Origin of the sequence: Anaerosalibacter bizertensis (genome assembly GCF_009696605.1) — a bacterium.
Taxonomy (GTDB): Bacteria; Bacillota; Clostridia; order Tissierellales; family Sporanaerobacteraceae; genus Anaerosalibacter; species Anaerosalibacter bizertensis.
This window is the reverse complement of sequence record NZ_VULR01000009.1, coordinates 1-57,671: the sequence shown is the minus strand read 5'-3', so window position 1 is coordinate 57,671 and position 57,671 is coordinate 1. Positions and strand designations below refer to the sequence as shown.

At 29.3% G+C, this 57,671-nt stretch carries 63 protein-coding genes and 3 tRNA genes (1 of these 66 running past the window's edge); 3 read left to right on the top strand and 63 right to left on the bottom strand.

Going from position 1 to position 57,671, the window contains the following annotated elements; all coding sequences use genetic code 11:
• Positions 1-62: the 5' end (the start) of a universal stress protein gene (locus FYJ27_RS07815; RefSeq protein WP_154484290.1), read on the bottom strand. Its footprint begins 328 nt before the window's first position; only the first 62 of its 390 coding nucleotides appear in the window; its start codon is at positions 60-62; its stop codon lies beyond the left edge, outside the window.
• A gap of 665 nt (positions 63-727) precedes the next feature.
• Here FYJ27_RS07815 and FYJ27_RS12915 point away from each other — a divergent pair.
• Entirely contained in the window at positions 728-859 is a 132-nt protein-coding gene (locus FYJ27_RS12915; RefSeq protein ID WP_264291979.1) for a hypothetical protein, read from the top strand.
• Between the two features lie 107 nt (positions 860-966).
• Here FYJ27_RS12915 and FYJ27_RS07810 read toward each other — a convergent pair.
• The 8 genes from FYJ27_RS07810 to FYJ27_RS07775 form a co-directional block, all read right to left on the bottom strand.
• Positions 967-1,063, bottom strand: a tRNA-Sec gene (locus tag FYJ27_RS07810).
• A gap of 58 nt (positions 1,064-1,121) precedes the next feature.
• Positions 1,122-1,982, bottom strand: coding sequence for a GerMN domain-containing protein (locus FYJ27_RS07805; protein WP_154484289.1), 861 nt, complete (start codon positions 1,980-1,982; stop codon positions 1,122-1,124).
• 17 nt (positions 1,983-1,999) lie between these two features.
• Complete coding sequence (locus tag FYJ27_RS07800; RefSeq protein ID WP_226808538.1) at positions 2,000-3,439, bottom strand: sensor histidine kinase; 1,440 nt, start codon at positions 3,437-3,439, stop codon at positions 2,000-2,002.
• Positions 3,408-4,103, bottom strand: coding sequence for a response regulator transcription factor (locus FYJ27_RS07795; RefSeq protein ID WP_320055311.1), 696 nt, complete (start codon positions 4,101-4,103; stop codon positions 3,408-3,410). Before FYJ27_RS07795 ends, FYJ27_RS07800 begins: the two co-directional genes overlap by 32 nt.
• A 55-nt stretch (positions 4,104-4,158) precedes the next feature.
• Complete coding sequence (gene selB, locus FYJ27_RS07790; protein ID WP_154484288.1) at positions 4,159-6,087, bottom strand: selenocysteine-specific translation elongation factor; 1,929 nt, start codon at positions 6,085-6,087, stop codon at positions 4,159-4,161.
• Position 6,088: 1 nt separating this feature from the next.
• Positions 6,089-7,519, bottom strand: a complete 1,431-nt coding sequence (gene selA, locus FYJ27_RS07785) for an L-seryl-tRNA(Sec) selenium transferase (RefSeq protein ID WP_154484287.1) — start codon at positions 7,517-7,519, stop codon at positions 6,089-6,091.
• A gap of 19 nt (positions 7,520-7,538) precedes the next feature.
• On the bottom strand, positions 7,539-8,573 hold the full coding sequence (gene selD, locus FYJ27_RS07780; protein WP_154484286.1) for a selenide, water dikinase SelD: 1,035 nt from the start codon (positions 8,571-8,573) through the stop codon (positions 7,539-7,541).
• 16 nt (positions 8,574-8,589) lie between these two features.
• On the bottom strand, positions 8,590-9,228 hold the full coding sequence (locus tag FYJ27_RS07775) for a helix-hairpin-helix domain-containing protein (RefSeq protein WP_154484285.1): 639 nt from the start codon (positions 9,226-9,228) through the stop codon (positions 8,590-8,592).
• 138 nt (positions 9,229-9,366) lie between these two features.
• Between FYJ27_RS07775 and FYJ27_RS07770 the strand changes: the two genes are divergently transcribed.
• On the top strand, positions 9,367-10,638 hold the full coding sequence (locus FYJ27_RS07770) for a D-alanyl-D-alanine carboxypeptidase family protein (RefSeq protein ID WP_154484284.1): 1,272 nt from the start codon (positions 9,367-9,369) through the stop codon (positions 10,636-10,638).
• Between the two features lie 42 nt (positions 10,639-10,680).
• Here FYJ27_RS07770 and FYJ27_RS07765 read toward each other — a convergent pair whose 3' ends face one another.
• From FYJ27_RS07765 to polA, 40 genes are all read right to left on the bottom strand, one after another.
• Positions 10,681-11,061, bottom strand: a complete 381-nt coding sequence (locus tag FYJ27_RS07765; RefSeq protein WP_154484283.1) for a RidA family protein — start codon at positions 11,059-11,061, stop codon at positions 10,681-10,683.
• 76 nt (positions 11,062-11,137) lie between these two features.
• Complete coding sequence (rsfS, locus tag FYJ27_RS07760) at positions 11,138-11,479, bottom strand: ribosome silencing factor (protein WP_216384844.1); 342 nt, start codon at positions 11,477-11,479, stop codon at positions 11,138-11,140.
• 21 nt (positions 11,480-11,500) lie between these two features.
• Positions 11,501-12,463, bottom strand: a complete 963-nt coding sequence (locus FYJ27_RS07755) for an LCP family protein (protein WP_216384846.1) — start codon at positions 12,461-12,463, stop codon at positions 11,501-11,503.
• Between the two features lie 6 nt (positions 12,464-12,469).
• Entirely contained in the window at positions 12,470-13,042 is a 573-nt protein-coding gene (yqeK, locus tag FYJ27_RS07750) for a bis(5'-nucleosyl)-tetraphosphatase (symmetrical) YqeK (RefSeq protein ID WP_154484282.1), read from the bottom strand.
• 17 nt (positions 13,043-13,059) lie between these two features.
• Entirely contained in the window at positions 13,060-13,671 is a 612-nt protein-coding gene (gene nadD / locus FYJ27_RS07745) for a nicotinate-nucleotide adenylyltransferase (protein WP_216384850.1), read from the bottom strand.
• Positions 13,672-13,748: 77 nt separating this feature from the next.
• On the bottom strand, positions 13,749-14,039 hold the full coding sequence (yhbY, locus tag FYJ27_RS07740; protein ID WP_154484281.1) for a ribosome assembly RNA-binding protein YhbY: 291 nt from the start codon (positions 14,037-14,039) through the stop codon (positions 13,749-13,751).
• A 25-nt stretch (positions 14,040-14,064) separates the two neighbouring features.
• Positions 14,065-14,247, bottom strand: coding sequence for a hypothetical protein (locus tag FYJ27_RS07735; RefSeq protein WP_154484280.1), 183 nt, complete (start codon positions 14,245-14,247; stop codon positions 14,065-14,067).
• A gap of 27 nt (positions 14,248-14,274) precedes the next feature.
• Complete coding sequence (obgE, locus tag FYJ27_RS07730) at positions 14,275-15,546, bottom strand: GTPase ObgE (RefSeq protein ID WP_154484279.1); 1,272 nt, start codon at positions 15,544-15,546, stop codon at positions 14,275-14,277.
• A gap of 77 nt (positions 15,547-15,623) precedes the next feature.
• Entirely contained in the window at positions 15,624-16,205 is a 582-nt protein-coding gene (locus tag FYJ27_RS07725; RefSeq protein WP_154484278.1) for a Spo0B domain-containing protein, read from the bottom strand.
• Between the two features lie 84 nt (positions 16,206-16,289).
• The gene (gene rpmA, locus FYJ27_RS07720) at positions 16,290-16,580 is read right to left on the bottom strand and encodes a 50S ribosomal protein L27 (RefSeq protein WP_154484277.1); all 291 of its coding nucleotides are present in this window, start codon (positions 16,578-16,580) and stop codon (positions 16,290-16,292) included.
• A 1-nt stretch (position 16,581) separates the two neighbouring features.
• Entirely contained in the window at positions 16,582-16,932 is a 351-nt protein-coding gene (locus FYJ27_RS07715) for a ribosomal-processing cysteine protease Prp (protein WP_154484276.1), read from the bottom strand.
• Between the two features lie 5 nt (positions 16,933-16,937).
• The gene (gene rplU, locus FYJ27_RS07710; protein ID WP_154484275.1) at positions 16,938-17,249 is read right to left on the bottom strand and encodes a 50S ribosomal protein L21; all 312 of its coding nucleotides are present in this window, start codon (positions 17,247-17,249) and stop codon (positions 16,938-16,940) included.
• 117 nt (positions 17,250-17,366) lie between these two features.
• Positions 17,367-18,590, bottom strand: a complete 1,224-nt coding sequence (locus FYJ27_RS07705; protein WP_154484274.1) for an Rne/Rng family ribonuclease — start codon at positions 18,588-18,590, stop codon at positions 17,367-17,369.
• A gap of 15 nt (positions 18,591-18,605) precedes the next feature.
• Complete coding sequence (locus FYJ27_RS07700) at positions 18,606-19,304, bottom strand: TIGR03936 family radical SAM-associated protein (protein ID WP_154484273.1); 699 nt, start codon at positions 19,302-19,304, stop codon at positions 18,606-18,608.
• Positions 19,301-21,145 carry a TIGR03960 family B12-binding radical SAM protein gene (locus FYJ27_RS07695; RefSeq protein ID WP_154484272.1) on the bottom strand — a complete coding sequence of 615 codons (1,845 nt, stop codon included), beginning with the start codon at positions 21,143-21,145 and terminating at the stop codon, positions 19,301-19,303. Before FYJ27_RS07695 ends, FYJ27_RS07700 begins: the two co-directional genes overlap by 4 nt.
• A gap of 68 nt (positions 21,146-21,213) precedes the next feature.
• Positions 21,214-21,861 carry a M23 family metallopeptidase gene (locus FYJ27_RS07690; RefSeq protein ID WP_154484271.1) on the bottom strand — a complete coding sequence of 216 codons (648 nt, stop codon included), beginning with the start codon at positions 21,859-21,861 and terminating at the stop codon, positions 21,214-21,216.
• Between the two features lie 68 nt (positions 21,862-21,929).
• A complete protein-coding gene (locus FYJ27_RS07685) occupies positions 21,930-22,988 on the bottom strand; it encodes an FAD:protein FMN transferase (RefSeq protein ID WP_154484270.1) in 1,059 nt (352 codons plus the stop codon).
• Positions 22,989-23,062: 74 nt separating this feature from the next.
• Positions 23,063-23,947 carry a hypothetical protein gene (locus tag FYJ27_RS07680; protein ID WP_154484269.1) on the bottom strand — a complete coding sequence of 295 codons (885 nt, stop codon included), beginning with the start codon at positions 23,945-23,947 and terminating at the stop codon, positions 23,063-23,065.
• 130 nt (positions 23,948-24,077) lie between these two features.
• Positions 24,078-24,353, bottom strand: a complete 276-nt coding sequence (minE, locus tag FYJ27_RS07675) for a cell division topological specificity factor MinE (RefSeq protein ID WP_154484268.1) — start codon at positions 24,351-24,353, stop codon at positions 24,078-24,080.
• A 13-nt stretch (positions 24,354-24,366) separates the two neighbouring features.
• On the bottom strand, positions 24,367-25,161 hold the full coding sequence (gene minD, locus FYJ27_RS07670; RefSeq protein WP_154484267.1) for a septum site-determining protein MinD: 795 nt from the start codon (positions 25,159-25,161) through the stop codon (positions 24,367-24,369).
• A 21-nt stretch (positions 25,162-25,182) separates the two neighbouring features.
• Complete coding sequence (gene minC, locus FYJ27_RS07665; protein ID WP_154484266.1) at positions 25,183-25,794, bottom strand: septum site-determining protein MinC; 612 nt, start codon at positions 25,792-25,794, stop codon at positions 25,183-25,185.
• Between the two features lie 92 nt (positions 25,795-25,886).
• Entirely contained in the window at positions 25,887-29,222 is a 3,336-nt protein-coding gene (locus tag FYJ27_RS07660; RefSeq protein ID WP_154484265.1) for a penicillin-binding transpeptidase domain-containing protein, read from the bottom strand.
• Positions 29,223-29,233: 11 nt separating this feature from the next.
• Positions 29,234-29,734, bottom strand: a complete 501-nt coding sequence (gene mreD, locus FYJ27_RS07655; protein WP_154484264.1) for a rod shape-determining protein MreD — start codon at positions 29,732-29,734, stop codon at positions 29,234-29,236.
• A gap of 20 nt (positions 29,735-29,754) precedes the next feature.
• The gene (gene mreC, locus FYJ27_RS07650) at positions 29,755-30,591 is read right to left on the bottom strand and encodes a rod shape-determining protein MreC (RefSeq protein ID WP_154484263.1); all 837 of its coding nucleotides are present in this window, start codon (positions 30,589-30,591) and stop codon (positions 29,755-29,757) included.
• An 11-nt stretch (positions 30,592-30,602) separates the two neighbouring features.
• Complete coding sequence (locus FYJ27_RS07645) at positions 30,603-31,634, bottom strand: rod shape-determining protein (protein ID WP_154484262.1); 1,032 nt, start codon at positions 31,632-31,634, stop codon at positions 30,603-30,605.
• Positions 31,635-31,662: 28 nt separating this feature from the next.
• A complete protein-coding gene (gene radC, locus FYJ27_RS07640; RefSeq protein ID WP_154484261.1) occupies positions 31,663-32,370 on the bottom strand; it encodes a RadC family protein in 708 nt (235 codons plus the stop codon).
• Between the two features lie 30 nt (positions 32,371-32,400).
• On the bottom strand, positions 32,401-32,982 hold the full coding sequence (locus tag FYJ27_RS07635) for a nucleoside triphosphate pyrophosphatase (RefSeq protein WP_154484260.1): 582 nt from the start codon (positions 32,980-32,982) through the stop codon (positions 32,401-32,403).
• Positions 32,983-32,990: 8 nt separating this feature from the next.
• On the bottom strand, positions 32,991-33,518 hold the full coding sequence (locus FYJ27_RS07630; RefSeq protein WP_154484259.1) for a Gx transporter family protein: 528 nt from the start codon (positions 33,516-33,518) through the stop codon (positions 32,991-32,993).
• A gap of 15 nt (positions 33,519-33,533) precedes the next feature.
• Positions 33,534-33,923 carry a NusG domain II-containing protein gene (locus FYJ27_RS07625; RefSeq protein ID WP_237915378.1) on the bottom strand — a complete coding sequence of 130 codons (390 nt, stop codon included), beginning with the start codon at positions 33,921-33,923 and terminating at the stop codon, positions 33,534-33,536.
• A gap of 110 nt (positions 33,924-34,033) precedes the next feature.
• Positions 34,034-34,873 carry an RnfABCDGE type electron transport complex subunit B gene (gene rnfB / locus FYJ27_RS07620; RefSeq protein WP_154484257.1) on the bottom strand — a complete coding sequence of 280 codons (840 nt, stop codon included), beginning with the start codon at positions 34,871-34,873 and terminating at the stop codon, positions 34,034-34,036.
• An 11-nt stretch (positions 34,874-34,884) separates the two neighbouring features.
• Complete coding sequence (rsxA, locus tag FYJ27_RS07615) at positions 34,885-35,457, bottom strand: electron transport complex subunit RsxA (protein WP_154484256.1); 573 nt, start codon at positions 35,455-35,457, stop codon at positions 34,885-34,887.
• A gap of 20 nt (positions 35,458-35,477) precedes the next feature.
• Entirely contained in the window at positions 35,478-36,113 is a 636-nt protein-coding gene (rsxE, locus tag FYJ27_RS07610; RefSeq protein WP_154484255.1) for an electron transport complex subunit RsxE, read from the bottom strand.
• A gap of 27 nt (positions 36,114-36,140) precedes the next feature.
• On the bottom strand, positions 36,141-36,722 hold the full coding sequence (locus tag FYJ27_RS07605; RefSeq protein ID WP_154484254.1) for an RnfABCDGE type electron transport complex subunit G: 582 nt from the start codon (positions 36,720-36,722) through the stop codon (positions 36,141-36,143).
• Positions 36,723-37,694: an RnfABCDGE type electron transport complex subunit D gene (locus FYJ27_RS07600; RefSeq protein ID WP_154484253.1), complete on the bottom strand. Its 972-nt coding sequence runs from the start codon at positions 37,692-37,694 to the stop codon at positions 36,723-36,725.
• A gap of 19 nt (positions 37,695-37,713) precedes the next feature.
• Complete coding sequence (rsxC, locus tag FYJ27_RS07595; RefSeq protein ID WP_154484252.1) at positions 37,714-39,045, bottom strand: electron transport complex subunit RsxC; 1,332 nt, start codon at positions 39,043-39,045, stop codon at positions 37,714-37,716.
• Positions 39,046-39,389: 344 nt separating this feature from the next.
• The gene (gene dinB / locus FYJ27_RS07590; protein ID WP_154484251.1) at positions 39,390-40,445 is read right to left on the bottom strand and encodes a DNA polymerase IV; all 1,056 of its coding nucleotides are present in this window, start codon (positions 40,443-40,445) and stop codon (positions 39,390-39,392) included.
• 67 nt (positions 40,446-40,512) lie between these two features.
• A tRNA-Leu gene (locus FYJ27_RS07585) sits at positions 40,513-40,598 on the bottom strand.
• A 138-nt stretch (positions 40,599-40,736) separates the two neighbouring features.
• Positions 40,737-41,390, bottom strand: a complete 654-nt coding sequence (locus FYJ27_RS07580) for a lytic transglycosylase domain-containing protein (protein WP_229775504.1) — start codon at positions 41,388-41,390, stop codon at positions 40,737-40,739.
• Positions 41,391-41,406: 16 nt separating this feature from the next.
• Positions 41,407-42,024 (bottom strand): dephospho-CoA kinase, encoded by a 618-nt coding sequence (gene coaE, locus FYJ27_RS07575; protein ID WP_154484250.1) that lies wholly within the window; start codon positions 42,022-42,024, stop codon positions 41,407-41,409.
• Positions 42,011-44,689 carry a DNA polymerase I gene (gene polA, locus FYJ27_RS07570; protein WP_154484249.1) on the bottom strand — a complete coding sequence of 893 codons (2,679 nt, stop codon included), beginning with the start codon at positions 44,687-44,689 and terminating at the stop codon, positions 42,011-42,013. Before polA ends, coaE begins: the two co-directional genes overlap by 14 nt.
• Positions 44,690-44,830: 141 nt before the next feature.
• On the opposite strand from polA, the gene FYJ27_RS07565 reads away from it, so the two are divergent.
• Positions 44,831-44,917 (top strand) — tRNA-Leu (locus tag FYJ27_RS07565).
• Between the two features lie 146 nt (positions 44,918-45,063).
• Here FYJ27_RS07565 and FYJ27_RS07560 read toward each other — a convergent pair.
• The 14 genes from FYJ27_RS07560 to FYJ27_RS07495 all read right to left on the bottom strand — a co-directional run bounded on the left by FYJ27_RS07560 (position 45,064) and on the right by FYJ27_RS07495 (position 57,444).
• Complete coding sequence (locus tag FYJ27_RS07560; protein WP_154484248.1) at positions 45,064-45,354, bottom strand: hypothetical protein; 291 nt, start codon at positions 45,352-45,354, stop codon at positions 45,064-45,066.
• A gap of 120 nt (positions 45,355-45,474) precedes the next feature.
• A complete protein-coding gene (locus tag FYJ27_RS07555; protein ID WP_154484247.1) occupies positions 45,475-45,891 on the bottom strand; it encodes a hypothetical protein in 417 nt (138 codons plus the stop codon).
• 15 nt (positions 45,892-45,906) lie between these two features.
• Entirely contained in the window at positions 45,907-47,538 is a 1,632-nt protein-coding gene (locus FYJ27_RS07550) for an MBL fold metallo-hydrolase RNA specificity domain-containing protein (protein WP_154484246.1), read from the bottom strand.
• Positions 47,539-47,659: 121 nt separating this feature from the next.
• Positions 47,660-48,847, bottom strand: coding sequence for an NAD(P)/FAD-dependent oxidoreductase (locus tag FYJ27_RS07545; protein ID WP_154484245.1), 1,188 nt, complete (start codon positions 48,845-48,847; stop codon positions 47,660-47,662).
• A 101-nt stretch (positions 48,848-48,948) separates the two neighbouring features.
• Positions 48,949-49,995 carry an ABC transporter substrate-binding protein gene (locus FYJ27_RS07540; RefSeq protein WP_154484244.1) on the bottom strand — a complete coding sequence of 349 codons (1,047 nt, stop codon included), beginning with the start codon at positions 49,993-49,995 and terminating at the stop codon, positions 48,949-48,951.
• Positions 49,992-50,783, bottom strand: coding sequence for an ABC transporter permease (locus FYJ27_RS07535; protein WP_154484243.1), 792 nt, complete (start codon positions 50,781-50,783; stop codon positions 49,992-49,994). The genes FYJ27_RS07540 and FYJ27_RS07535 overlap by 4 nt, the downstream gene beginning before the upstream one ends.
• The gene (locus FYJ27_RS07530) at positions 50,777-51,610 is read right to left on the bottom strand and encodes an ABC transporter permease (protein WP_154484242.1); all 834 of its coding nucleotides are present in this window, start codon (positions 51,608-51,610) and stop codon (positions 50,777-50,779) included. Before FYJ27_RS07530 ends, FYJ27_RS07535 begins: the two co-directional genes overlap by 7 nt.
• Complete coding sequence (potA, locus tag FYJ27_RS07525) at positions 51,611-52,654, bottom strand: spermidine/putrescine ABC transporter ATP-binding protein (protein ID WP_154484241.1); 1,044 nt, start codon at positions 52,652-52,654, stop codon at positions 51,611-51,613.
• Positions 52,655-52,675: 21 nt separating this feature from the next.
• Positions 52,676-53,215 (bottom strand): helix-turn-helix domain-containing protein, encoded by a 540-nt coding sequence (locus tag FYJ27_RS07520; RefSeq protein WP_216385820.1) that lies wholly within the window; start codon positions 53,213-53,215, stop codon positions 52,676-52,678.
• Positions 53,216-53,626: 411 nt separating this feature from the next.
• Positions 53,627-54,424, bottom strand: a complete 798-nt coding sequence (locus FYJ27_RS07515) for a metal ABC transporter permease (RefSeq protein WP_154484240.1) — start codon at positions 54,422-54,424, stop codon at positions 53,627-53,629.
• Positions 54,425-54,447: 23 nt separating this feature from the next.
• Entirely contained in the window at positions 54,448-55,182 is a 735-nt protein-coding gene (locus FYJ27_RS07510; RefSeq protein WP_154484239.1) for a metal ABC transporter ATP-binding protein, read from the bottom strand.
• Position 55,183: 1 nt separating this feature from the next.
• Positions 55,184-56,080 carry a metal ABC transporter substrate-binding protein gene (locus tag FYJ27_RS07505; protein ID WP_154484238.1) on the bottom strand — a complete coding sequence of 299 codons (897 nt, stop codon included), beginning with the start codon at positions 56,078-56,080 and terminating at the stop codon, positions 55,184-55,186.
• Positions 56,081-56,094: 14 nt separating this feature from the next.
• Positions 56,095-56,874, bottom strand: a complete 780-nt coding sequence (locus FYJ27_RS07500; protein WP_154484237.1) for a TPM domain-containing protein — start codon at positions 56,872-56,874, stop codon at positions 56,095-56,097.
• A 15-nt stretch (positions 56,875-56,889) separates the two neighbouring features.
• Positions 56,890-57,444: a LemA family protein gene (locus FYJ27_RS07495; RefSeq protein WP_154484236.1), complete on the bottom strand. Its 555-nt coding sequence runs from the start codon at positions 57,442-57,444 to the stop codon at positions 56,890-56,892.
• Between the last annotated feature and the right edge of the window lie 227 nt (positions 57,445-57,671).

The window sequence follows — 57,671 nt, the reverse complement described above, 5'->3', positions numbered from 1 at the left end:
CTTTCACAAGTTTTTTGCTGAGTTACGCATACCATAATATTTTTAGTTTCTTTATTTTTCATAAAAAATCCCCCTTTTAAAAGAGTACAGCCTATATTATTATATCATGTTATTTTATTTTTAAAGCTTTTTTTATATTTCTATTAAACGAATACTTATTAATATTATTTTTATTAGCTACTATTAACAATTTTTATCATACTAGCATATTCTATATTAGGGTTTTAGCCTAACCTTAATTTTAGTTTAACATTTCATCTTTGCTATTGAAATCCCTTGATTATGTTAGGAGGTGCTATAAATGGTTGACAATTTAGGACGCAGAGGTTGTGGAGGTTTTGATGATTCTCTACTTTTCTTCTTTCTATTACTTGTAGTTTTATTCTGTAACTGTGGTTATAGATATTAATAAGCTAAAAAATAAGTCGGGGAACTTTCCCCGACTTAATTTTCAATAGCCACTAATTTTGTCATATTTTATTACATATATTAAAACTTCTATTAAATCTCCATAATAATTTTATTTCACACTTTAAGAGATTCTAGCATAATTTATATAGAAACTTAAATCGCTAATAGGAGGTGTTTATATGTTTGGTAGAAGAGGCAATGTTGATGATTCCCTACTTTTCTTCTTTCTATTGCTCGTAATAATATTCTGTAACTGTGATTTTGGTCGTAATTGTTAAAAGCCCAGACTTTTCTTAATAAAAGAGGAGGTGTGTTTATGGCTGAATTGAATTCTGAACTTGGAAGAGATAGAAGACCTGATAGGGATGACTTTGATAATTCACTACTTTTTTTCTTCCTATTACTTGTAATAATATTCTGTAACTGTGATAGTGGAAGAAGATATTAAATCAATATATTAAATCGAGGAGTATATCAAACTCCTCGATTTTTTAGTAAAATTAAATATTCATGTTTGCAAAAAATAAAAAAACCACCTAAGTGGCTTGTATTCAATGGCGGGAGTATGTGAGAATCGAACTCACCCAAGACGCTCCTAACGCCTCGCGCTGGTTTTGAAGACCAGAGGGCCCACCAGGACCCATCTACCCCCAAGAAAATATAACAAATACTATTATAAGACATAAATGTATTTTTTTCAAGCTTTATGATCAATATAATAATCCTTTAATTTTAAACTTATCTTTATCATATACTAATTCTATTTTTTTATAAGAAGATTTTTTATTGTTTTTTTCATAAGTAAATACTAATTCCACGTCCATATTTAATTTATCTCCATATTCATAAATTATATAATCTGTAATATCAAATTGCTCTACTTCCTTAAATTCATTTTCTAGATATATTCTCAAAGTATTTAATTTCACCTTTTCTATCTCGCTTAAATATAGCATATCCATACTTTTATCATATTCTCCATCAAGTAGATTATCATAATATTCATTTAATATAGATACTGGATTTATATAATCCCTACTAACTATAAGACTGCTAAAAGCTAAAGGTTCTCTAACACTATAATATTTAAACAATGTATTTATAGCTTTCCCATTTATAAATATTTGAACCCTATTTATATCAGGTATGCTGGTTAAAGTATTCACTATAGAATATATAATAAAAGCTTCCTCCTTTTCTCCATAGCTTTTATTATATAATTCATCTGAAAAACTTACATAAGCTATATCATCTACTATATCTAATGAAAGCATTTCTACATTTTCTGGAATTATATTTTTTAATCCCTTTCTCTTTGTACCTTTTAATAGTTCGCTAACAACCATTTCCTCAATTTTTTCATTGGAACGGGATACGACTCTAATCTCTGGAACTAAATGTTCCATTTCACTATTTGGATAATAAAGAATAACCTCTATCTTATCTTTTGAAATAGGGTTAATTGGAGGAAAGTTATTGCTATCTTCTGATAAAACATCATATGGCTGGCAAGAACTTGTGAGCATGGATAAAATAAGTATTAAAATAATCAAAGTACACTTTTTCCTCATAAAAACCCTCCTATTTCCTATTTTTCAAGAGGCAATTTTATATAAAATATACTTCCTACACCTACCTGACTATCTACATCAATAGTACCACCATGGCTGGTTATTATTTCCCATGCTATAGATAATCCTAGACCTGTTCCACCAGTATTTCTAGATCTAGCCTTATCTACTCTATAGAATCTTTCAAATATATAAGGTAACTTATCCTCAGGTATACCTACTCCATTATCTAATATTTTTATTATTGCATGTTTTTCCTTTTTATATAATTCTACTTCTATAATACCTTCTGGCTGGGTATACTTGATAGCATTATCAATTATATTAATTATAGCTTGTTGCATCCTGCCTTCATCTATTTTTATTTGAATCTTTTCATTTAAAATTAGTTTTAATTCTATATTTTTTTGTTTTGCAATAGGCTCCATTCTAGAAACTATTTTTTCTAATAAATAATTTATATAAGTTACTTTATTATCTAGAATTAATTTTTCCTTGTCTAAATTTACTAATGTAAGTAAATCTGTAATAATATTGTTTAATCTATCTACTTCTGAATCAATATCTATTAAAAATTCTTTATAAATATCTTTATCAAAAGTATCTTGATTAATAAGGGATTCAGAGAGGATTTTTATAGATGTAAGAGGTGTTCTAAGTTCATGAGATACATTTGCCACAAAATCTTTCCTTTGATTATCTACTTCTTCTAATTTAGTAATCATCATGTTAAAAGCTTCTGCAACTTCTTTAAATTCGTCATTACTTTTTATATTTACCTTTTCTTCTAAATGGCCCTGAGTTACCTTGTTTATAGTATTCTTTAAGTCATTTAGAGGCTTTAAAATAACCCCAGCAAATAAAAAAACTATTACGGCAATAACAATCATACTTATACCTGAAATCAGCTCTAATTTCCTCCAAATATGCTTTACTTCATCATGTATATGCTCAATAGATGTTGATAAAAGAACTGCCCCTACTATTTTATTGTTGACTATTACTGGAACAGATATATACATTACTCTTCCTGACTGTTTAAAATTATAAATCCCACTACTATTTTCACCTTTCAAAGCTTCTACTATTTCATCATGATAAAATTTATCTCCTACAAATGAATTATGAGAATCTAGTTGAACTTTATTGTCCTTATCTACAACTATAATCCTTGAATTTATTTCTTTACTATAATCTCTTACAGAAGTCTGAATCCATTCTTCACTCATTCTATCTGATGCTAATTGAAATCTAACCCTATTAGATACTATATTAGCCTTAGTGAAGCTACTATTTTTTTCTTGATCTATGTATATATTAAAAATAGTCTTGCATATTATCAAATTTATTATAATTAATGTAATAAATATTAATAATAAATAGGTGGAAACTAGTTTCCACCTAACACTTACAAATTTTTTTTTATTATTGTGGTTTACTTCTAAAATAGTAACCAACTCCCCACTTTGTAAGTATATACTCTGGTTGGCCTGAATCCTCTTCAATCTTTTCTCTAAGTCTTCTGATATGAACATCTACGGTTCTAAGATCTCCAAAATATTCATATCCCCATATAGTCTCCAATAACTCTTCCCTTGTAAATACTTTTCCTGGGTTGGATGCCAATAAAAGTAATAAATCAAATTCTTTAGCCGTTAAATTTACTTCATTACCATGTATAGTCAATTTCCTACCTAATGTATTTATTTTAAAATCATCTATTTGAATTACTTGATCTGTAATATTTGTACTTTTCATATTTACTCTTCTAAGTATAGCCTTTATTCTTGCTTTTAATTCTAGAATATTGAAAGGTTTAGTTAAATAGTCATCAGCACCATATTCTAATCCTAATATTTTATTTATGTCTTCTCCTCTAGCAGTAAGCATTATAATAGGCACTTGAGAATCTTGTCTAATCTTTTGACAAACTTCTAATCCATCAATTCCCGGTAACATTAAATCTAAAATTATTAAATCGTATCTCTTTTTTTTTACTTTTTCAATAGCTTCCTTTCCATCAAATGCTGTTTCTATAATATAATCATCTTGTTCAAGACTATACTTGAGACCTTTGACAAACAACTTTTCATCATCAACAATTAATATTTTGGTGTCCACTATTATCACCTCATATATATTACAATAAATTTACATATAATATAATTCTATATTTCTATCTGTTTTCCTCTATTTTTCCTGTAAAAATTCTTTTATCTCCAACTCTTTTAGTTATTTTAATCTCATCAAAATACTCTAATAGTGCAATAGAAGACTTCCTATTAGTATTTAATAAATCCCTATATTGAGAAACTGTTATAGACCCATTTTTATCTAAGTATTCATTTAAAATAGCTATTGCTCTTTCATATATATCTTTTAGTATATATATATCCTCTTTTAATTTTAAAACTTCTCCACTGTCTAATAAGGATTCAAATACTTGTCTAATTTCATCGTCGTCAAATTTTATTTCTTTAACAATATCTTCATATTTAGGCAATAAAAATTCTTCCCTAATAAATATTTTCTTAATCTCTTCTTTAATTTTATTTTGCTCTTCATTATATTTGATTTCAAATCCTTCGAGAAAAATATATTCATTCTTTTGTTTTACAATTCCTTTTTTAATAAGTAAATTTATAAATTCATCTGCTACTCTAGGTTTTATATCCTTAAAGTATTTACTCCTAATTTCTTCTTTACCTATTCCCTGTTTCAGTGGTCTATCTATATGATATTTTTTTAATTCTTCTTCAATTTTTCCTTGTAAATAATTAAAATATTCTATATGAATTACATGTATATCTTTTAAAAGAGAAAATGTAATTACTTTATTTTTAAATTTTAAATTTTCTATTTCTCTGCTTACATCTTCTTCAGACATAGCGGTATATATAGAGATATCTTTAACTGTAGGAAATTCCTTGCTTCTATCTTTTATGACTTTTCCTATAACATCCTCTGTTTCACCTTTATCTTTTATCTCCAACTCTTCTATTGCTTGTTTGTCAAATCTTTTCTTCTTTTCTGGGTTGGCTTCTAATACTTCCCCACCACCTATAGTAAACATAGGCGAATAAAATCTTAGTATAAACTTATCCCCTCTCTTAGCTACAGTAGACTCTTCTAGTCTTAACTGAGCATAAGCACTTTCTCCAGGAGATAATTCTTCTTTATCTAATAACACAATTCTACATAGGATTTCCTGGGTTCCTATATATAGTCTAACTCTTGATCTATTTTCTATAATCTTAGGAATATCTTCTAAAAGTTTAACTTTAACATCTAACATCATAGTATCTTTCATCGAGTCTATTGGAGCAACTACATTGCCTCTATCTATACTTGATTTTTTTAGTCCAGCTATGTTCATGGCTACCCTTTGCCCTGCTTCCACTATATCCGCAGCTTCATCATGTACTTGTAAAGACCTAATCCTTCCTCTTTTATTTCCTGGGAAAATTTCTACTTCATCCCCTACTTTAAAAGTACCTGAGATTAAAGTCCCTGTCACTATAGTTCCAAAACCAGATATAGTAAATACCCTATCTATTGGTAATCTAGGCATATCTTTTACATTTCTTTCTTCTATTTCTTCGGTCAAATTATCTATATTATCTCTCACTTCATCTAAACCTATATTTTTAATTGATGAAACAGGTATTATAGGAGTGTTTTCTAAGAAGGTGTTTTTTACATGCTCCTTTATATCCTCCATTACCAACTCCATCCATTCTTCATCTACTAAATCAATTTTAGTCAATACTATAAATCCCTTCTTAATTCCTAATAGCTGTAGTATATCTAAATGTTCTTTTGTTTGAGGCATTACTCCTTCATCTGCAGCTACTACCAATATAACTATATCTATACCTATAACTCCTGCCAACATATTTTTGACAAACTTTTCATGTCCAGGTACATCTATAATTCCAGCCCTCTTACCACTTGGTAAATCAAAATAAGTAAATCCTAATTCAATAGATATTCCTCTCTTCTGTTCTTCCTTTAATCTATCTGTTTCTCTCCCTGTTAACGCTTTTATCAAAGTAGTTTTTCCATGATCAATATGTCCTGCAGTTCCAACTATAAAATGCTTCATTTTAAAGCACCCCTTTAACTTCATTTAAAGTCTCTAATACTCCTTCAACTATAGTATCAAAGTCAGATTCTTTTATAGTTCTCATATCAATATAGATTTTATCTTTATATACTCTAGTAATAATAGGTGTTTTAAAGTTTCTTAAAGATTTTTCAAATTTAGATACGCTCAAATCTTTAAGGGAAATACATATACATTTTGTAGGCAATTTCTCTAAAGGTAAGGAGCCGCCTCCCACTTCTGAATAATCATCTACTATTTCTATATCAATATTTTTATCATTTATATTTATATTGCATTTTAACTTTTCTTTCAAAATATTAGCTTTATTTTCTAATTCTTCTTGAGATAATGTTAGCATATTGATTGTTGGAACTTTTTTCTTCATTCCCTCTTCATCTAGATATAATTTTAAAGTAGCCTCTAGGGCAGATATTGTAAACTTATCTACTCTAATGGCCCTAGTTAGAGGATTTTTTTTCATTTCATCAATATATTCCCTTTTCCCAACAATAATCCCAGCCTGAGGTCCTCCTAATAGCTTATCTCCACTAAATGTAACTATATCTACACCTTTTTTAATAGAATCTTGGACTGTAGGCTCGTATTCTAAGCCATATTTAGATAAATCTATTAAAACACCACTGCCTAAGTCCTCTACTAAGGGAATATTGTATTTATTCTTTAATTCGTATAATTCTTCTATTGAAACTGAAGATGTAAATCCTAAAATCCTATAGTTACTTGTATGAACTTTTAGAAAAACTCCAGTCTCTTCATTGATAGCCTTTTCATAATCCCATATATGAGTCTTATTAGTAGTTCCTACATCTACTAAGATTGCACCACTTTGCTCCATGACTTCAGGTACTCTAAAAGAGCCTCCTATCTCTATTAACTCTCCTCTAGAGACTATAACTTCCTTTTCTTTAGCTAATGTGCTTAAAACCAACATTACTGCTGCAGCATTATTATTAACTACCATAGCTGCTTCTGCACCAGTTATATCTGATAGTATTTTTTCTAAATGACTATATCTTGAACCTCTTTTTCCACTTTCTAAATCAAATTCAAGGTTTGAATAATTAGAAGAAATCTCAAAAACATTTTTCATTATTTCTTCATCAATTGGAGATCTACCTAAATTAGTATGGATAACCACCCCTGTTCCATTTATAACCTTTCTGAGCTTAAATCTATTTTTTTTATTGGCTCTTTTTTCTATTAAGCTAGGTAGTTTCTCAATTCTTTTATCAATATTTTTCTCTGTTATAAAATCATTTTTAATATCTTCCCTCAATAATTGGATCTCTTCTCTTATAGAATCTACTACTATAACTCTTGGCAATTTATCTAATAATCTTGTCATTAATGGTTCTTTTAAAATTTCATCAACTTTTGGTATTAAACTAAATAAGTTTCTCTTTTCCATCTTCACCCTTCCTTCTCTTTTATTCTATTATTAAATATTTATCTTCCTTATCTAGTACTTTGCCAATAACTCCAAAAGAAGTAGGTGTATTTTTTAATTCTTCTAACAATTTATCTACTTTATCTTCTGGCACAGACATAAGAAGTCCTCCAGAAGTTTGTGGATCATATAATACATCTACTATCTCCCTTGGTATGTCTGAACTAATTTTAACTTTATCCCCTATATAGACTTCATTTGAATAAGCTCCTGCTGGCACTAACCCCATCTGAGCATACTCTAATGCTCCTTCAATTAAAGGTATATCTTTATGGTTGATTTTTAAAGTTACAGAACTTGCTTCTGCTAATTCTAATCCATGCCCTAATAATCCAAAACCTGTTATGTCTGTACAGCCATTTATGCCTACTTTATTACCTGCTTCTATTGCAAATTTATTTAATGTAGTCATTACTTTAACAGCTTCATCATAGTGGTTTTGAGCTGCTAATCCACCTTTTATTGCAGTATTTATAATACCTGTTCCTATAGGTTTTGTAAGTACTAATAAATCATTAGGTTTAGCATCTCCATTGGTAAGAACTTTATTAGGGTGAACAAAACCGGTAACAGAAAGACCATATTTAGGTTCATCATCTTCAACAGTATGACCACCAACTAATACGGCACCAGACTCTTTTACTTTATCATGTCCACCTTTTAAAATTTCAGTTAAAACATCTGGGGATAGACAGTTTGGAAAGCAAACTATATTCATAGCTAATTTTGGTTCACCACCCATAGCATAAACATCGCTTAAAGAATTGGCAGCAGCTATTTGTCCAAAAGTATAAGGATCATCAACTACGGGAGTGAAAAAGTCTAACGTTTGGATAATAGCTAAATCATCATTAATTTTATAAACTGCTGCATCATCAGAAGTATCAAGACCTACAATTAAATTCTCATCATAAGTTTTTGGTAATTGACACAAAACTTGTGCCAAGGTATCTGGACCTAATTTTGCAGCTCATCCAGAGCTTTTAGTTAATTGAGTAAGCCTTTTCTCATCCATTTATATATCATTCCTTTCAATTTACAATAATCATATCTTCTATACTTTCGAATTTTTTATCCCCTATTCCTGATACATTTTTAATATCTTCTATAGATTTAAAACTATTTGACTCTCTATACTCTATGATCCTTTCAGCAAGTACTTCTCCTATACCAGGTAAACTCATCAATTCTTCTTTAGTTCCTGTATTTATATTTATTTTATTACTACTATCTCCAGAATTTTCTTGAGTGCTTTCACTAGATCCATCTTCCTCTTCTACTATATCTATTTCTTCCCCTATTTTGGGAATATATATCTTTTGCTCATCTACTAATTTCTTTGCTAAATTTATCCTATCCAAGTCCGCCTCTTCCTTGAGACCACCAGCACTATTTACTGCATCTATTACCCTAGAACCATTCTTTAACTCAATTAAACCTGGATTAAATACTTGTCCACTTATATGTACCATAATATATTCTGGCTCTTCATCTATATTTTCATCTTCATTTGTTTCTTCTATTTCCATTTCTTCTCCTATTTCTTTACCTTTTAAATCCATATCATTTAATTTATTATTATTTCTGTAAAAACCATATAATGTAATAGCCCCTACTAATATGACTAACAATAGTATAACTATTTGCTCCCTTTTTGTAAAGATTCTCATCTTCATCCCCCCATCCCACTTTCCTTTTAACTTTAATTCTATTAAAACTGGTTTTTTCCTTCTTTTTTTTAATTTATATTAAAAATAACTTTATTTTTTGATATACTAATATCAATATAGTTAAGGAAGGTGGGGACTTTGAAAAAGATATTGCTTATATTAATAGTAATTATTCTTGGAAATTCTTGTAGTTTTTCCTATGCAGAAAATGCTTCTACTGATGACTTAGATATTTTTGGAGAAGGGGCAATACTTATTGATGAAGAAACAGGACAAATATTGTATGAAAAAAATGCTAATAAACAACTTTATCCAGCCAGTACTACTAAAATAATGACTGGAATATTGGCCATTGAATTAGGTGATTTAAATGAAAAAGTCACTATAACCGATGACGTAATAGAGGGACTTGACGGAACACATATTGCTTTAGAGCCTGGGGAAGAGTTAACATTAAATGATTTGGTACATGCCCTTTTAATAGGGTCTGCTAACGATGCAGCTGTGGCTATTGCAATACATATTTCAGGAAGTGTTGAAGAGTTTGTAAAGCTAATGAATGAAAAAGCAGAAAAAATTGGAGCTTTAAATACCCATTTCGAAAACCCTAATGGATTACCTAATGATGAGCACATGACTACAGCCTATGACTTATCTCTTATTGCAAAATATGCTATGAAAAATAAAACTTTTAGAGATATAGTCAAGAATTATTATTATATAATTCCAACTACTAATAAAAAAGATGAATCTAGATATTTGCAATCTTCTAATAGGCTGCTATATAGTCAGAAAAAAATAGATTTAAACGGGGAAACAATACCTATAAAATATGATGGGGTAGATGGGGTAAAAAGTGGTTATACATCAGTTGCTCAAAATTGTTTAGTTACTTCTGCAAAAAAAGGAAATACTAGACTTATATCTGTTGTATTGAAGTCTCAAGGCAGAAACATTTATATAGATACTCACAAACTATTAAATTATGGATTTAATAATTTTGACAAAAACTTTCTAACTTCTAAAAATGAGTTTATTGGAAATGTGAAGATCAAAAATGGAACCAATAAATTTATAACTGGTGTATCAGAAGATGATTTTTATGTATATGTCCCTAAGGACAATAGTTCTGAAGTTAAAACAAATATTTCCCTTCCTTCTAAATTGGAAGCACCTATTTCTAAAGGACAAGCCTTAGGAAAAATTGAATATTTCCTTGATGGGAATTCTTTAGGATATGTAAATATTGTTTCCACTGAAAATGTAGAAGCAATGCCTTTGTATAGACAAATAATTGAAAACTATCCAATTGGAAAATGGTGGTTATCACTAATTATTTTGTTTGTATTTTGGAGAATGATTTTACATATTAAAAAAACGAAAAGAAGAAAGAGAAAATCTTTCATATAAAAAAACTGACTCAAAATGGTTAACCATTTTGAGTCAGTTTTTTTATATGATTGCTATGGCTTCAATCTCTACATTTCCATCTTTAGGTAATTTAGCTACTTCTACACAGGATCTAGCAGGTTTGTGAGAATTAAAGTATTCTCCATATACTCCATTTATTTTCGAAAAATCCCCCATATTCTTAATGAATATTGTTACTTTCACTACATTTTCAAGGGTTCCACCAGCTTTTTCAACAACAGCTTTAAGATTTTTTAAACTTTGTCTTGTTTCTTCTTCAATATTAGAATTGACAAATTCACCAGTTTTAGGATCAATTCCTAATTGACCAGATGTAAAAACCATATTGCCTACTTTGGTACCTTGAGAATAAGGGCCTATGGCTGCAGGTGCCTTATCTGTAGATATATATGTTACTTCCATATTTAAAACCTCCTCTTGTATTAAAAGTCTTCCCATTTTCAATGAAAATGAGAAGACTTTTAGATTGTATTTTTATTTACATTTCAATTTTATGACTATCTGCCCAAAGTCTTTCTAAATTATAAAACTTCCTATCTTCTTTATGGAATACATGTACAATAATATCGCCAAAATCCAACAAAACCCATCTAGCAGAATTTTGTCCTTCTTTTTGTAATAATTCAAATCCTGATTTTACCATCTTTTCCTCAACTTCATCTGCAATAGCAACAACTTGAGTTGTAGAATTGCCACTAGCAATAACAAAATAATCCCCTATGCTACTTAATTTTGATATATCTAAAATTTTTACATCAAATGCTTTTTTATCATCACAAGCCTTTGATATAATAGAAAGTCTCTCATCAAGTTCCTTCACTAATAATACCTCCTGTAAGTGTTAATTGGTTTCTTCATCTTCTCTATCTATAGATTTATTCTCTACTGTTTCATGATCAATAAACATATTTTTAACTAATTCACTCATCTCTTCTTCATAAGCTATATAATATGATATTTCATCTATCATTTCTGGTTCTCCTGGCAAAGTAGCCATTTCTAAATTCTCTGTATTTATATCTTTTGCTTTTAATGCAAATCTCATAATTGTTTCTAAAGGTATGTTGGTGTCTACGTATTTATAATAACTCTCTACCATTTTAGGAACTTTAACTATATTTCCTGGTTTTAATGTTTTAGAAATAGCTGATTGAATAAATTGTTGTTGTGCTCTTATTCTTCCCAAATCTTGATCCTTATAACCTTTTCTAAATCTCAAGAATTGCAAAGCTTTATCTCCATCTAATATCTGTCTTCCTTCTTTTAAGTTTATATTTAAAGGTGGATCAGCTGCTGGATCGCTATAACGCATATCCATAGGCACATCTACCTCAACGCCACCTATTAAATCTACAAACTCTTCTACTATTTTATAATCAACCCTTACATAATAATCTAAATCTATTCCAAGAAAATCTCTAACTGTCTTTACTGATAGATCTGGCCCTCCATACATATGAGCATGATTAATTTTTTCTTTATTTCTTCTTCCTCTAATATCTACTCTTGTATCCCTAGGTATTGATAAGATTGAAACACTTCCTGTTGATTTATTTACATTACATAACATCATAGTATCTGATCTTTCTTTTTCATCATTAGCAATATCTTTACTATCTATACCTAATAAAAGAAATGTCAATTCATCATTACCGTCGTCTTCATACTTAAATTTATTAAATAAATCAGCATTATTCCCAGTTTCTTTGTCTCTAATATTTATGTAATAATAAGCTGCCCCACTATAAAGAATAGCAAATGCTAAAAAAGATATAAAAAATGTTTTAAGAAATTTCTTTTTCACTAGACCTCACTCCAAACTCTTTTCTATTTTTAAATAATTCCTTGCTTTTACTGTATCTAAATGTATTAATCCCCCACTATTAATAACAAACTTAATAGTATTATCCATTGCATAGATTAAGCTCTCGTCTAGATCTTCAAAGGCTAGTTTTCTAGCTTCCTCAACACCTTTAAATTTCCTATTAGGTTCAATATAATCAGCTATAAAAATAATTTTCTCTAATATACTCATGTCCTCTTTCCCAGTAGTATGATACTGTATTGCAGATAATATTTTCTTATCTTCTATATTATATTGTCTTTTAGCAATTTCAGCACCTATTGGGCCATGAATTAATTCTACATTATTTTTCATAACATTATCTAGAATTATACCAAACTCGTCAGCCATTTTCAATAATTTTATTTTGTCTTTGGACTTAGCACAGTCATGAAGAAGACCTGCTAATGCTGCGCTTTTTTCATTAACACCATAATATTTTGCTAGTTTTATACTTGTCTCCATAACACCTATAGAATGATTATATCTCAAAATACCTATCTCTGTCTTAAGTTTTTCATGTATCCAGTCCTCAAACATATTAAATCCCCCATATTTTAATCAATATATAGTTTGTTTTTAAAAATATAATCCCTAACACTATCAGGTAAATAATATTTTATAGATTCATTTTTCTTTATTTTATTTCTTATATTTGTAGATGATATGTCTATATATGGTATAGGTAAAATATCTATACTAACCCCTAACTTTTTTTCTATTTCACTAATAGTTTTTTCTAATTTATTGTCTGAGACAACTGCTCTTTTTGCTGTTATAAATTTGCAAAGAGATAGAAGCTCTTTAGAGTTTTTCCAATTAGATATTTCTACTATTGAATCTGCACCTGTTATAAAGTAAAATTCTGTATCCTTATATTTTTGTATTAAATATTTTATTGTATCAATAGTATAGGTAGTACCTTCTCTATCGATTTCTATAGATGACACTATAAAATCTGGATTGTCTGTTGTGGCCAATAGTGTCATTTCATATCTTTTTATAGGTTCCGCCATATTATCCCAATGTTTGTGAGGTGGCCTACCTGTAGGGATAAAAATAATTTTATCGAGTCCAAAATAATTTTTTGCTTCTTCTGCTAATATTAAATGTCCTATATGTATGGGATCAAAAGTACCACCCATTATCCCCATCTTATACTTTGTCAATTATCTCCCTCCAATATTATACTATATATTAAATTATATATCTAAAATACATAAAAAAGATTGGCTAAGCCAATCTTTTAAGGTAAATTTATTTTTTTATTTTCTTCAGATTCTTTATATATTACAAATTTATTTCCTATGCTTTGAACAAACTCTGCATCTGTTAATTTGGCTACCTCATTAGCTGCAGTTTTTGTATCTAAGAAACTATTTTTTAATACATTTATTTTTATAATTTCTCTTGCTTCTAATGCTTCATCTACTTGTTTTATAAAATTTTCATTGATACCATTTTTTCCAATTTGGAATATAGGTTCTATTCCATTAGCAATACTTTTAAGATAACTTCTTTGTTTCCCCGTTAACAATTAATACACTCCTTTAAAATACCTCTTAAATTTCTATTTCTTTCCTAGTATTCCTTCTATGAACTTCATATTCTTTATTTCCTTTTTTCCATCCATTCCTTTTTTTCTCTTCTGGTCTATAATTTTCATTTATAATTACTTTATCTTTTGCTATACAATAATAAGTTGGATTATTTTCTTTGCAATTTCCGCAATTATAGCATTCCATTTCTCCTCTTTTACCTCCATACAATTTCTAGTCAAAGAATTCAAATTCAAATCCACAAATATATACTGTATCATTTTCTTCAATACCCAAACTCTTTAATTTTTCTACTATCCCTTTCTTTATAAGGGTATTTTGAAAATATCTTAAGGAATCCAAGTCATCAAAATTAGTTGAATATACTAGTTTTTCAATAAAAGCTCCCTCTACAATAAATTTCCCTTCCTCTAGTTTTACTACTATTTCTTCTTTTTCTTCTGTTTCTTTAAATTCAACTACTTCATCAAAAGTTTCATAATCTGCTTCAATTTTTGAAAGTTCTTCCCATATTATATATTTCAACTTATCTACTCCTTCTCCTGTTGCAGCAGATACAGGAAGAACCCTATAGCCCTCTTTTTCTAATTTTTCTTTTAAAATCTTATATCCTTCATTCCAAGTACCTATATCTTTTTTATTAGCTACTACTATCTGAGGTTTTTTTGATAATTTAGGATTATAATTTTTTAATTCTTCATTTATTTTATAGAAATCATCTAAAGGATTTCTACCTTCTATTCCAGAAGCATCTATTACGTGGACTATAAGTCTAGTTCTTTCCACATGTCTAAGAAATTCATGGCCTAAACCTGCACCTTCGTGGGCACCCTCAATTAACCCTGGAATATCTGCCATAACAAAGCTTTTCCCTTCCTCCACTCTTACAACTCCTAAATTAGGTTTTAAAGTTGTAAAATGATAATTAGCTATTTTAGGCTTTGCGGCAGACATCATTGAAAGTAGTGTGGATTTTCCTACATTGGGAAAACCAACTAGTCCAACATCTGCTAACAGCTTCAATTCAAGAATTATTTCTCTTTCTTCACCTTTTTCTCCTGCTTCTGAAAACCTTGGTGCCTGTCTAGTGGAAGTTGCAAATTTAGCATTGCCTTTTCCTCCTCGGCCTCCTTTTGCAATAACAAAAATTTCGTCTTTGTCTTTAAAATCTATAATTACTCCTCCAGTTTTTAAATCTTTTACAACAGTTCCTGGAGGTATTCTAAGTACTAAATCTTTTCCACTTTTCCCATATTGTTTTTTTGTTTTTCCATCTTCACCATTTTCAGCTTTATAAACCCTCTTGTATTTAAAATCCATTAAGGTTTTTAATCCTTCATCTACTTGAAGGATTATACTTCCTCCATCTCCTCCATCTCCTCCATAAGGTCCACCGGAAGGTTCATATTTTTCCCTTCTAAAAGCAACTGCTCCATCTCCACCTTTTCCTGCTTTTAGACGTATTTTTGCTATATCTACAAACATAATATCATCCTTTTATACTTATTATCCTACTAATGTTTAGTAATTTAATTATACCAATTCTATTAACCCTGTCAATACTATTCTACACTTAAACACTCTATAGGATTTTTATACTTAAAAATCACACTAACTCTTTCATTATCTTCAATAATGTCTACATCTTTACTGTTTTTAATTAATGTAGATATTTTATTTTCTCCAGAAAATGTGAAAGATATTCTATCTTTAAACTCTTCTATTTCTATATCTACATTCCTTTTAAATCGTATACCTTCTTCCATGAAATCCTCGAAAATCAAATCTAAGTTTTTAATTATTTCTTCTTCGTTATCAATACAGCATATAGTATTTTGTCTGTTATTTAAAACATGTAGATTTATTATATATTCTAAATCTCCCATTTCTCTAATAGCCCTATCTAAATAAACACTTACATGAAAAAGGGACATTTTATATATTTGACTTAAATTTGAATTTAATTGAATGATTTTCTTAATTTGTCTTAATGCTTCTTCTATTTTCCCAAGCTGTAGATAACCATATATCACTTGAAAATAATTCATATAATCATGTCTTTGTTCTCTGAATACATCTTTCATATAAGAGATGTATTCAGCTTTTTCTTTATGGATCTCATAAATTCCGCTCAAACTATCCATCCCCTTACCTCTTTTTATGATTCATGAAAAATTTTTCTTATAAGAATAAAAAAGCTTACCTTTTTTAGGTAAGCTGATTTTTATCTATGCTAATTCTTCTACTGGATATACACTAACTTGTTTTCTATTTTTACCTTTTTGTTCAAATTTAACAAAACCGTCAACTTTTGCAAATAAAGTATCGTCTGAACCTTTACCTACATTTGTTCCTGGATGAATTTTTGTTCCTCTTTGACGAACTAAAATATTTCCTGCTAATACAAGTTGGCCGTCTCCTCTTTTTACTCCTAGTCTTTTCGCTTCACTATCACGACCATTTCTTGAGGAACCTACTCCTTTTTTAGTTGCAAACAATTGTAAATTTAATTTTATCATATTATTCCACCTCCCTGTATTTGAGAGTTATATATTCCGGATAGCTGTCTATTACAGCTTTAATTCCTACTTCCATAGTTTTCAATATTATATTGGTAGTATTTAATTGTTCATTAGAAAGATCTCTAGGGATAGCTACTTTTAAGACACCTTTTTCTTCATCTATTGAGTAATCTATAGATTCTTCATCTATATTACCAACTTTATTCAATGCAATAAGGGTAGTTTGGGCCAGCATAGAAACTGCTGAACAAACTATATCATTGCCTTTTGTAGAATATCCTGCATGACCCTCTACTGAATATTTAAATATATTGCCTACCATATCTTTATATATTTCTATTTTTATCATTTTAATTATCCTAAAATCTTTTCAACTTTTACTTTTGTATATGGTTGACGATGTCCTTGTTTTTTTCTATAGTTTTTCTTTGCTTTGTATTTGAAAACTATAACTTTCTTTCCTTTTCCTTGTTCTAGAACTTTTCCTTCTACTTTGGCACCTTCAACATAAGGTTTACCAACAACTAGATCGTCATCTTTAGAAACAAATAAAACTTTATCGAAGCTTACTTGTTCTCCATTATCTGCATCTAGTTTTTCAACAAAAATAGTATCTCCTTCTTGAACCCTATATTGTTTTCCTCCTGTTTCGATTACAGCGTACATTTAGATTGCACCTCCCCTATCCAGTCTCGCCAATGTCAGGTGACTATGCTTTAAAACCCACACTGTGCGGCTACTTACAGAAACTAATTCTATCAAAAAAAAGCCTATTTGTCAATATTAATCAATTAATATTTTCCCCTTGCCATCACAATGAGGGCAAACTTTAAAATAATTCCATGATAGACGATTTCTCACTTTTTTTCTAGTCATTTCTACCAATCCTAATTTAGTTATTCCCATTACACTAGTCTTTCTCCTATCCTTCTTAAGCTCTTCTTCTAGACTATTTAGTAGCAACTCTTCATCTTCTTTATTTTTCATTGCTATAAAATCTATTATTACTATTCCTCCAATATTTCTAAGTCTTAACTGTCTTGCTAGTTCTTCTACTGCTTCTAGATTAGTTTTTAATACAGTACTTTCTAAATCTATTTTCCCAATATATTTTCCGGTATTTACATCAATGGAAGTTAAAGCTTCTGTTTCATCTATAACTAAATATCCTCCACTTCTAAGAAATACTTTTCTACCTAAAGCTTTTTTTATTTCATCAGTAATATTATAAGTTTTAAAAATATCTTCTCCATCTCTTAATTCAATATTTTCTATAGCATTTGGATCTATACCTTCTATCAAATCTAGTATATCTCTATACTTATCTGTATTATTTATAATCAATTTGCCTTGAAAATTTATAAAAATATCTCTAACAATTTTGTTTATACTATCCATTTCTTTATAAATTAATTTTGGAGAAGGAGAAAAATTCCTTTCTCTTTCTATTTTTCTATATAAATCTATGAGAAAATTTAGTTCTTCTTCTAACTTAGCCTCTTCTATATTTTCAGAAGCTGTTCTAAAAATCATTCCTATTTCTTCTCTTTTTATGTTTTCTCCTACTTTTAATAGTCTCTTTACTTCATCTTTATCTGCAATTTTTCTAGAAATTGATACTTTGCTAGAATAAGGGGTCAAAACCATATAGTTACTAGGAATAGTTATATGTTCTGTAACCTTAGGTCCCTTAGTACCTATGGCTTCTTTTATAACCTGAACTATTATATCATCCCCAACTTTTACTAGATCCTCTATTGAAGGTTTATCTTCATGATACCTTTCCCTAGGTAATATATCTTTTATATAAAGATAAGCATTCTTTTTCTCTCCTATATCTACAAATGCAGCTTCCATCCCCGGAAGTACATTTACAACCTTACCCCTATATATATTTCCTAATATCTTTTCATTGTGTTTTTCTATATAAAATTCAACTAGCCTATCTTCTTCTACTATGGCTATGCTATTTTTATCTTTTTTTACATCTATAAGTATATAATTCATTCTATCTCTCCTAAATTATAAAAGAGGAATTATTTCTCCATGCCTTTCTGTATACAGTTCCAATCTATGGATTCTGATAGTATCATCTATAATATTAAGGCTTGTATATTTCTCCAGTGAGCTTAAAAAATCTATTGCCTTTAAGTTTCCACTATCCCCTGTTTTTAATAAAACTTCCATACTTACTAAATTATCTTTTACTTCCTTAACTACTACATTACCTATAAAAGGTCTTATATCTTTCTCTCTTTCACGAATTTTACCTTTTTTCTTTTTTTGTTTTATTATAATTATTTCATCTAGACTTAAAATATCTTCAACATTCTTTTTCACTTCTTCTTCACTTAAAGTATTTTTCAATTTAAACTGAATTTTATAAAATCCCCAATCTATCATAGAAGAAACTGATTTATTTTCTTCTATATACTCAGCTTTTAATATTTTTATATCATCTGGTAATACTTGGTTCATTCTATGAATAAAAGTAGTTATTGATATTTTCTTTTCTAGTTCTACATCCATATATTCTCCAATACTTGAGACTCCTAGTGAAAGTGCTGAAGCTATTGAAAACTTAGGATGAGGATTGAATCCTTCTGAATATTTCATTGGAATATCGGCTTTTCTAAAAGCTCTTTGAAAAAGCCTCATTAAATCTAAATGGGATATATATTTTAAATAATTTTCTTTTGTAAACTTAACTCTCAAAATCAATTACAAACACCACCTGAAAAACTTTTATTTATTCCACATCCAGTACAGCCTAATCTACAATCGTTGGTTAATTCTCCTTTTAAGGCCCTTTCATATTCTCTTGATAAATATTCTTTTGATACTCCCACATCGATAAAATCCCAAGGTAAAACTTCGTCAAGCTCTCTTTCCCTAATTGCATAAAAATCTGGATCTATATTAGCTTGTTTAAAAGCCTCCATCCATTTTTCAAAACTAAAGAACTCTGACCATCCATCAAATTTACAGCCATTTTTCCAAGCTTCTACTAATGCTTTTCCAACCTTTCTATCTCCTCTTGCTAGTACAGCTTCTAAATAACTTAGTTTTGGATCATGATAATTATATATAATCTTTCTATCTTTAATATTCTCTTTCAAAATCTTTATTTTTTCATTGAACTCTTCAATAGTATTTTGTCCTATCCATTGGAAAGGAGTAAAAGGTTTTGGAACAAAACAAGATGTGCTAACAGTTACAACAAAATTTCCTTTTCTTTTATCCATTGGTACACTAAAAAATATGTCTTTTACTTTATATCCTAAATCTTTTATGCCTAAAATGTCTTCTTCTGTTTCTGTAGGCAATCCAATCATAAAATATAGTTTTACTCTTGACCAACCTTCATTAAATGCATAGGTAACTGCATTTTCTAAATCTTCTTCTGTAACTCCTTTATTTATTACATCCCTAAGCCTCTGACTACCTGCTTCAGGAGCAAATGTAAGACCAGTCTTTCTTACTTTTTCTATTTCTTGAATTATATTCTGAGTAAAAGAATCTAATCTTAAAGAAGGCAAAGATATGCCAACTTTCTTTTCCTCATATTTGTCCATTAATTCCCTAATTAAAACTTCTAATTGAGAATAATCACATGAACTAAGAGACATTAATGAAATATCTTCGTAGCCTGTATTTTTTACTAGATCTTCAGAAAGATTTATAATAGTATCTATATTTCTTTCCCTTACAGGTCTATATATAATTCCAGCTTGGCAAAATCTACATCCTCTTGTACATCCCCTGAATATCTCAAGAGAAATTCTATCATGAACTGTTTCTATATAAGGAACTATAATTTTATCTGGAAAATATGATTTATTTAAGTCTTTAATTATTCTCTTTTTAACTTTTTGGCTATTTCCCACTATATTAGGCTCTATCTTTTCTATAGTACCATCTTCTTTATAGTGTACATCAAAATATTTAGGTACATATATACCTTCAATCTTACTTATATTTTTTAAAAAATCATCCCTAGTACCATCTGATTTTTTCCATTCCCTATACTCATTAAATATCTCAAATATTACTTCTTCTCCTTCACCAATTACAAAAAAGTCTATAAACTCTGCAAGTGGCTCTGGGTTATATACACAAGGACCTCCACCTATAACAAAAGGATCTTCTTCCTCTCTATCCTTTGAATAAATTGGAATTTGTCCTAGATGGAGCATATTTATAATATTTGTATAACTCATTTCATACTGCAGTGTAAATCCAAGAAAATCAAAATTTTTAATAGGTTCTTTGCTTTCTAGAGTAAATAATGAGATGTTTTCTTTTTTCATTTCCTGTTCCATATCTGTCCATGGTGCAAATACTCTTTCACAACAAATGTCCTCTTCTACATTTATAAGATTATAAAGTATATGGAGACCTACATGTGACATTCCTACATCATATACATCTGGAAAAGCAAAAGCAAATTTAATATTCATTTTACTCAGATCTTTTTTAATTGAATTTTCTTCCATTCCAATGTATCTAGCTGGCTTTTCAACTCTATTAAGTATTCTTTCAAATTTTTCCAAATCAATCATCTAATCACCTTCATTTTTTTATCTGCAAGTACTATACTAACATTTTTTTTGCCTTTTTTATAGTATTTTTAATTAAGTTTTATAATATCCTTAGGATTTATATTATTCCCATCTTTCCAGATTTCAAAATATAATGGAGTGCTTTTTCCATTCAATTCTCCTAAAGTTCCAATCTTCTCACCTTTGAAAACTACATCTCCCATAGATATATTTATTTTATCTAGTTGTCCATAAATAGCTTCAAAATCTTTATAATCTATAGTTACGTAATATCCAGATTTTTCTCTATCTTCTACTCTTGTAACAGTGCCTTTTCCTATGGATAAAACTTCTTTACTTTTATCAGAAATAATATCTACACCTTTTGTATTTCTAGAAGTTTTTTGTACTCCTCCTTCTAGTGGAGAAATATAGGATTCATTTTTATTATCAAAACTAAATACGGACACTGCTTTTTCTGGTAATTTAAAAACCTTTTTTGAAAAATCTAATACTTTTCTACCTTCAGCTTTTATGTCAAATTCGTGTCTAATTCCTCTATCTATTATTCGTATTACTTTATTTGTAAATGACATATTGATTTTTTTTATTACTAAAACAATTAGAAGTATAATCAAAACTATAAATACTTTATTTAATTGTTTTTTAAAAAAATTTTTACTTTTAAAATTATTTTTAAACCTTTTAGTTCTTTTTTTATATCTGTTTTTAATCATAATATCACCCGCCTATTTAATAATATGATATTTATTACTGGCGGGTTTTATTCACATTAGTATTAATTTTAATATTCATTAATCTTTAAGTCAAAATTATTATTGTTTAAATCAAACCTATCTTTGATTCCAGGTGAAATATATATATTATCTGATTTGGTTACATATAATACTTCTATATCTTCTAATTCTTTTAAAACTTCTTTTGACTTTTCCCTTCCTAGCACAAATAATGCAGTTGATAATGCATCTGAATCTGTAGAACTTTTCGCTATAATACTTATAGCTGATAATTCATTATCTGAAGGATAACCAGTTTTAGAATCTATTATGTGATGATATCTCTTACCATTTACTTCAAAATATCTTTCATAATCTCCTGAAGTCACTACTGAACTATCTTTTACCTCTATTATCCCTACATAACTACCTCTCTGTTCTTGCGGATTTTGTATTCCAATCTTCCAATACTCATCTTGACCCTTTGAACCTACAGCATAGATATTTCCGCCTAAATCTACTATAGCACTATTAACTCCATTTTCTTTTAGAATCTTTTTTATTTCATCTGCCGCATACCCTTTAGCTATTCCACCTAAATCTAGCTTCATTCCTTCTTCTTTTAAGAAAACTTTGTTGTCTTCTAATAGTTCTAATTTTTTATAGTCTACTTTATTTAAAGCTTTTTCTATATCTTCCTTAGATGGAATATCATGTTTGTTGTTTTTTCCTTCATTTCTAATATTCCAAAGATCTACTAAAGGACCTATAGTTGGTTCATAGGCTCCATCTGTTAATTCGGCAAAATATTTTGCTCTAGTTAGTATTTCATATACTTCGTCATCTACTTTTACTGGATTTTTTCCTGCATTTTTATTTATTTTACTTACATCACTATCTTCTATAGTAATACTCATTTTATCTTCAATCTCTCTAATTCTGTCAAATGATTTATCTAATATTACCTCATCTTTTTTATCATATAATTTAATAGTCATTACTGTATCCATCATAAATTCTGTTTTTGAAAGTGGTTCTTTATCCTCTTCTTTTTTACATCCTCCTAAAAAAGCTGAGACTAATAAAGTTGAAATTAATATGAGTATTATTTTATTTTTATATCTCATTTTTTCTCTCCTCTTCAATATATAAATGAAGTTAAGAAACCCTAACTTTTTTGTTAGGGTTTCTTAAAAGCTTTCTATTTCGCATCTTCTAATGCTTTTGTAGCTAATTCTATAAGTGTATTTTTAGTATTCGTTGCTCCTGATATTCCGTCTAGTTCTAAATCTTCTATTCCATTATTATCTATTATTTGTTTTGTCAATTCTTTGATTGTATCAAAAGAAGGTAAATAAGAATAGTTTTCTAAGGATTTTACATCACCTTTTTTAATATTAGTTGGTTCTGTCTTTGGAGTTTCTTCATCTTCCATAACTGGTTCTTTAGTTTCTTCATCTAGTACAACCTTTTCCCCTTCCATATCTTCAACTGCTACATCTTTAAAGTCTACTCCAACTATAGTTCCTTCTTTAACTACAATTTTAATTTCTGATAACCATCCATGACTTTCTTCACCAGCTTTAGCTTCATATTCACCATCTTTGTAAGCAGGCTCATAAACTTCGCCTTTTTCTGCTTTCTCTATAAGGCTAGCTACTACTTCTTTAAAGCTTTCCTTAGTATGAGTTGCGCCTGATACAGCATCATAATCAATTGACTCTACATCTTTCTTGTCCATAAATTGCTCATTTAAATTTTTAATTACTTCTAGTCCTTCTTCATAACTATAGTTATCTGGATTCTTTGCTTCACCAGAATCTGCAAGATATTCATTATAATCAAATGAGCTAATTTCTCCATTCTTTACTTCCATAGTTGCCATTGGATAATTCATATGATCACTTACTGGCAATTTAACTAAATACTTTCCATCTTTTAGTTCCCCACCTGTAGCCTCTTCTGAAGTCTTTTCTTCGCCTTCCTTTGGTTCATCTGTCTTTGGTGCTTCATCTTTTGCACAACCAGCAAAAATAGTCATTGCTAATACTGCAACCAAGATAAGAGATAAAACTTTTTTTGTCATTTATGTCCCCCTCCTGCACTTTTTATTATTTTTTTAACAAAACTGGATGAATAAAGTCTACATTGATTATATAAAACTACACTAAAAAAATCAACATTTATTTATTTTTTTAAAATTTTTTAGTATTTTATCACCTATCTTTTACTTTTATAATAGGAATATTGGCAACTAGTGCAGGAACAGAGCAGCCATCGCTTTCCCTTTTAGTTCTAGTCATTTTTACATCTAGTCCTTCTTCATCAATTTCTACATATTCAGACATTACTCTCACTATATCGCTTTCTAACATTTGAAGAAATTTAGGTGAAATATCGGCCCTATCGTGAATAAGGACTAATTTTAGTCTTTCTTTAGCTACGTTTTTACTACTTTTACTATTTTTTGAAAACATCTTCAAGAAATCCAAGAAAATTCCCCCTTTATTTGCCAAATAATATCTTCATTATTTTGGTAAACTTCCCCTCTTCATGATTGAAGTTTAATAGTTCAACCTCTTCTCCCATAATTCTTCTAGAAATATTATTATACGCCTTGCCTGCTAATGTAGATTGATCTGAGACTACAGGTTCTCCCCTATTAGTCGAAACTACTATAGCTTCATCATCTGGAACAACCCCTAATAAATCTATAGCTAATATATCAATCATATCTTCAATATTCATCATATCGCCTTTTTTTACCATATCTGGTCTAATTCTATTGATAACAAGTTTTGGACTATTTAATCCCTTTGCTTCTAAAAGACCAATAACCCTATCAGCATCTCTTACTGCAGATATTTCTGGTGTAGTTACAACTATTGATTCATCGGCTCCAGCAACTGCATTTTGAAAACCTAATTCAATACCTGCTGGTGAATCTATTAAGATATAATCAAATTCTTCTTTTAATTCATTGCAAAGTTCAAGCATTTGCTCCGGTTTTATAGCAGATTTATCTTTAGTTTGGGCTGCTGGTAAAAGATAAAGTCCTTCATAGCGTTTATCCCTAATAAGACCTTGCTTTAATCTACAAACTTTCTCTACTACATCTACAATGTCATATACTATTCTATTTTCTAATCCCATAACTACATCTAAATTTCTTAGACCTATGTCTGCGTCAACTACAACAACTTTTTTACCTAGCATTGCTAAGCCTGTCCCTATATTTGCTGTAGTAGTAGTTTTACCAACTCCACCTTTACCCGATGTTATGACGATTACTTTCCCCATACTATATGCCTCCCTTTTTATTTATTTTTTTGGTAGGTACCTCTCAATAATAACTTCATTTCCTTCTATTTTTGCTATCTCTGGCCACTTAGGATATTCTATATCCTCATCAGGACGTCTAGATATTAGATTTGCTATCCTGAGCTGAGTAGGTTGCAAAGCAAAAGCAGCAACAATAGCTTTCTTATTTCCATCATATCCTGCATGGGCTACTCCCCGTAGATTCCCTAATACTACTATATTGCCTCCTGCTATAACCATTGAACCTGGATTTACATCTCCAAAAATTACTATATTTCCATTATATTCAATTTTTTGTCCTGATCTTAAAGTAGTTTTAATAAACTTAGTCATTCCTTCTTCTATGCCTTTAAAAAAACCTTTGGCTTTTAATTTCTTTTTTTCTATTATCTTTAAGTTATATTTATCCTTTACAATACCTTCAAGTTCTTTAAGTTCATCATTGCTAAGATTTTTCCCTTTGAAATCTACAATTTTTCCACCTTTAAAAAAAGAACCTGATTTTTTTAGCTTTATATCCAACTCTTTCTTTATTGATTCAAAGTTCCCATCTCGTATGTAAATATATACTCCATCTTTAGTTCCTTTAAATACTACTAAATCTTGTGTCATAGTATTACCTCCAAAAACCTCCATATAATAGTAATTCTTCAAAACAATCTTAATTCCTTCTTAATTTTATAAAAAAAAGAATTGGAAAGTATTTACCTTCCCAATTCAGTTGTAGATGGTTGTTTTTCTTTTTGTTCTTGGTTATTTAATCCTAGATACTGAGCAATTATATCTCTTGCCATTGGTCCTGCATATCCACCACTACCACCTTGAAACAAAACTACTGCTACAGCTATTTCAGGATCTTCATAGGGTCCAAAGGCAACAAACCAAGCAAAATCATCATAAGTCTCTCCAGTAGCAGGATTAATTCCGCTTTTTTGAGCAGTCCCTGTTTTTGCTGCTACTGGTATTGGGAAATTCGTAAAAGTACTTCTTGCTGTACCTTCACTTACCACCTTTCTCATGCCAAGTTTTATATCTTCTAAATGCTCGTAATCTTTTAGCTCAATTCTTTCTCTTTCAACTTTTTGATCATAAATAATTTTTGAATTATCATAGTTCTTTATCTTATCTACAACAGTAACCTTATTTTTATATCCTCCATTGGCAAGAATAGATATATAATTAGCCATTTGTATAGGAGTATATGCATTCTCTCCTTGCCCTATAGAAACATTTAAAGTATCTGCCGCAGTCCAACCAGCTTGACTTAGATAAGTATATTTTATCTTATCTGTTAAACTTTCTCTATCTCCATTAATTTTTTTATCTGGATCTATGCCCATTTTTTCTAATCTTCGATATACTTCTCCTCTTGATAATGGTTCTTCTAGATCTGTCCAACTAATTATCTCTTCAATATCTTTTTTGATTTCAGCATTTGAAAGTTTTTCACCATCTCTAATATATTTCTTAAAATCTTGTTCTAAATCCCTTTTCAATGTGGCCTTAGTTGTTGCTATTTTTCTTTCAGGATCTGGAACTCCACCTGATGATTCATTAGGAATGTCTATTTCTATGCCAGTCTTTTCACTTAATCCAAATTTCTTCGACATTTCTACTATATCTTCAATATCTACTTTCATACCTAAACCTTCTCCAGTTCTAGGGTTTTTTCCCATGGTAACTGAGTAAAAGTAATAGTTACAAGAATCTCTTAATGCATCATAAAGATTTTCTGGCCCATGGGTGCCTCTGCCATTATTCCAAATCCAACAACCAAATCTTTTGTCTCCAAATTCAACATATCCCATATCTCTTATAGTCTTTGTTGGACTTAAACCTTTTTCTAGTGCAGTTAGTCCTGTTATCATCTTATAAGTAGAACCAGGCTGTATTGCTGTTTGGATTGCAATATTGTAAAGGGGTCTTGGTGCTAATAAATCTTCCTCATTTTCTGGAAATAAACTTGCCCAGTCTGCACTAGAAATACCTGTTGCAAATAAATTTGGATCATAGTCAGGATAGTTTGCCAATGCTAATACTTCACCTGTTTTAACATCTAAAGCTACAACAGCTCCTGAAGTAGCATTTATATAAGGTCTTCCTTTTTTACTAGTTCCAAATTTATAATTTCCCCATTTACTTTCATATGTTCCACCCTTTCTTATGCCTTCTAATGTCCTTTCTAACGAATCCTCTGCTACTTTTTGTAGCTCTGAATCTATAGTAAGGTATAAATTATTTCCAGGTATTGGCTTTTTCTCATCTAATACATTAATAGTGTTACCCATAACATCTACTTCGACTTTCTTTATTCCATCTTTACCTTTTAACTTTTCTTCAAACTTTTCTTCTACTCCAGTTTTACCAATTATAGCATTTGGTGAATATTTTTTTTCTTCAACATATTGCTTTATCTCATGAGGTTGAGATATCTTACCTAGGTATCCTAATATATGTGCTGCAGTATTTCCCATTGGATAATATCTAATTGGTTCTATAGACACATCAATCCCTGGCATATTCATTTTATTTTCCTCAAGCTTTGCCACCGTAATGTCATTTATTCCATAAGCAATATTTATAGGTTCATAAGCTCTGAAACCTTGTTTACTTAACTGATCATATATTAAAAGCATAGATCTTACTTCGTATTTACTTAAGTTTTCATCAATTCCATATTTTTTCCTTAAATGATTAAAAGCTTCTTTTGCAGTACTATTTTTGGGTATTTTAAATGTAGAATACCAGTTGTTTTTATTGTTTATTGCTACATACTCCCATTCAGATACAGATATCTTAGGATTTACACCATTATTTAATATCAATTCTTGAGCTGCATTTTTCACTTTATTATCAATAATCATATCATTTATAGCTTTAGTTTTTTTACCCTGTTCAATAAGATAGCTTAATGGGTTAAGTTTTGTTGATACATTTTTGTCTTTAAATTTATAAACAACTTTTTTATTATCTTTACTTATTTCAAAAGTTACAGGACATTTTTCTCCCTTTTCTTCAATTTTCTTAATTAAAACCTCTCCTGGAATTACTCTACCTATTACATTGTCTTTTTCATCTTTCTCTTCAATAACTTTTTCTAATAAATCCCTTATACCTGTTTCAAGTACTATATTTATGAAATCATCTTTAGCTTTAGAGTCTTTTGTTACACTATTAAAGCTTTTCATAAGAGAGGCCTTTTGTTTAGAATATTCTTCGTCAAATGTAATAGAGTATGGAACCATATCAATATTATTTACAAGCCCTTTATTCTTTAACATATTGAAAGCTAATTCCCTAGAAATAGGATGATCCAATATATTTCTTATAATATTTTTATCATTATCTATTAATTTTAAAAGTGCTTCTTTTGCTCCTACATTAGGTGATAATTTATTTTCTTCTTTCCATTTATCAATACCTTTATTCTCACTAAACTGTAAAGTCACATTACCTTCATTTAATCTTGCTTCTATAGGTATATCCATTCCTTTGTTCTGTAATGCATGAATAGCTTTATTTACAGTCAAATATTTAAAATGTTCTTCTTTATTTCCAGTATAATAAGTATCCAATAATTGTGGGAGTAAATTATTCTCTGCTATTGCATCTATAACTGCATCCATTGCACTTGTATTTTCATTTAAGTTCATATTTTCATCATTAAATTGAAATACATTTAATTCTATTGGAAATTCATCTACATAGTCTACTCCATCTTCTTCTAGAAGCCTTATAAGATTCAATATTATATCATTTTTTTCATTTTGATCTTCTATATTTTTAATTTCATCTTTAAGGATCTGAACAGTAAAGCTTGGTTTGTTTCCAGCAAGCAATACTCCATTTCTATCTCTTATTTCCCCTCTAGGAGCTGTAGTTGCAATTTCTTTAACTCTTTTTGTATCAGAAAGTTCTCTGTAATAATCTCCCTTCACTATGGTTAATGTAGCTAATCTAAAGGAGAGGACTAGGAACATGATGGATAGTAGTAGTATTATTATATTGTATCTATCTTTTAACTTCTCTAAAAACTTCAATTGTCTCACTCCTATCTCCTTCCAAATTTAATGGAGGGAACGGTAAAGATGTTTGAAAACCACTTGTATATAGGTAAAATTAATATGCTATTATATAGAGTTTCTATAAGAATAGTATCTCTTAAGAAAAAATGAAATCTTATATTGACTCCTAAAAAGTACATAAGAACATAATAAACACCATGATAAGCCAATGTAGTTATAAGCGTAAAAATAAAAGGTATAAATAAACTTTCTTTATAAACCTTTTGTTCGCTTAATCCTATTAAATAACCAATAAAAAAATAAACAAAAGCATTTGCTCCTATAGTGGGACTAAATATAATATCTTGCAACAAACCTGCACCTAGGCCTACTATACTTCCCGTTCTTTTCCCTTTTAAAAGTGCTATAGAAACCACAATAATCAACGTAGTATTCGGTATAACACCTAATATACTTAAGTTTTGAAGAATGGTACTCTGCAATATGAAATTAACAATAATTATTATAAATATAATTAAACTTTGCAATGTTAAATACTCCTTTTTCTTTAATTAGAAATCACATGAACCCTATAGATTTTCTTGAAATTGACAGCAGGAGCTACTACCACTCTCTTCATTAAATCTTCTTCTTTTTTGACTACTTCCTTTACTTCACCAATATATAAATCTTTTACATATGATTCACCTAAACCAGATGTAAAAAGCTTGTCTCCTTTTTTTACATCTGCCTTATTATCAAAAAAATATCCACTTAGCTTATTATCTACACTACCAGATAAAATACCTCCATCTTGGGTTCTAGTAACTCTAAAAGAAATATTGCTACTTTCATCGACAATAGATGATACTTTTGCCCAGTTGTCTCCTACATCAGTTATTCTTCCTACTACTCCTTCTTGAATTAAACTTTTATTTACTTCTACACCTTGAATTACTGTATCCCCTTTTTTTATCCCGTCGTTTAGTCCTTTATCTATTATAAACCTATCAAACCAATTACCTGGTTCTTTTCCAACTACTTGGGCATCGATTAATTTATAACTGGTTTTTTCTTTAAGTCGAGCTTCATTGCGTAAAAAATCTGTTTTCCCAATAATATCTTCATATTTTCTATTTTCTTCTTCTAATAATGCTATTTTCTTTTTCAATTGCTCGTTTTCCTCCTTGAACTTACCTATATTGCCTATAGTACCAAAGATGTTTGAAACAGATTTTCCTACATTGAAGAATAATTTTTCTACTGGGGAAATTATATTTCCAATAGCTTTTTCAAAACCTGTTATCTTTATTCTTTCACTACTTGTCATTCCAATTATAACAATTAGAATGATAGCAACTGTTGTTACTATCATCCTATCTTTATATTTTTTAAACTTAGACAATTTTATCACCACTAATCTAGCCTTTTATTGCTATCCAAAGTTTTTTTCAAAACTTCTATACTTTCCAATGCTCTACCTGTACCTATAGCTACACAGTCAAGAGGATCTTCTGCTATATGAACAGGCATACCTGTTTCACTCTTTATAAGTCTATCAATTCCATTTAGTAATGCTCCTCCACCTGTAAGCATAATACCTTGCTCCATAATATCTGAAGCTAGTTCTGGAGGGGTCTTTTCTAAAGTGAATTTAATTGCATCTATTATATTTGATATAGGTTCTTTCATAGCTTCATGTATCTCAGAAGATGTGATCTCTGTAGTCTTAGGAAGCCCACTTATTAAATCCCTTCCTCTTATTTGCATCTTTGTTTCTTTACCTTTTTCATCTGCTGAACCAATAACTATTTTTACTTCTTCTGCTGTTCTTTCACCTATCATTAAACTATATTCTTTTTTAATATAATTTACTATAGACTCATCTAATTCATCTCCACCAATTCTTATGGATCTACTTGTAACAATTCCACCTAAAGAGATAATCGCAACCTCTGTAGTTCCTCCTCCAATATCTACAATCATACTGCCCGTAGGCTCTTGAACTGGAAGGCCTGCCCCAATAGCTGCTGCCATAGGTTCTTCTATAAGATAAGCATCTCTTGCACCTGCATGAATAGTAGCTTCTTCAACTGCTCTTTTTTCTACTTCTGTAACTCCAGAAGGAACACATACTACTACCCTAGGCTGAAAAATAGATCTTTTCTGGTTTGCTTTCTTGATAAAATATTTTAACATGCTTTGAGTTACGTTAAAATCAGCAATAACCCCATCTTTTAATGGTCTAATAGCAACTATATGCCCAGGTGTTCTTCCAATCATTTTTTTTGCTTCTTCACCTACTGCAAGAACTTCTTTTGTATTTGTGTGTATAGCTACTACAGAAGGCTCTCGTATTATTATCCCTTTTCCTTTAATATAAACTAAAGTATTTGCAGTTCCTAAATCAATGCCCATATCCTTGGTAAAAGTACTAAATAATCCCATATATTTTTGCTCCTTCCTTACTCATATCTTATATTATATTTCTTTCTCTAAAACTTAAGTACCTATTATCTCCTATAATAATGTGATCTAATACCTTGATTCCAATTATATTCCCAGCTTCGATCAATCTATTCGTTATATTTATATCTTCCCTACTTGGAGTAGGGTCGCCGCTAGGATGATTATGGATAAGTATAATAGAATTGGCAGTTCTTCTTATAGCTATATTAAATACTTCCCTTGGATGGACTATAGAAGAATTTAAGTTTCCTATTGAAATTTCTTCTATAGCTATTATGTGGTTTTTTGTATCTAATATAGCGATTCTAAAGTGCTCTTTTTTTAAATACCTCATTTCTTCCATTATTAGACCTACAATATCTACAGGAGAAGTTACTTTAACTTTGTCTTCTCCACCTTGAGCAGCAATCCTTTTTCCAAGCTCAATAGCAGAAATTATTTGAGCAGCTTTACATTTCCCTATTCCTTTCACAGAAGTTAATTCTTCAAAAGAAGCCTCAGACAAAAATCCTATACCTCTTTTATCTATGCTTATTAATCTTTGAGCTAATTCTATGGCTGTATCACTCCTACTTCCTGTCCTAATTATTACTGCAATAAGTTCTGCATTTGACAAGGATTTAGCTCCATATTTGTATAATTTTTCTCTAGGTCGTTCATTTAACGGCATATCTTTAATAGTATAATCCCTATTTTCCTTTAAAACATCCCCCATAAATTTCACCTACCTATTTAAATATCTTAATTACAGTAGGCTAACATTAAAATGTTTTTCTAGAAGTGTATCTAATTTTGTAATAGGCAATCCTACTACATTAGAATAACATCCTACGATTTTTTCTACAAGTACTTCTCCTAACCCTTGAACAGCATATGCACCTGCTTTATCTTTATATTCTTCAGTTTCTATATATTTTTTTATTTTTTCATCTGTTAAATATCTAAAAGTTACAGCGGTTTTTTCATATTCAATTATCTTTAAATTTGTATTTGCCTTTATAATAGCTAGCCCTGTAATAACAAAATGTTCCCTGTTGTTTAAGGTTTTGAGCATAGAAAAAGCTTCCTGCTCATCTTTAGGTTTCCCTAGTATATTTTCATCCAAACACACTAAAGTATCTGCACCTATGATTATTTCTCCATTTTTAAATTTTTTTGACACATTATAGGCTTTCTCATAAGCTAAAGACATTGCTACTTCTTCTGGATTTTCATTTGAATTTATTTGTTCTGAAATATTGCTAGATACTATTAGAGGTTGAATTTTATACTTAAGCAATAGCTCTTTTCTTCTAGGAGAAGAAGAGGCTAGTACTATCTTTTTCATAATATCACCTATATTTTATTTATTTCACATCTTGGTTGAAAATTTTTTTTTAAGTTTTTACTTATAAATATAGAAGCTAGTCCTGTAAAATATCCTGTAAAAAGACTAATTAAAAGTAATATTGGTAAATAAGAAAATATCTTGAAATTATTCATTATTAGACTTGCAACTAAAACTTGGGCAGTATTATGTGCTACAGCACCAAAGATGCTTACTCCTATAAGACTGAAAAATTTCGAAAAATATAAATATACTATAAACATAGCTATTGAACTAAAAACAGTACCAGTTAAACTATAAAATAAACTTGATACGCTTCCAGTTACTAAAGTAAATAACAAACTTTTCAATATGCCTACAATTAAAGCTTCTTTAAAGCCAAATACTACTAGGGTAACTAATATTACCATATTTGACAATCCTAACTTTGCCCCAGGAGCTATAAAGGGTACAGGCATAAATGATTCAATTATGCTAAGAGCAAGTCCTAACGAAACTAACAAAGATAAAAATATCATTCTTTTTAACTTTTCCATTTTAACACACTCTCTTTAATGACTAATATAATCTATATCTTCATCCTTAGTTTTTCCTTTAATTTCAATAACTAATTTATTTGGTAAACAAACTATTACTTCTCCTGGACTCTCAATATAGCCTTGTTTGACATCTAGCTGATCAGGGCAGTCAGCCTCAATGACTCTTACTTTACCATCTCCTATTTCTATTAAATTATAACCAAGTTCAGTCTTTATAGGAATCTTTTTTCCTATTACTTCTGGTCCAAAAGTTATTTTTTTATAGTCTTTACCATCAACTTGGATTAGAATATATTTTTCGTCATAATTTGTCGCCTCTTTCTTTACATACCATAAAGAGAATAAACTTATTATTATAATAGAAATTATTAAACATTTATCCCCTTTTGTCAATATAAACACCCTTTTTTATCGATTTTTAGTAATAAATACACATATTAAGTTTACCACTTATATTTTTTATTTACAAGTTACATTTTTATAAAATTTTTTCCATAAAAAAAAGGGTCATATTAAAGACCCTTTTCTGCTACCTTTTCATCTTTTTTAGGTTTTTTCAACAATGACCAAATAGCACCTGTTGGACACTTTTGAGCACATAGTCCACAATTTATACATTTTTCATAATCAATATGGGCTAATTTATCATCAAATTGCATAGCTTTTGGATCAGTTGGACAAGTTCTAACACACATCTGACATCCAATACATCCTACAGTACAATTGTCCTTAACAGGTTTTCCGAAATCATGACTCTTACATTTTACTACTACTTTTTGTTTATATGGAACTAATTCAATGATACCTTTTGGACATACATTTATACATTGTCCACAAGAAGTACATTTTTCTGGATCTATTACAGCAACTCCATCTACTATTTCTATTGCTCCAAATTGACATACATCTTTACAAGTTCCATATCCTAAACATCCATATTGACAACCTTTATCTCCACCTGCAACTACATTAGCAGCCTTACAATCTTGAATTCCAACATATTCATATTTCTTAATAGCATTACAACTATTTCCTTGACAGAGCACCTTTGCCACCATCTTTTCACTTTCTCCTGCTCCTACGCCTAAAATCTCTCCAACTTTTTCAGCTACAGGAGCGCCACCAACTTTACATCCATTTACAGGTGCATCTCCTTTTGCTACTGCATTAGCAAATCCTTCACAGCCAGGATAACCACAAGCTCCACAGTTTGCACCTGGCAATGCTTTTGTTATTTTTTCAACTTTTGGATCAACTTCTACTGCAAAAGCTTTAGAAGCAAGGGATAATGCTATACCAAATAATAGCCCTAAACCGCCCAATACTAATAATGGGTATAATATTGTACTCATTTCTCCACCTCCTATACAAGTCCACTAAATCCCAAGAACGCTATAGCCATAAGTCCTGATGTAATAAGTGTAATTGGAAATCCTTCTAATGATTTTGGAACATCTGCTAACTCTAATTGTTCCCTTATTCCTGCCATTAACACTAGTGCTAATGTGAAACCAATGGAAGCTCCTATAGCATTTACAATAGTTTGAATTAAATTATATCCTTCTTGAATATTAAGTATTGCAACACCAAGTACAACACAGTTTGTAGTTATAAGTGGTAAATATACGCCTAATGCATTATAAAGAGTAGGACTTGTCTTTTTCATAACCATTTCAACAAATTGAACCAATGTAGCAATAACTAAAATAAACACAATGGTTTGAAGATAGCCTAGATTTAACGTGTCTAAAATTCCCTTTTGAATAAAATAAGTTATAATAGATGACAATGTGATAACAAAAGTTACCGCAACACCCATTCCAAAAGCCGTATCAGTTTTTTTAGAAACCCCTAAGAAAGGACATATTCCTAAAAATCTAGCAAAAACAAAGTTATTAACGAATATAGTGCTGATTAATATGGTAAACAGTGACATTTAGTTTCCCTCCTTTACAATTACGCTTCAACAGCAGACTTTGTTTCCTCTGCAGCCTTCTTCTCTTCATTATTCATTCTAACTTTATTAAATATACCTATAAGGATTCCTAAAATAATAAATGCTCCTGGTGGCATTATAGCTATTAGTGCTGGTTGGTAAGACGCACTCATTATTTGATGATCAAATAATGTACCTGCACCTAATAACTCTCTAATGCTTGCTAATATAACTAATGCTAGAGTAAATCCTAACCCCATTCCTAAACCGTCAACAATTGCAGGAATAGGTTTATTTTTAGAAGCAAAAGATTCAGCTCTTGCAAATATAAGACAGTTAACAACTATCAGTGGAATAAATAATCCTAAAGCACTATATAGTGCTGGGGTATATGCTTTCATAAGCATTTCAATTAAAGTTACAAATGTTGCAATTACAACTATAAATGAAGGAATACGAATTTTATCTGGTATTACATTTCTAATAAGTGATATAACTAAGTTTGAGCCTACCAATACTCCTGTTACAGCTAATCCCATAGCTAATCCGTTCTTTGCGGAAGTAGTTACAGCTAAGGTAGAACACATTCCTACTAACTGTACAAATATTGGATTTTCTTTAATTAAACCATTACGAAAGGTTTCAGACAGCTTCAATTTTTACACCTCCAAAGAATAAAATAATTATTTAGAAAGCTGTGAATTGTATATTTCCCTTGCTAAATTAACTCCATCTGCAACAGCATTTGATGTGATTGTTGCACTAGTTATAGCTTGAACCTCATTTTCATTAGCTGGAGATTCTTTAACTATTACCAATTCATTGTCTGTAGTGATACCTTTAAATCTTTCTTGGAATTCAGGTTGGTCTGCATTAGCTCCAAGACCTGGTGTTTCAGAATGTGATAATACCTTCATTCCAGTTATTTGTCCTTCAACAGATATACCTGTTATAACCTCTATATCTCCACCAAATCCGCCTATTATAGTCTTTAAAGTATATCCTTTCACTTCTCCACTTCCATCTTTTCCTTCATATATTTCTGTAACTTCTTCATTGGAATTATTTATTTCTTTAAACTTAACTTCATCTAAAGGTTCAAATTTTTCAACGTCAGGTAAAACTTCTTTTCTAGCCTCATCATTAGCTATTCTATCAGCTTCTTCAATTTTAGCTGATGTAGCGTTATTTGAAACTGCTAAAACAAAAGCAGATATTGCAGTAATTAATAATAAAATCAATCCTAATTTTAATGTTTCATTCATTTACTTCACCTCCCCAAATACTTTAGGACTAGTAAATCTTTCAATAAGTGGTGTAGCAACATTCATTAGAAGTATGGAGTAAGAAACACCTTCTGGATATCCACCCTTCACCCTAATAATTGCTGTTAAAAGTCCTGCTCCTATACCAAATATTATTTGTCCTAATGGTGTTACTGGTGAAGAAGCATAATCTGTTGCCATATAAAAAGCTCCTAATATTAATCCTCCTGCAAATATATGATAAGGTATTTGCGCTGAATCAGTACCTAAAAGTAACAATACAATAACTGTAGTTCCTATATAAGTGAATGGTATTCTCCAATTTATAACTCCTCTAATTAATAAATAAGCAGCTCCTATTAATAATAATAGTGCCGATGTCTCTCCTATACATCCTCCAATATTTCCTAAAAACATTTCTTTAAGTGCTGGCAATGTATTTCCCGCTTCTGCTACAGTTGCTGAAGCAGCAGCATCTGAAACTCCATATTTCATAATTGATAGTGGAGTAGCTGATGTAGCTCCATCTACTGCTCCTGGAGCTATGAAATTTGACATAAGTGTTGGCCATGAAGATAAAAGCATAGCTCTTGCAGCTAATGCTGGATTCATAAAGTTTTCTCCTAGACCACCAAAAAGTTGTTTTACTACTATAACAGCAAAAGCAGAACCAATTACTGGTAGCCACCAAGGTGCAGTTGCAGGTAAATTAAATGCTAAAAGAATTCCTGTAACTACTGCACTAAGATCATTAACAGTAACTTCTTTTTTAAATGCTTTTTGAATTATAGCTTCAAAAACTACTGATGATATAATAGAGATTAAAATAAGTTTAAAAGCATTGAAACCGAAAAAATATATACTACCAATCATTGCAGGTGTTAAGGCAATAATTACATCTAACATTATTCTTTTGACAGTCTCTTCTGACCTAATATGGGGAGAAGAAGACGCAATCAAAGTGTTATCCATTGCTAATTCCTCCTATCTTTTACTTTGCTTTTTTCTTATTTGCAATAACTTCTCTTTTTGCAATTCTAATAGATTCAACTAGTGGTCTCTTAGCTGGACATATAAATGAACAGGAACCACATTCAATACAGTCTAAAACATGAAACTCTTCTGCTCTATCATATCTTCTATTTAATGAGAATTTACTTAAATACAATGGTTGAAGATTAACTGGACATACTTCTAAACATTTTCCACATTTTATACATGGTTGTATTGGTTCTGGTTTTGCTTCTTCTTCTGATAAAACCAATATTCCAGAAGTACCTTTTATAACTGGAACCTCTATGCTATATTGAGAAAGACCCATCATAGGTCCACCCATAACTATTTTTCCTGGAGTTCCATTAAAACCTCCACATTGTTCTATAACATCTTTAAATGGTGTTCCTATTTTAACAATTAAATTTTGAGGTTCTTTAATTCCCTTACCTGTAATAGTAGCTATTCTTTCAAATAAAGGTTTTCCCTCTTCTACAGCTTCTGCAATTGCATTAGCAGTTCCTACATTATCAACAACTACTCCTACATCCATTGGAAGTCCACCTGAAGGTACTTCTCTTCCTGTTACTGCATTTATTATACGTTTTTCATCTCCTTGAGGGAATTTAGCTTTTAGTGAAACTACCTCAATATTAGACTCATTTTTAACAACTTCTCTTAAAGCTTTCAAAGCATCAGGTTTATTATTTTCCACTGCAATAAAACCTTTGTCTACTCCTACAGCTTTCATTATAGCTTTAAGACCTAAAACTACCTTTTGTGGTCTTTCAACCATAAGTCTATGGTCTGCAGTCAAATAAGGTTCACATTCTGCTCCATTGAGTATGATTGTATCAATCTTTTTCTCTGGTGGAGGTGACAGTTTTACATGGGTTGGAAAACCTGCTCCTCCCATTCCGGTAATACCTGCTTCTTTAATGATTTCTAAAACTTCTTTTTGACTCAATGATTCTAAATCTCCTTTAGGCTTTACACTTTCATGTAATTCACCCTTACCATCTGACTCAATAAAAATACAGTTAACTGTCATTCCTGTAGGTGATGCCATAGGAGCAATCTTCTTAACAGTACCTGATACACTTGAATGTACTGGTGCAGATACAAAAGCTTCTGCCTGTCCAATTTTTTGCCCTACTTTTACAGTTTCACCAACCTTTACTAATGGCTGACAAGGTGCGCCTATATGTTGCTGTAAAGGTATGATAACCATTTCAGGTTCTTTTGCTCTCTTAAGAGGAATTCTTTCTGTCAAATCTTTATGATGAGGAACATGAACTCCTCCTTTAAAAGTCAAATTTTCTAGATTCATCTTTTCCACCTCTTTATCTTTATTGTTTAAAGCTTATTTATTTTATCATATAAAAAGACCCAATTTTAAAATATGGGTCATAAATATTCAATTAATTTTATTATAACATTTATATCATTGATTGTATATAAATTATCATATAAAATGTCTTAAAAAGTCATTCTTTGTCTATAAAGTAACATATTGCTCTATATATGTACAGCATTTCCTGTAAAATAGGCATCCTGAATTATAATAATTTCAATACTATTATACACATGCAACTAGAAAATGTCCATTATGATATAATTTTTTTCAAGAAAAATTGTTATTTTATTTGAATTGAGACTAAAATACTATGACTTTTATTTAGTATGAAAACTCAATTGTATAGGATCATTAGGATAAATAAAATTAGATACTGTTAAACCAAGTAATCTTACTTTTTTATCAAAACTAAATTTATTCTTTAATAAAGAACTACTAACATTATAAATAGCCAAATAGTCATCTGTAGGTATATATAATGTACTACTTCTAGTTTCTGTTGAAAAATCTTCATATTTTATTTTCACAGTTATAGTTTTAGTTAGATATCCTTTTAATTCTAACTTATGAGAAAGATTTAAAGAATATTCTTTTAGTTTATGGTCTAAAATTTCTACATTTGATATATCTTCTTTAAAAGTTTCTTCTTCTCCAATAGACTGAGTGGTAATATCTATTTCCACCGGCCTATTGTCTATACCTTTGGAAAAATAAGAAAGCTCTCTTCCCTTTTTACCAAACCTATCTACTAATACTTTTATATCATAGTCTTGTAAATCTCCTATAGTATAGATTCCCATTCTGTTAAGCTCTTTTTCTGTTTTTGGACCTACCCCCCATAATTTTCTAATAGGAAGAGGTTTTAAAAACTCCATAGCTTCTTCTTGCCTTATAACAGTAAATCCATCTGGTTTTTCTAAATCAGAAGCTAGTTTAGCTAAAAATTTGTTTACAGATATTCCTATAGAAGCTGTAAGGTTTAATTCATTTTTTATGTCTCTTTTTATATTTTTAGCTATAAAAAAAGGATTTTTTCCAGTTACATCTATAAATGCTTCATCTATTGATATAGGTTCTATAATTCTGCTATATCTTTTAAATATATTATGAACTTCTATAGAGACCTCTTTATACTTGGCCATATTTACTGGAAGAAATATACCTTCCGGACATAATTTCTTTGCTTTATATATAGCCATAGCAGAATGAACTCCATATTTTCTTGCTTCATAGGAAGCTGTAGTAACTACTCCTCTGTTTTTTAAACTACCTCCTACTATTATAGGCTTTCCTTTAAGGCTAGGATTGTCTCTTTCTTCTACAGAAGCATAGAAAGCATCCATATCTACATGGATAATACTTCTATTATTCATTATAAAACACACCTTAAAATTATATTTTTAAATAAAAATAAAAATCATATACAGCTGTATATGATTCTGGTGCAGGAGAAGGGATTTGAACCCTCAAGAGCTTCGCTCACTACCCCCTCAAGATAGCGTGTCTGCCAATTCCACCACTCCTGCTTTTTATAATATATTTTCTATATAATATTATACATATTTATTTAAATATATCAACTGTTATTTTACCTAATACCATTGTTCAGAACTATTAAATATATTATAAAATTAACTATACTATATATTGTTTCTTATAATTTTCTACATGTTTTTAAGATAATCTTTAAATGTTTTTTTAAATGTATTAATATTCTTATCTAATAAGTTTTCTTCTAGATTGTCATTTTCAAATGTGCCACTGTATATTTTTTTATACTTTTCATAATTATCCAAAACTTTCTCAACATAATCACTGGTTTCCTTAAAAGGAATATGTTTTAAACTTTTTCCATCTTCACTATATCTACTATCTGCAAGCCATTTATTTACATTCCCACTTCCACCATTATATGCAGCTAAAACAAGGGGAAGCTTACCATCAAACTCTTCATCTAATACATTTAAATACCAACAGCCAATCATTATATTGATTTCTGGATCATAAAGATGTTCTAAGGTGAAATCTTTTAAATTTAATTCTTTAGCAGCCCAATTTCCAGTTGTCGAAGAAACTTGCATAAGGCCTCTGGCATCTTTTTCAGAACGAGCATCTTTTTCAAAATTACTTTCTACATTGATAATAGCTGCCACCAGATAAGGATCAATATTATATTTTTGAGAATATACATGTATATACTTTTTATAATCCATTGGGTATATAATTTTAATTGATAATTTAAATCCCATAAAAAGAATAACCCCAATTAAGATAATTAAAAGAACTTTTTTGATTATTTTATTAAATACACCTGCCAAAATTATCCCTCCGATATCATTCAAATCTGTTTATAATATTGTTTACCGTGTTTTTTAGTTCTTTTATATTTCTATTATTATCTATAATCCTATCTGCATATTTCTTTTTAATTTTCATGGGTAACTGAGATCTAATTCTTTTTTCAGCCTCCTCATAGGTAAAATTATCTCTTTGTATTAACCTTTCTATCTGTTTCTCTTCATCTGTATAAACTAACCATATTTCATCAATATCAATATTGTACTTTTTAAATAAATCTAATTCTTCAATTAAAAGAGGGACATCTAAAAAAACAATCCTTTGATTTTCACAATAACTTAATATTAAGTTGCTAATCTCTTGAAATACTCTAGGATGAACAATGGAATTTAATTTTTTTCTTTTTCCTTCATCATTAAATACAATACTTCCTAATTTTGCCCTATCTATAGTTAAATCTTTGTTCAAAATTTCCACACCAAATTCTTTTACAATTTGTTTATATGCAGGATAACCTACCTCAACTACTTTTCTGGCTATCTTATCAGCATCTATTACCTTATAACCTTTTTCAATTAAAAAATTTGTTACTGTACTTTTTCCTGTAGCAATTCCTCCAGTTAGGCCTATAATTTTACAATTATTTTGTTTCATACCAACTTTCCCCCATCTTTATATCTACTTTTAATGGTACATTTAGTTCAACAGAACTCTCCATTATCTGCCTTAATATATTTTCTACTTCTTCTTTTTCATCTTCATGGGCCTCTATTATTAATTCGTCATGTACTTGGAGTATAAGTTTAGATTTCATATTCCTTTTTTTAAGCTCTTTATAAACCCTAACCATAGCAATCTTTATAATATCAGCAGCACTACCTTGAATAGGTGTATTCATAGCAACTCTTTCACCAAAAGATCGTACTACATAATTTCTTGATTTTAACTCTGGAAGATATCTTCTCCTATTTAATATAGTCTCTACATATCCATCTCTTTTTCCTACTTCAATTATATTATCCATATATTCTTTTACTTTTTCATAATTTTTTAAATAATTATCTATATATTTTTTAGCTTCTTTTCTAGAAATATCTAAATCTCTAGATAAACCATAGTCACTAATTCCATAAACTATTCCAAAGTTTACAGCTTTTGCTCTACTTCTCATAAGAGGAGTTACCTCTTCTTTTTCTACTTCAAATACCTCGCTTGCTGTTTTTGTATGAATATCTTCATTGTGATAAAAAGCTTCTTTTAATTTAGGATCATCAGATATATGGGCTAATACCCTTAACTCAATTTGAGAATAATCTCCATCTACTAAAACATAGTTTTCATTTTCAGAAACAAAAGCTTTCCTAATCTTCCTTCCCTCTTCAGTCTTTACAGGTATATTTTGAAGATTTGGTTCAGTGCTACTGATCCTACCAGTGTTAGTAACTGTTTGATTAAAACTTGAATGTATTCTATTAGTTTCATCATCTACTAGATTAATAAGTCCATCAATATAAGTAGATTTAAGTTTTACAATCTGTCTATATTTTAATATTTTATCTATAATAGGATGTTTATCTTTTAATTTATCTAGTACCTCTGCATTTGTAGAGTATCCTGTTTTAGTTTTTTTAATAACTGGTAGGTCTAGATCATCAAAAAGTACTTCTCCTAACTGTTTAGGTGAATTCACGTTGAATTCTCTACCTGCCAAATCATATATTTCAATAGTAAGGTTATTTATTTTATCATCAAACTCTTTTCCTAATTCATTTATTATATCCATATCTATTTTGAACCCTAAATATTCCATACTAGCTAAAACTTCTATTAAAGGCAACTCGATGTCATAATAAAGTTTCTCCATACCTTGACTTTTAACTATACCTTTTATTTGATTTTCTAACATAAATGTTAAATCTAATATTTTAGAAAAATATTCTACTCTTTTCTCTAGTTCTAATGATTTAAAAGTCTTTTTATTTTTCCCTTTCCCTAAAAGCTCTTCTTCGCTTTCTATAAAAATATCAAAATACTCTTTTGCCAATTCATGTATACTATAGTCTGTTTGAGAAGGATTGATTAAATATTGACCTATCATACTATCAAAGCTTATATCTGAAATATTTATATCTAACCTAAAAAGCCCTATAATATCCTCCTTTATATTATGCCCTATCTTTTCAATATCTTCTGATTCAAATATTTCTTTAAAACTATCTTTAAAGCTATCTAATATATTATTATTTTCACAATTTATATAATATGAGCTAGATTCTTTTGGTTTTATACAAATACCTATTATTTCATCTTTAAGTGGATTTGGACCAGAATATATAATTTTGAATCCAAATTTTTTATCTTTTTTTATATTATTAATTATATTGTTAAATTCTTTATTATTATTCACTAAGACAAATTCAGACTTAAACTCTTCTCTTGAGTCTTTAATCTTATCTTTTGGAATTTTATCTAATAGTGACTTGAATTCTAGTTTTTCGTAAAGTTCTTTCAACTTTTCCCAATTAGGTTCTTTAACTATAAATTTCTCCATATCTAATTCTATAGGAACATTTGTTACTATTTCTCCTAGTTTTTTACTCATAAAAGCCTGCTGTCTATATTCAATAAGGGACTCTTTTCTCTTTTTACCACTTACTTTTTCAATATTTTCGTAAATATTTTCCATAGAACCAAATTCTTTTATTAGTTTTAATCCAGTCTTCTCTCCTATACCTGGAACTCCTGGTATATTATCTGATTGGTCTCCCATAAGACCCTTTAAGTCTATAAACTGTTCTGGTTTAATTCCGTATTTATCCATTATGATCTTATTATCAAATACTTCTAATTCGGTAATTCCCTTCTTTGTAACTAACACTTTAGATTTTTCAGAAGCCAACTGTAAATAATCCCTGTCTCCTGTAACCAGTATTACTTCTAATCCTTTTTCTTCTCCAAATTTAGCTATTGTACCAGCAATATCATCTGCTTCATAGCCCTCTATTTCTATTTGATTTATATTCATAGCTGATAGCACTTCTTTTAAAATTGGAAACTGCAATGAAAGTTCATTAGGTGATTTTTGTCTATTAGCTTTATAAAGATCATATTCTAAATGTCTAAAGGTAGGAGCTTTTTTATCAAAAGCTACAGATATATAGTCAGGTTCATATTCTTCTGTAATTTTATAAAGCATAGTCAAGAAACCATATACTCCATTTGTATATATTCCATCTTTTGTTGATAACAGAGGAAGGGCATAAAAACCTCTATGTAATAAGCTGCTTCCATCTATAATCATAAGACGATTGTTTTTCAAAAATATCAACTCCCTAAAATATAATACATCATCTTTTTCATATATTAAGTATATATGAAAAGCTTATTATAGTAAATAAATATAATAAATAACTTGATTTTTATTATATTTTATGATAATATGTTTTTTGTAACAAATTAAGCCGAAGTGGTGGAACTGGCAGACGCGCTGGACTCAAAATCCTGTGGTAGCAATACCGTGCGGGTTCGATTCCCGCCTTCGGCACCAAACAAAAGCCCATAATCATTGAAACCTTTAAAAATACAGGTTTTAAGATTATGGGTTTTCTTGTGATAACACAACCAAAAAAATATAAAGATAATGAAATCCATTCTACTTTGTCTTACATCTAAAAAAATTTTTTAAGTCTTTCTTTATCTTACCTTCTGTGCCATTGGATCAGATATAGTTTCATACATACCCATTGCCGTCATAGTAATTAATACTGAATTTATTATTGTTATAAGTATACCTTGGATACCTTCTCCACTTTTCGCAAAAACAAATGTTAAAATCAAAGAAATAATAAATGTATAAATTCTAACAGCTCCATCTGGAAATACCTTTTTTATTAAAGGTTTTGTAAATTGGACTATTATAGATACTCCAGCTACTAGCCCTGCAAAGGTACTCAACGTCTCAGGCGTCATAAAATCATCATACATAAATATCACCCCTTCATAATAAGATGGTTAAGGAATATCTTCTACTATTTATATGCAAAAATATATGCTCATATTATAAAATAAAAAAACTTGTAGCTTTTATAAAAGCTACAAGTTTTTTTATTTTATAATTTTTTCTGTATCTTTTGTATGCAAATATTTATCAATAAGGAAAATTAACCCTAAAGCTATAACGCCTAGAAGTAACTCTACCGTTGTTGAGGAGCTTACAAGCATTTTTCTTGAAACAGCATACAACATAACTTCTAATACACTACCTGGATTATGCTTAATAAGCATCATTGCTAATTCAAGGCCTACCACCAGTAAAAGTACATGGGAAAGAAGACCTTGAAGAACGGTATAGGAATCTAAAGCTTCTGTTATAAATACTTTATATATTAGTGATATTATATCTTTGCAACTTAAAATAACTGCTCCCAATATAAATAAAGCAAGAACTAATTCTAACCACATGATTATATTAGTTATAATATTCTCTATTTTTTTAAACTTTTTTTTACCATCTAGCCCCATCATATCATCCTCTCATTATTTGCTTATCAACATGTTTACATCCATAAGCTTTTGTTGTAGCTCTAAAAGATCATTTTTCAGTTTATCATAATCTTGTTTTAAAAATTTCGGATCTATTAGCTCATCTGTCCTATATATAATAGATTCAAACTGATCATAAACATCTTGCAATTCACTCTTTATATCTTCTTTTTGTTTAATAGGTTCTAATACATCTCCAGTACTACTTTGAACTAAACTTTCTCTTATTTGAAATACATCACCTATATTTGGTGTAATAACTTCAATATTAAATTCTTTTTTTATCAAATTTGCAAACACTTTTGAAGATTCTTCTTCTCCATGGACTACAAATACTTTCTTGGGTTTCTTTTCAAATCGCTCTACCCAATTAAGTAAAACCTTTTGATCTGCATGGCCTGAAAAACCTTCAAGATCATGTATTTCTGCTTCTATTACTATATCTTCTCCTAAGATTTTAGTCTTTTTAATCCCATCTAATATTTTTCTTCCAAGAGTTCCTTCTGCTTGATACCCTACAAAAACTACACTATTTCTCCCTTGCCATAAATTATGTTTTAAATGATGACGTACTCTTCCTCCTGTACACATTCCACTTGATGAAATAATTACCTTGGGAAAAGTATAATGGTTAAGTCTCATAGACTCTTCTTGGCTTTTTATATAAAATAAATTTTCAAATTGGAATGGGTTATCCCCATTTAAAATAAGTTGTTTTGTCTTTTCATCAAAGCAATTAGAGTTAGACTTAAAGGCTTCCGTAGCCATAACAGCCATAGGACTATCTATATATATAGGTATTTTCATGAATTCTTCTATACTTTTTTCATATTCATAATATCTATTTAGCTCATATATAAGTTCCTGAGTTCTTCCTACTGCAAAGGATGGAATTACAACAGTTCCACCTCTTAAGACAGTTTCATTTATTATATTTACTAGGTTTTCAGTGCTTTCTTTAATATCCTCATGAACTCTATTTCCATAAGTAGACTCTATTATTAAATAATCTGCCGAATCAATAAATTCTGGATCATTAATAATAGGTCTTCCTGGCATACCTAAATCTCCTGAAAATACTAATTTTGTGAATTCTTTTTTCTCCTTTATCCATAATTCAATGATAGAAGAACCTAATATATGTCCTGCATCCTTAAATCTTACTATTAAATCTTCATTTATTCTAATTATTTGATCGTATAAATAGGTTTCAAAATATTTTAAACTTAGTTCCGCATCTTCTATAGAATAAAGGGGTGATATAGGAGGTTTCCCTGCTCTTCTTCTTTTTCTATTTTCCCATTCTACATCTGATTGTTGAATATTTGCACTATCAATAAGCATTATCTTACATAGATCATAGGTAGCTTTGGTTGTAATAATTCTTCCTTTGAATCCCTCTTTTACAAGCTTAGGTATTCTTCCACTATGGTCTATATGAGCATGGCTTAAAATTAAAAAATCTATATCTCCAGGATTATAATCAAATTCCTCGTAATTTAACTTCTCTAAATGTTCACTGCCTTGAAACATACCACAGTCTAGAAGTATTTTATGTTTATCGGTAGTAATTAAAATATTAGAACCTGTTACTACTTTTGCAGCACCTAAAAATTTAATCTCCATTTAAAATTACCTCCTCTAAAATAATTTCCTCCCTACTTATAGTATACCTGTTTTATTCTATGAAAAGTATACTTTTTCCTGTAATATATATAAAATAAAAAACCCTGGAAAATTCCAAGGTTTATTTAAAGCTTACACTATTTTTTAAATAATCATTTACATTCATATTTTCTAATACTGCTTTTTTTGCTTTGACCATATCTGATAAATCTCCAAATAATATAACTCCTGTAATCTTATCATTATTTGTAAACAATTTATGATGTATTCCATTTTCACCTTTATGTTCATAAACTTTATCAAATTCTTTTACATTACCTGCTGAAAATAAAGAAATATCACCAATTCTTAAAGTAGTAAAAGGTGTTGGGGATATGTATTCCTTAATATTTTCTGTCATATTTCCTCCTACTATTTTTCCTTGCTCATTACCTGCAGTCCAAAGGCCTAATACTGCATTCTCTACTTCTGCTACATCTCCAGCTGCATAAACATTATCTATATTAGTTCTCAAATATTTATCTACTATTATTCCCCTATTACATTTTATCTTTGTATCTCTAACTAAATCCAAATTTGGTCTTACACCTGATGAAACTAGGACAGCATCTGTTGAAACTTGTCTATCTCCATCTAATTTTATACCTGTTGCTATGTTTTGACCTAATATCTCTTCTGCACTACAACCTAAATACAGATTGAATCCAAGATCTCTCAATTTAGCTTCTAATTTTCTAGATATTTCTTCATCTAATTGTTTTGAAAGTAGGTAAGGTGAATGCTCTATAATATTTACTTTTTTATCTAATTGCTTTACAGAATAAGCCGCTTCGATACCTAAAAGTCCTCCACCAATAACTGTAACATTTTCACAACTTGAAAAGTAATTTTGAATATATCTTAAATCTTTAAGGGTTCTTAAAGCAAATACTCCTTTTTTATATTTACCCGTTATTGGAGGTATAAATGGCCTGCTTCCTGTAGCTAATAATAGTTTGCCATATTCTATTTCTTTTCCATCATCTAATTTTATTTTACTATTATCTGTATCTATTTTTTCAACTATTTTATTTAAAATTACTTCAATATTTTTTTCCTTATACCATTCTTCTTTTTTAACTAAAAGTTCTTTGTCTTCAACTTTTTTGCTTATACAGTCTGTAAGCCTAACTCTATAATAAGTAAAATAAGGTTCATTTGAAATCATAGTTATACTTCCATTTTCATCATTTTTTCTAATCTGTTCTGCTGCTGATAATCCTGCAATACCATTTCCAATAATCAAATAATCAACTTTTTTTATGTTCATAACACCATCTCCTTATAAAATGTTAAATATCTAACTAGTAAACTATTACCCAATAATAGCTTTATTACACAAAATACCTCTATTTAAATAGAGGCATTTTGTTAATATTCAGCTTTTATCTCAGTCCAAATTATATCGTATTTAGTTATAAAATCTGATGGATCTTTAAAAATTTCACATCTTTCTAGATCTTCATCATTGGGATAAGCTACTTGGCTATTCTTAATATCATCTGGTAGCTTTTCTATAGCTTCCTTATTGGGGGTTGAATAGCCAACATAATCAGTATTTCTAGCAGTAATATCTGGCCTACACATAAAATCAATAAATAATTCAGCCTCTTTTTTATTTTTAGAAGACTTTGGTATTACCATATTATCAAACCAGATATTTGAACCTTCTTTAGGTATTACATATTCTAAATTTTCATTTTCTCTAATTGCTGCTGTAGCATCCCCTGACCATACTACACCTAAATTAGCTTCTCCAGCTATCATTAAATCTTTAACCTCATCTATTACATAAGTATATACTAAAGGTTTTTGTTTAATTAAGATTTCTTTTGCTTTCCTTAACTCATTTATATCTCTACTATTCATAGAATAACCTAGTTTTTTAAGTGCTACGCCTATGGAATCCCTCTGACTATCTAACATTACGATTTCATTTTTATATTTCTCATCCCATAATATATTCCAACTATCTACTTTTTCTTTTACTACCTTTTTATTATAAAGTATACCTACTGTTCCCCAGAAATAAGGAACAGAATATTGGTTTTCTGGATCAAAAGATAGATTTATAAATTTTTCATCTATATTTTTCAAATTAGGTATATTATTTTTATTAAGTGTATATAACATATCTTCTTTTATCATTCTTTCAATCATATAATCAGAAGGAAATGTCACATCATAATTACCTGCTCCAGATTTTAACTTTACATACATATCTTCATTGGTTGCAAAAGTACTATAATTTACTTTTATATTGTATTCATCTTCAAAGTCTTTAATTACAGTAGGATCAATATAATCTCCCCAGTTATATATATTTAAAACAGCTTCTTTCTTATTACAACCTGTAAATATGAAATTTATAATCATTATTAAGCATAGTAGTAATACTAATTTCCCTAATCTTCTCATATGAAATCACCTCTATGCTTTACATCTTTAGAAGTTCTCTTATTAATTATTATCAATAGTATCAATACACTTAAAAACATCAATGTTGATAATGCATTTATAACTGGATTGATCCCTCTTCTTGCCATAGAATATACAGTAATACTTAAATTTGTAACTTGAGGACCTGTAGTAAAGAAACTAATAACAAAATCATCTATTGATAAGGTAAAGGCAATTAAAGCTCCTGTAACTATTCCTGGCATTATCTCCGGTATTATAACTTTTCTTAGAGCATAAAAAGGGGTAGCTCCTAAGTCCATAGCTGCTTCTGCCAAATGTTTGTTTAATTGTTTAAGTTTAGGCAATATAGATAATATAACATAAGGTATATTAAAAGTTATATGAGCTAAAAGCATAGTTAAAAATCCAAAATCAATATTTGCAAATCTAAACAATAGCATTAAAGAAACTGCAGTTACTATATCTGGATTTAGCACAGGTAAGTAGTTTAAATTCAAAACTACTCTCTTCTTAAAAGAAGTCATATTGTGAATGCCTATAGCTGCAAAAGTGCCTATAATAGTAGATATAATTGAGGCTAGTACTGCTACTAATAAAGTATAGTAAAGAGCTGTAAGGACTTCTTCATTTTTAAAAAGTTCTATATACCATTTAAATGTAAAACCAGTCCATACTCCTCTAGATTTTGAACTATTGAAAGAAAATATCATTAATATTATAATAGGAGCATATAGAAATAAAAATATTAAAAATGTATATAACCTTTTCAATTGTTTATTTACCATAAGCTCCCCCCTTTCTTATCCTCATCAAATTTTGCCATTATTGCCATGGAAATAAGTATAAATATCATCATGACTATAGAAATAGCAGAACCAAAATTCCAATCTCCTGACCATAAGAATTGTTGTTCAACTAAATTTCCAATAAGCATATATTTTCCTCCACCTAGTAAACTAGAAATCACAAAAGTACTTACTGCCGGCATAAACACCATAGTAAATCCTGACACAACTCCAGGTATACTTAATGGCAATATTATTCTTGTGAAAACCTCTAATTTACTAGCCCCTAAATCTTCTGCCGCTTCTATCAAGCTATTATCTATTTTAATTAAAACAGAGTATATAGGTAATACCATGAAAGGTAAAAAATTATATACCATACCTAATAGTATTGCTTTATTGTTATAAATCAAGTTTAAAGGTTCAAAACCTAAGCTTTTTATAATATAATTTATAAGTCCATTTTTTCCTAATAAAGTTAACCATGCATAAGTTCTAAGTAAAAAATTCATCCACATAGGTACAACAAATAGAAGGATCATGGCATTTCTTTTTTTTACTTCTGCCTTAGATATAATCATAGCCATAGGATATCCTAATAAAAAACAAATTGCTGTTGATTGTAAGGCTAAAGTTATGGATCTTCCTAATACTTTTAAATATATAGGGCTCATAAATCTTTTGAAATTATCTAATGTAAATTGAAACTCTCCTAATCTAAACACATCTTCTGAAGTTACACTAAAAAACAATATTAACAGCAAAGGTACAATTATAAATATAGCCATCCACACTATATAAGGATATGAAGTCCATTTTAATTTCATCTATCTCACCTTCTTCATTACATGAATATTTTCTGGTAAAACAGAAAGACCTACCAAAGAGTTTACTGGCGCCATAGTAGTACTATGAACTTTCCATAAGAAATTGTCACTCTCAATTAACATTTCATAGTGAACGCCTTTGAAGGTAACTGATATAACTTTTCCCTTCAATTTTGCTTCCTCAAAATTTTCAATGATTAAATCTTCTGGTCTAATAACTACATCTATTTCTTCCTTCTTTTCAAAACCCCTATCTACACAGTCAAACATAATATTTTCGAATTCTACAACAAAATCTTCATGGATTATTCCTTCTATGATATTGCTCTCCCCTATAAATTTGGCTACAAAAGCATTCTTAGGTTCATTATATATATCAACTGGCGTACCTATTTGTTGTATTTCTCCACTATCCATTACTACTATTGTATCTGACATAGTTAACGCTTCTTCTTGATCATGGGTAACGTATATAAAAGTAATTCCTAAGCTTTTTTGTATATTTTTCAATTCCATTTGCATTTCTTTTCTTAACTTTAAATCTAATGCTCCTAAAGGTTCATCTAATAACAGTACTTTGGGTTCATTAACAAGGGCTCTTGCAATAGCTATTCTCTGCTGTTGTCCCCCACTTAGAGATTCTATAGACCTATTTTCAAATCCAGATAGATTTACCATTTTGAGTATATTCTTGACTTTTTCTTCAATAGTTTTTTTAGACAATTTCTTTATTTTTAATCCAAAAGCTATATTATCAAATACATTCATATGGGGAAAAAGAGCATATTTTTGAAAAACTGTATTTATTGGTCTTTCATAAGGTGGAATATTAATTATATTTTTACCTTCAAATATAATTTCTCCACTAGTAGGTTGTTCAAATCCTCCAATAATTCTTAAAGTAGTTGTTTTGCCACATCCACTAGGCCCTAGTAAAGTTAAAAACTCATTTTTTCTAATATAAAAATTAATATTTTTTAAAACTTCTAAATCATCATATTTTTTGTATACATTTTTTAAATCTATTATTATGTTTTTTTCCAATATAATCCCCCCTATTCTATATTAAAAACTTGGTGGTGTACTTACCCAAATAATTCTTGCAATAGTTTTTCCCCTATTAGATATATAATGGTTAGCATTTGCTTTAAAATAAAAGCTCTCACCTTTTCTTACTATATATATTTCACTACCTATATGAAGATTTATACTTCCTGAAATTACATATCCAAATTCTTCACCTTCATGAGGTGAATCTTCTTTAGTTCTTCCTTCAGCTTCTAATTCAATAAGTATTGGTTCCATTAAATTTTTTTGTGCATTTGGAACTATCCATTTTAAATTGTATCCATAGTCACTGTTTTCACTAATAAATGCATCTTCTTTAGAAAAAACTATTTTCTCATCTTCTATATCATTAAAAAAATCTTTTAAATTTGTTCCAAGACCATCCAATATATCTACTAAAGTTGCAATAGATGGAGAAGTTAAATCTCTTTCTACTTGAGATATAAATCCTTTGGTTAGTTCTGATCTATCTGCTAACTCTTCTTGAGTTAAAGAGTTTTTAATTCTTAATCTTTTTATTTTCTCTCCAATTTTCACAAATAGCCTCCTAACAATATTCCTTATATATTAAACTTTATGTTTATAATTACTAAACTTTTTTTAGCTATTTTATTATATTCAATAATATATATATAAGTCAATAGCTTTTTTTGCTTTTTAAAAATTCTTTAAACATTAAAACATCAAGATTATTGAAAAATACAAAACTTTTTATTTAATATATTAAATTTTTATATAATAAAAAAAACTAGTAATATTACTAGTTAAAAAGGTTTGTTTTTTAATTTATAACTATCATATTTATGGTATTCACATCTATAATTCTTTATATGATAGTTTGGATAAAAAGTATTACATAAATTATACTAATTTTTTATATAAATATTAATGGTTGAAAAAAGAAGGAAAGGACAGATAGATTAAAATATAAAAATATATTTTTATATTTTAATCTTTTATTTTATTAATAACCATTACAATGATAAGTATCAAAAGAGCTGTTAATACAATAGTACCTCCTGGAGCTAAATCAAAGTAAAATGATGAAATAAGCCCTAGAACTACTGAAATTATTCCAAATAAATTGGAGTATAGTAGTGCTTGTTTAAAACTTTTAGATATAAGTAAACTAGTTGCCACTGGAAGGATCATAAGTGACGATATAAGAAGCACTCCTACTGTTCTCATGGATATACCTATAGTTAAGGCTACCAATATAGAGAAAAACGTATTTATTTTTCTAACTGGTACTCCTGCCATTCTTGCACTTTCTTCATCAAAAGTTAGATAAAAAAGCCCTTTATATAAAAATAATACTGAAATAATTATAAATGAACCCAATATAGAAACTACCCATATATCTTTCTTAGTTACCAATGCAAGACTTCCAAAAAGATATGAAAATATACCACTTGTATTTCCCAAACTAATAAGTATTGAAGCAAGCCCTATACCTGCTGACAAAACTATAGAAAGTGATAGCTCTGCATATTCACTATATTCTTTTCTTAACTTTTCAACTCCTAAAACAGCTATAATAGAGAAACCTATAGCTGTATAGACTGGATAAATTCCTAACAATAGTCCAAAAGCTGCTCCTGCTAATGCTACATGAGATATTGCATCTCCTATAACAGAAAGTCTTCTTAAAACCAAAAACAAACCAATTGTAGGGGCTATAATCGCAATTATTATCCCCATTATTAAAGATCTTTGCATAAAACTGTATGAAAATATATCTAACATTCTATCACCTTAATATCTATGTCTTAGACTTTTAAATCATCATTGTATATTTCTTTTAATAAATCTTCTGATTTTATTTTATCTGAGTCATGAACATATAATTTTTTATTTCCTAAAATAAATATTTTATTTGCTCTATTTTTAATTGTACCTATATCATGTGAAACCATTGCTAATGTAATATTATAATCTTTATTAAGCTTATCCATCAAACTATAGAGTTTTTTTTGCGAGCCTATATCTATACCTACTAATGGTTCATCCATAAATAATATTTCCGGATTATTTATAAGAGACCTAGCTATGAAAACCCTTTGTTTCTGACCTCCAGATAATTTGCCTATTAAAGTATCTTTATATTCTTCCATTCCTACAATTCTTAAAACTTCATATGTTTTTTCTTTTATATTTTTATTACTTATCTTTAAAAATCCCAATTGAGAATATAAGTTAGATTCCACAATTTCCTCTACTGTAGCTGGAAATCGTGGATTAATATCCCTTACATTTTGAGATATATATCCAACCTTAGTAAAATCTTTAAAATCTTTTATATCTTCATTGAATAACCTAACTCTTCCCTTATCTGGCTTCAAGATACCAATCATAACTTTCATCAAAGTACTTTTTGCTGATCCATTTGGCCCAATAATTCCTATAAAGTCTCCTTTTTCTATATAGAAGTTTATATTGTCTAAAACTTCATTTTTCCCATAGCTAAAGCTTATGTTTTCAAACTCTACTATTTTTTCTTGCATACTAATCCACCAATGCTTTCTTTAAATTCTCCAAGTTTTTTTCCATTATAGATATATAATCTTCTCCATTATTTTCTTCTTTTTTAGTAAGTCCTTCTAATGGATTAAGAGTTAGTACTTCTAATTTGGCTTCCTCGGCTATTATATCTGCAGTCTTTGGACTAGCTAGTGTTTCTAAAAATATATATTCTAATTCCTTAGTTTTAGCAATATCTATAAGTTCTGATATAACTTTTGGACTTGGTTCCTCTTCTGGACTTATGCCTGTAACAGATATCTGTTCTATATCATATTTCTCAGTTATATAAGTAAAAGCTGAATGAGAAACTAAAATAGTATCTCTTTTCTTATCTTTTAAAACAGCTTCATATTCTTCATTTAGCTTTTGAAGTTTACTTGATAGCTCGGCATAATTTTTTTCATAAAACTCTTGATTTTTTTCATCCATTTTTACTAACGAATTTTTTATTTCCAACCCTATTTTATCCATATTTAATGGGTCCAACCATATATGTGGATCTGGTCTTCCTTCTAGTTTAACCAATTCTACAAATTCACTACTATTAATTATATCTACTTCTTTTTTATCTATAGTTTCAAGTAATTTATCTATCCAATGCTCCATATCAGCCCCATTATAAACAACTATATTTGCATTTTGAACCTCTTTTATCTGTTTCATAGAAGGCTCAAAATCATGGGGCTCTACCCCATTGGGAACTATTGAATGTATATCAATTTTATCCTTTCCTATTTCTTTTGCTAAATAGTACTGAGGATAAAAACTTGTATATACTACAAGTTTTCCATCTGTATCTTTTTTTGTAGTATTATCATTAGCGCAACCTACTAATAGAGATATAGCTATAATTAATACTATAGATATATATTTTTTCATAATATTCCTCCTAACTACCACTTTCCGCCAGCGCCTCCTCCACCAGAGGAACCACCACCACCTTTATTGTTATTATCGTCATTAAATCCTCCACTAAATCTAGCGCCCCTTAAAATACTATAGGTTAACCATCCATTAAAAAATCTAAAATCTATAAATAAAAATATTATTATACCTATGATTATTAATATCTTTGTAAGAGTATTGAATATACCAAATTCTCCAGAACTTTGATCTTCTTCATTATAATCATAGTAATAGCTCTCATTAATTTCTTCTCTTTCTAAATCTATATTATACTCTTCTTCTATAGCGTTTAATATAGAATTAAATCCTCTAAGTACTCCTTCTGAATAATTTCCTTCTTTAAAATAAGGAAAAATCTGTTCGTCTCTAATTCTTCCCACTTTTCCATCAGGTAATACCCCTTCAAGTCCATATCCTATCTCTATCCATAGTTCTCTATCCTTTGGCGATACTAAAATTAATACACCATTATCATATTCTTTACTTCCTATACCCCATTTTTCAAATAATAAATTAGCATATTCTCTAATATCTAAATCATTTAAATTTTCAACAGTGGCTATTACTACTTGGGCTCCAGTTTTCTTATATAATACTTCATTTGTTTTGACTATATAATTTTCTACTTCTTTATCTATTATATTAGATTCATCATATATATAAAAGTTGTTTGATGCCTCTGGTAAGCTGTTTTGAGCTAATACAATATTAGAAAGCAATAATATAGTTATTAATATTATGGATAAAAATATCTTTCTTTTTTTCATTTAGGTCCCCCTAATTTAAAAATTTACATCTGGTACCTGTGATTCTTCAGGACTTATTTCAAAATACTCTCTTTTTTCAAAACTAAATATTCTAGCTAAAATATTTGTAGGAAATCTTCTAATCGTTGTATTATATTTTTTAACTGCTTCATTGTATCTCCTTCGTTCTGTTGCTATTCTATTTTCTGTACCTGCTAATTCATCTTGGAGATTTAAAAAGTTCTGATTTGCTTTAAGTTCAGGATAGTTTTCTACAACTGCATACAGCTTAGTTAAAGCATTATTCAACTCTGCATTAGCTGCTCCGTATTCTTCAGGAGAACTAGCAGATTCAAATTTACTCCTTGCTTCTGTTATACCCATAAGTACTTCTTCTTCATGTTTTGCATATCCTTTTACAGTATTTACTAAGTTAGGTATCAAATCCGCCCTTCTCTTTAATACATTTTCCACCTGTGCCCATGAACTATCTACATTCTCGTCTAACGTATTAAGCTTGTTATAAGAAGTTACTAGCATAATTACTATAATAGCTATTAATGCAATAATTATTAAATTTTTTCTTTCCATTAAAAATCCTCCTCCAATAAGTATTTATAGATATATAATACTACAATGGTCTGTTTTTTTCTATGGGAATATGGATTGCTATGTATATTGTATAAAAAATGGGGCTGTTTCATAACTGATTTATCAGTTATGAAATGCCTCTTTTTTTATGTTCAAGTTAACAACTGAAGTACCTAAGTTTCTATAAATTCAAATATATTTTTCTTAGTCTAATTTTAGGTATAGCA

Excerpts from the sequence above, each read along its gene's own strand:
- rpmA (WP_154484277.1), bottom strand. The coding sequence starts at position 16,580 with ATGATAAAATTAAATTTACAATTGTTTGCAACTAAAAAAGGAGTAGGT.
- FYJ27_RS07680 (WP_154484269.1), bottom strand. The coding sequence starts at position 23,947 with ATGACAAAAAAAGTTTTATCTCTTATCTTGGTTGCAGTATTAGCAATG.
- FYJ27_RS07560 (WP_154484248.1), bottom strand. The coding sequence starts at position 45,354 with ATGTATGATGATTTTATGACGCCTGAGACGTTGAGTACCTTTGCAGGG.
- FYJ27_RS07550 (WP_154484246.1), bottom strand. The coding sequence starts at position 47,538 with ATGGAGATTAAATTTTTAGGTGCTGCAAAAGTAGTAACAGGTTCTAAT.
- FYJ27_RS07705 (WP_154484274.1), bottom strand. The coding sequence starts at position 18,590 with ATGAATTATATACTTATAGATGTAAAAAAAGATAAAAATAGCATAGCC.
- radC (WP_154484261.1), bottom strand. The coding sequence starts at position 32,370 with ATGGGGGATGTTTTAAAGGAAAATAGGGATTATACTATTAAAGATATG.
- FYJ27_RS07515 (WP_154484240.1), bottom strand. The coding sequence starts at position 54,424 with ATGTTAGATATATTTTCATACAGTTTTATGCAAAGATCTTTAATAATG.
- rsxA (WP_154484256.1), bottom strand. The coding sequence starts at position 35,457 with ATGTCACTGTTTACCATATTAATCAGCACTATATTCGTTAATAACTTT.
- coaE (WP_154484250.1), bottom strand. The coding sequence starts at position 42,024 with ATGAAACAAAATAATTGTAAAATTATAGGCCTAACTGGAGGAATTGCT.
- FYJ27_RS07600 (WP_154484253.1), bottom strand. The coding sequence starts at position 37,694 with ATGGATAACACTTTGATTGCGTCTTCTTCTCCCCATATTAGGTCAGAA.
- rnfB (WP_154484257.1), bottom strand. The coding sequence starts at position 34,873 with ATGAGTACAATATTATACCCATTATTAGTATTGGGCGGTTTAGGGCTA.
- FYJ27_RS07500 (WP_154484237.1), bottom strand. The coding sequence starts at position 56,874 with ATGAAAAAAAGAAAGATATTTTTATCCATAATATTAATAACTATATTA.
- selA (WP_154484287.1), bottom strand. The coding sequence starts at position 7,519 with ATGGAAAAGAGAAACTTATTTAGTTTAATACCAAAAGTTGATGAAATT.
- FYJ27_RS07535 (WP_154484243.1), bottom strand. The coding sequence starts at position 50,783 with ATGGTAAATAAACAATTGAAAAGGTTATATACATTTTTAATATTTTTA.
- FYJ27_RS07540 (WP_154484244.1), bottom strand. The coding sequence starts at position 49,995 with ATGAGAAGATTAGGGAAATTAGTATTACTACTATGCTTAATAATGATT.
- rsxC (WP_154484252.1), bottom strand. The coding sequence starts at position 39,045 with ATGAATCTAGAAAATTTGACTTTTAAAGGAGGAGTTCATGTTCCTCAT.
- FYJ27_RS07735 (WP_154484280.1), bottom strand. The coding sequence starts at position 14,247 with ATGGAATGCTATAATTGCGGAAATTGCAAAGAAAATAATCCAACTTAT.
- FYJ27_RS07505 (WP_154484238.1), bottom strand. The coding sequence starts at position 56,080 with ATGAAAAAATATATATCTATAGTATTAATTATAGCTATATCTCTATTA.
- FYJ27_RS07530 (WP_154484242.1), bottom strand. The coding sequence starts at position 51,610 with ATGAAATTAAAATGGACTTCATATCCTTATATAGTGTGGATGGCTATA.
- FYJ27_RS07605 (WP_154484254.1), bottom strand. The coding sequence starts at position 36,722 with ATGAATGAAACATTAAAATTAGGATTGATTTTATTATTAATTACTGCA.
- yqeK (WP_154484282.1), bottom strand. The coding sequence starts at position 13,042 with ATGTTTGAGGACTGGATACATGAAAAACTTAAGACAGAGATAGGTATT.
- FYJ27_RS07690 (WP_154484271.1), bottom strand. The coding sequence starts at position 21,861 with ATGATTAAAAACAGATATAAAAAAAGAACTAAAAGGTTTAAAAATAAT.
- FYJ27_RS07715 (WP_154484276.1), bottom strand. The coding sequence starts at position 16,932 with ATGATAAAAATAGAAATATATAAAGATATGGTAGGCAATATATTTAAA.
- FYJ27_RS07495 (WP_154484236.1), bottom strand. The coding sequence starts at position 57,444 with ATGGAAAGAAAAAATTTAATAATTATTGCATTAATAGCTATTATAGTA.
- FYJ27_RS07635 (WP_154484260.1), bottom strand. The coding sequence starts at position 32,982 with ATGAAAAAGATAGTACTAGCCTCTTCTTCTCCTAGAAGAAAAGAGCTA.
- rplU (WP_154484275.1), bottom strand. The coding sequence starts at position 17,249 with ATGTACGCTGTAATCGAAACAGGAGGAAAACAATATAGGGTTCAAGAA.
- FYJ27_RS07805 (WP_154484289.1), bottom strand. The coding sequence starts at position 1,982 with ATGAGGAAAAAGTGTACTTTGATTATTTTAATACTTATTTTATCCATG.
- FYJ27_RS07725 (WP_154484278.1), bottom strand. The coding sequence starts at position 16,205 with ATGGATAGTTTGAGCGGAATTTATGAGATCCATAAAGAAAAAGCTGAA.
- selB (WP_154484288.1), bottom strand. The coding sequence starts at position 6,087 with ATGAAGCATTTTATAGTTGGAACTGCAGGACATATTGATCATGGAAAA.
- FYJ27_RS07645 (WP_154484262.1), bottom strand. The coding sequence starts at position 31,634 with ATGGGATTATTTAGTACTTTTACCAAGGATATGGGCATTGATTTAGGA.
- obgE (WP_154484279.1), bottom strand. The coding sequence starts at position 15,546 with ATGTTTGTAGATATAGCAAAAATACGTCTAAAAGCAGGAAAAGGTGGA.
- minD (WP_154484267.1), bottom strand. The coding sequence starts at position 25,161 with ATGGGGAAAGTAATCGTCATAACATCGGGTAAAGGTGGAGTTGGTAAA.
- FYJ27_RS07685 (WP_154484270.1), bottom strand. The coding sequence starts at position 22,988 with ATGAGATATAAAAATAAAATAATACTCATATTAATTTCAACTTTATTA.
- FYJ27_RS07555 (WP_154484247.1), bottom strand. The coding sequence starts at position 45,891 with ATGGGGCTAGATGGTAAAAAAAAGTTTAAAAAAATAGAGAATATTATA.
- FYJ27_RS07775 (WP_154484285.1), bottom strand. The coding sequence starts at position 9,228 with ATGAGAATCTTTACAAAAAGGGAGCAAATAGTTATACTATTGTTAGTC.
- FYJ27_RS12915 (WP_264291979.1), top strand. The coding sequence starts at position 728 with ATGGCTGAATTGAATTCTGAACTTGGAAGAGATAGAAGACCTGATAGG.
- minC (WP_154484266.1), bottom strand. The coding sequence starts at position 25,794 with ATGACACAAGATTTAGTAGTATTTAAAGGAACTAAAGATGGAGTATAT.
- FYJ27_RS07695 (WP_154484272.1), bottom strand. The coding sequence starts at position 21,145 with ATGATTGATTTGGAAAAATTTGAAAGAATACTTAATAGAGTTGAAAAG.
- FYJ27_RS07510 (WP_154484239.1), bottom strand. The coding sequence starts at position 55,182 with ATGCAAGAAAAAATAGTAGAGTTTGAAAACATAAGCTTTAGCTATGGG.
- dinB (WP_154484251.1), bottom strand. The coding sequence starts at position 40,445 with ATGAATAATAGAAGTATTATCCATGTAGATATGGATGCTTTCTATGCT.
- FYJ27_RS07630 (WP_154484259.1), bottom strand. The coding sequence starts at position 33,518 with ATGGAAAAGTTAAAAAGAATGATATTTTTATCTTTGTTAGTTTCGTTA.
- FYJ27_RS07765 (WP_154484283.1), bottom strand. The coding sequence starts at position 11,061 with ATGGAAGTAACATATATATCTACAGATAAGGCACCTGCAGCCATAGGC.
- FYJ27_RS07545 (WP_154484245.1), bottom strand. The coding sequence starts at position 48,847 with ATGAACATAAAAAAAGTTGATTATTTGATTATTGGAAATGGTATTGCA.